Annotated in this window: 54 protein-coding genes and 1 tRNA gene (2 of these 55 cut by a window edge); 28 read left to right on the top strand and 27 right to left on the bottom strand. The window is 67.4% G+C overall.

The window, feature by feature from the left end:
• From K9B35_RS12035 to K9B35_RS12000, 8 genes are all read left to right on the top strand, one after another.
• On the top strand, positions 1-496 hold the 3' portion of the coding sequence (locus K9B35_RS12035) for an energy transducer TonB (RefSeq protein WP_224922079.1). 176 nt of this gene lie to the left of the window's left edge; the window shows 496 of its 672 coding nt (coding positions 177-672); the start codon falls outside the window, past its left edge; it ends in the stop codon at positions 494-496.
• Between the two features lie 151 nt (positions 497-647).
• A complete protein-coding gene (locus K9B35_RS12030) occupies positions 648-1,004 on the top strand; it encodes a hypothetical protein (protein WP_224922078.1) in 357 nt (118 codons plus the stop codon).
• A complete protein-coding gene (gene ribD, locus K9B35_RS12025) occupies positions 1,001-1,963 on the top strand; it encodes a bifunctional diaminohydroxyphosphoribosylaminopyrimidine deaminase/5-amino-6-(5-phosphoribosylamino)uracil reductase RibD (protein ID WP_263622517.1) in 963 nt (320 codons plus the stop codon). The genes K9B35_RS12030 and ribD overlap by 4 nt, the downstream gene beginning before the upstream one ends.
• Positions 1,964-1,966: 3 nt before the next feature.
• The gene (locus K9B35_RS12020; RefSeq protein WP_224922077.1) at positions 1,967-2,575 is read left to right on the top strand and encodes a riboflavin synthase; all 609 of its coding nucleotides are present in this window, start codon (positions 1,967-1,969) and stop codon (positions 2,573-2,575) included.
• A complete protein-coding gene (gene ribB, locus K9B35_RS12015) occupies positions 2,562-3,701 on the top strand; it encodes a 3,4-dihydroxy-2-butanone-4-phosphate synthase (protein WP_224922076.1) in 1,140 nt (379 codons plus the stop codon). The genes K9B35_RS12020 and ribB overlap by 14 nt, the downstream gene beginning before the upstream one ends.
• The gene (ribH, locus tag K9B35_RS12010; protein WP_224922075.1) at positions 3,701-4,117 is read left to right on the top strand and encodes a 6,7-dimethyl-8-ribityllumazine synthase; all 417 of its coding nucleotides are present in this window, start codon (positions 3,701-3,703) and stop codon (positions 4,115-4,117) included. Before ribB ends, ribH begins: the two co-directional genes overlap by 1 nt.
• Positions 4,114-4,656: a GNAT family N-acetyltransferase gene (locus tag K9B35_RS12005; protein WP_224922074.1), complete on the top strand. Its 543-nt coding sequence runs from the start codon at positions 4,114-4,116 to the stop codon at positions 4,654-4,656. The genes ribH and K9B35_RS12005 overlap by 4 nt, the downstream gene beginning before the upstream one ends.
• On the top strand, positions 4,653-5,090 hold the full coding sequence (locus K9B35_RS12000; RefSeq protein WP_224922073.1) for a hypothetical protein: 438 nt from the start codon (positions 4,653-4,655) through the stop codon (positions 5,088-5,090). The genes K9B35_RS12005 and K9B35_RS12000 overlap by 4 nt, the downstream gene beginning before the upstream one ends.
• A 15-nt stretch (positions 5,091-5,105) precedes the next feature.
• Here K9B35_RS12000 and K9B35_RS11995 read toward each other — a convergent pair whose 3' ends face one another.
• On the bottom strand, positions 5,106-6,194 hold the full coding sequence (locus tag K9B35_RS11995; protein ID WP_224922072.1) for an alkene reductase: 1,089 nt from the start codon (positions 6,192-6,194) through the stop codon (positions 5,106-5,108).
• 58 nt (positions 6,195-6,252) lie between these two features.
• On the opposite strand from K9B35_RS11995, the gene K9B35_RS11990 reads away from it, so the two are divergent.
• The 5 genes from K9B35_RS11990 (at position 6,253) to K9B35_RS11970 (ending at position 11,485) form a co-directional block, all read left to right on the top strand.
• Positions 6,253-7,188: a DMT family transporter gene (locus K9B35_RS11990; protein WP_224922071.1), complete on the top strand. Its 936-nt coding sequence runs from the start codon at positions 6,253-6,255 to the stop codon at positions 7,186-7,188.
• 2 nt (positions 7,189-7,190) lie between these two features.
• A complete protein-coding gene (locus K9B35_RS11985) occupies positions 7,191-7,850 on the top strand; it encodes a COQ9 family protein (RefSeq protein WP_224922070.1) in 660 nt (219 codons plus the stop codon).
• Between the two features lie 69 nt (positions 7,851-7,919).
• Positions 7,920-8,186: a hypothetical protein gene (locus K9B35_RS11980; protein ID WP_224922069.1), complete on the top strand. Its 267-nt coding sequence runs from the start codon at positions 7,920-7,922 to the stop codon at positions 8,184-8,186.
• A 42-nt stretch (positions 8,187-8,228) separates the two neighbouring features.
• Complete coding sequence (locus tag K9B35_RS11975) at positions 8,229-10,949, top strand: ATP-dependent DNA helicase (protein ID WP_224922068.1); 2,721 nt, start codon at positions 8,229-8,231, stop codon at positions 10,947-10,949.
• Complete coding sequence (locus K9B35_RS11970; protein WP_224922067.1) at positions 10,946-11,485, top strand: SixA phosphatase family protein; 540 nt, start codon at positions 10,946-10,948, stop codon at positions 11,483-11,485. The genes K9B35_RS11975 and K9B35_RS11970 overlap by 4 nt, the downstream gene beginning before the upstream one ends.
• Here K9B35_RS11970 and K9B35_RS11965 read toward each other — a convergent pair whose 3' ends face one another.
• The 5 genes from K9B35_RS11965 to rpmF form a co-directional block, all read right to left on the bottom strand.
• A complete protein-coding gene (locus K9B35_RS11965; protein WP_224922066.1) occupies positions 11,486-11,815 on the bottom strand; it encodes a MerR family transcriptional regulator in 330 nt (109 codons plus the stop codon).
• Position 11,816: 1 nt separating this feature from the next.
• A complete protein-coding gene (locus K9B35_RS11960) occupies positions 11,817-12,116 on the bottom strand; it encodes an integration host factor subunit alpha (RefSeq protein WP_224922065.1) in 300 nt (99 codons plus the stop codon).
• Between the two features lie 136 nt (positions 12,117-12,252).
• Positions 12,253-13,221 carry a beta-ketoacyl-ACP synthase III gene (locus K9B35_RS11955; protein ID WP_224922243.1) on the bottom strand — a complete coding sequence of 323 codons (969 nt, stop codon included), beginning with the start codon at positions 13,219-13,221 and terminating at the stop codon, positions 12,253-12,255.
• A gap of 23 nt (positions 13,222-13,244) precedes the next feature.
• A complete protein-coding gene (plsX, locus tag K9B35_RS11950; RefSeq protein WP_224922064.1) occupies positions 13,245-14,276 on the bottom strand; it encodes a phosphate acyltransferase PlsX in 1,032 nt (343 codons plus the stop codon).
• Between the two features lie 26 nt (positions 14,277-14,302).
• Entirely contained in the window at positions 14,303-14,482 is a 180-nt protein-coding gene (gene rpmF / locus K9B35_RS11945; protein WP_224922063.1) for a 50S ribosomal protein L32, read from the bottom strand.
• 204 nt (positions 14,483-14,686) lie between these two features.
• Between rpmF and K9B35_RS11940 the strand changes: the two genes are divergently transcribed.
• On the top strand, positions 14,687-15,121 hold the full coding sequence (locus tag K9B35_RS11940) for an MAPEG family protein (protein WP_224922062.1): 435 nt from the start codon (positions 14,687-14,689) through the stop codon (positions 15,119-15,121).
• On the opposite strand, the gene nudC is transcribed toward K9B35_RS11940, so the two are convergent.
• Genes nudC through mutY form a run of 3 tightly spaced genes read right to left on the bottom strand, consistent with a single transcriptional unit; the run spans position 15,118 to position 18,337 of the window.
• Positions 15,118-15,966, bottom strand: coding sequence for an NAD(+) diphosphatase (nudC, locus tag K9B35_RS11935; RefSeq protein WP_412103465.1), 849 nt, complete (start codon positions 15,964-15,966; stop codon positions 15,118-15,120). The two genes, K9B35_RS11940 and nudC, sit on opposite strands and share 4 nt — an antisense overlap.
• Before the next feature lie 29 nt (positions 15,967-15,995).
• Positions 15,996-17,291 carry a serine hydrolase domain-containing protein gene (locus K9B35_RS11930; RefSeq protein WP_224922060.1) on the bottom strand — a complete coding sequence of 432 codons (1,296 nt, stop codon included), beginning with the start codon at positions 17,289-17,291 and terminating at the stop codon, positions 15,996-15,998.
• Positions 17,288-18,337, bottom strand: coding sequence for an A/G-specific adenine glycosylase (mutY, locus tag K9B35_RS11925; RefSeq protein ID WP_224922059.1), 1,050 nt, complete (start codon positions 18,335-18,337; stop codon positions 17,288-17,290). The genes K9B35_RS11930 and mutY overlap by 4 nt, the downstream gene beginning before the upstream one ends.
• 27 nt (positions 18,338-18,364) lie before the next feature.
• On the opposite strand from mutY, the gene K9B35_RS11920 reads away from it, so the two are divergent.
• From K9B35_RS11920 to K9B35_RS11900, 5 genes are read left to right on the top strand one after another with little or no spacing between them, the layout of a single operon-like run.
• On the top strand, positions 18,365-18,877 hold the full coding sequence (locus tag K9B35_RS11920; protein WP_224922058.1) for a DUF721 domain-containing protein: 513 nt from the start codon (positions 18,365-18,367) through the stop codon (positions 18,875-18,877).
• A complete protein-coding gene (locus K9B35_RS11915; RefSeq protein WP_224922057.1) occupies positions 18,877-19,578 on the top strand; it encodes a DsbA family protein in 702 nt (233 codons plus the stop codon). The genes K9B35_RS11920 and K9B35_RS11915 overlap by 1 nt, the downstream gene beginning before the upstream one ends.
• A 29-nt stretch (positions 19,579-19,607) precedes the next feature.
• Positions 19,608-20,348, top strand: coding sequence for a thioredoxin domain-containing protein (locus tag K9B35_RS11910; RefSeq protein WP_224922056.1), 741 nt, complete (start codon positions 19,608-19,610; stop codon positions 20,346-20,348).
• Between the two features lie 27 nt (positions 20,349-20,375).
• Positions 20,376-23,789 carry a chromosome segregation SMC family protein gene (locus tag K9B35_RS11905; RefSeq protein WP_224922055.1) on the top strand — a complete coding sequence of 1,138 codons (3,414 nt, stop codon included), beginning with the start codon at positions 20,376-20,378 and terminating at the stop codon, positions 23,787-23,789.
• Complete coding sequence (locus tag K9B35_RS11900; RefSeq protein WP_224922054.1) at positions 23,786-25,120, top strand: MFS transporter; 1,335 nt, start codon at positions 23,786-23,788, stop codon at positions 25,118-25,120. Before K9B35_RS11905 ends, K9B35_RS11900 begins: the two co-directional genes overlap by 4 nt.
• Positions 25,121-25,205: 85 nt before the next feature.
• Here K9B35_RS11900 and K9B35_RS11895 read toward each other — a convergent pair whose 3' ends face one another.
• On the bottom strand, positions 25,206-27,503 hold the full coding sequence (locus tag K9B35_RS11895) for a glycoside hydrolase family 3 N-terminal domain-containing protein (RefSeq protein ID WP_224922053.1): 2,298 nt from the start codon (positions 27,501-27,503) through the stop codon (positions 25,206-25,208).
• A 178-nt stretch (positions 27,504-27,681) separates the two neighbouring features.
• Here K9B35_RS11895 and K9B35_RS11890 point away from each other — a divergent pair, with 178 nt between their 5' ends.
• Positions 27,682-28,671: a LacI family DNA-binding transcriptional regulator gene (locus K9B35_RS11890; protein WP_224922052.1), complete on the top strand. Its 990-nt coding sequence runs from the start codon at positions 27,682-27,684 to the stop codon at positions 28,669-28,671.
• Here K9B35_RS11890 and K9B35_RS11885 read toward each other — a convergent pair.
• The 5 genes from K9B35_RS11885 to K9B35_RS11865 all read right to left on the bottom strand — a co-directional run bounded on the left by K9B35_RS11885 (position 28,668) and on the right by K9B35_RS11865 (position 37,301).
• A complete protein-coding gene (locus K9B35_RS11885; RefSeq protein ID WP_224922051.1) occupies positions 28,668-30,494 on the bottom strand; it encodes a family 43 glycosylhydrolase in 1,827 nt (608 codons plus the stop codon). The genes K9B35_RS11890 and K9B35_RS11885 overlap by 4 nt on opposite strands.
• 102 nt (positions 30,495-30,596) lie before the next feature.
• Complete coding sequence (locus K9B35_RS11880; RefSeq protein WP_224922050.1) at positions 30,597-33,794, bottom strand: amidohydrolase family protein; 3,198 nt, start codon at positions 33,792-33,794, stop codon at positions 30,597-30,599.
• A gap of 209 nt (positions 33,795-34,003) precedes the next feature.
• On the bottom strand, positions 34,004-34,594 hold the full coding sequence (gene metW, locus K9B35_RS11875; RefSeq protein WP_224922049.1) for a methionine biosynthesis protein MetW: 591 nt from the start codon (positions 34,592-34,594) through the stop codon (positions 34,004-34,006).
• Positions 34,591-35,706: a homoserine O-acetyltransferase MetX gene (metX, locus tag K9B35_RS11870; protein ID WP_224922048.1), complete on the bottom strand. Its 1,116-nt coding sequence runs from the start codon at positions 35,704-35,706 to the stop codon at positions 34,591-34,593. Before metX ends, metW begins: the two co-directional genes overlap by 4 nt.
• Positions 35,707-35,738: 32 nt before the next feature.
• Complete coding sequence (locus tag K9B35_RS11865; RefSeq protein ID WP_224922047.1) at positions 35,739-37,301, bottom strand: flavin monoamine oxidase family protein; 1,563 nt, start codon at positions 37,299-37,301, stop codon at positions 35,739-35,741.
• A 77-nt stretch (positions 37,302-37,378) separates the two neighbouring features.
• On the opposite strand from K9B35_RS11865, the gene hisC reads away from it, so the two are divergent.
• Both hisC and K9B35_RS11855 read left to right on the top strand, forming a co-directional pair.
• Positions 37,379-38,485: a histidinol-phosphate transaminase gene (hisC, locus tag K9B35_RS11860; RefSeq protein ID WP_224922046.1), complete on the top strand. Its 1,107-nt coding sequence runs from the start codon at positions 37,379-37,381 to the stop codon at positions 38,483-38,485.
• Complete coding sequence (locus K9B35_RS11855) at positions 38,482-39,231, top strand: prephenate dehydrogenase/arogenate dehydrogenase family protein (RefSeq protein ID WP_224922045.1); 750 nt, start codon at positions 38,482-38,484, stop codon at positions 39,229-39,231. Before hisC ends, K9B35_RS11855 begins: the two co-directional genes overlap by 4 nt.
• On the opposite strand, the gene K9B35_RS11850 is transcribed toward K9B35_RS11855, so the two are convergent.
• From K9B35_RS11850 to ftsE, 4 genes are read right to left on the bottom strand one after another with little or no spacing between them, the layout of a single operon-like run.
• Positions 39,228-39,926 (bottom strand): lysophospholipid acyltransferase family protein, encoded by a 699-nt coding sequence (locus K9B35_RS11850; protein WP_224922044.1) that lies wholly within the window; start codon positions 39,924-39,926, stop codon positions 39,228-39,230. The two genes, K9B35_RS11855 and K9B35_RS11850, sit on opposite strands and share 4 nt — an antisense overlap.
• Complete coding sequence (locus K9B35_RS11845) at positions 39,919-40,461, bottom strand: YdcF family protein (RefSeq protein ID WP_224922043.1); 543 nt, start codon at positions 40,459-40,461, stop codon at positions 39,919-39,921. The genes K9B35_RS11850 and K9B35_RS11845 overlap by 8 nt, the downstream gene beginning before the upstream one ends.
• Positions 40,458-41,345: a cell division protein FtsX gene (locus tag K9B35_RS11840; protein ID WP_224922042.1), complete on the bottom strand. Its 888-nt coding sequence runs from the start codon at positions 41,343-41,345 to the stop codon at positions 40,458-40,460. The genes K9B35_RS11845 and K9B35_RS11840 overlap by 4 nt, the downstream gene beginning before the upstream one ends.
• A complete protein-coding gene (ftsE, locus tag K9B35_RS11835) occupies positions 41,345-42,052 on the bottom strand; it encodes a cell division ATP-binding protein FtsE (RefSeq protein WP_224922041.1) in 708 nt (235 codons plus the stop codon). Before ftsE ends, K9B35_RS11840 begins: the two co-directional genes overlap by 1 nt.
• A gap of 185 nt (positions 42,053-42,237) precedes the next feature.
• On the opposite strand from ftsE, the gene K9B35_RS11830 reads away from it, so the two are divergent.
• The gene (locus K9B35_RS11830) at positions 42,238-42,918 is read left to right on the top strand and encodes an MJ0042-type zinc finger domain-containing protein (RefSeq protein ID WP_224922040.1); all 681 of its coding nucleotides are present in this window, start codon (positions 42,238-42,240) and stop codon (positions 42,916-42,918) included.
• Here the strand turns inward: K9B35_RS11830 and K9B35_RS11825 are convergent.
• Positions 42,890-44,248 (bottom strand): MATE family efflux transporter, encoded by a 1,359-nt coding sequence (locus K9B35_RS11825; protein WP_224922039.1) that lies wholly within the window; start codon positions 44,246-44,248, stop codon positions 42,890-42,892. The genes K9B35_RS11830 and K9B35_RS11825 overlap by 29 nt on opposite strands.
• A gap of 119 nt (positions 44,249-44,367) precedes the next feature.
• Here K9B35_RS11825 and K9B35_RS11820 point away from each other — a divergent pair.
• Positions 44,368-44,454 (top strand) — tRNA-Leu (locus K9B35_RS11820).
• Between the two features lie 176 nt (positions 44,455-44,630).
• Here the strand turns inward: K9B35_RS11820 and ssb are convergent.
• Entirely contained in the window at positions 44,631-45,212 is a 582-nt protein-coding gene (gene ssb / locus K9B35_RS11815; RefSeq protein WP_224922038.1) for a single-stranded DNA-binding protein, read from the bottom strand.
• A 35-nt stretch (positions 45,213-45,247) separates the two neighbouring features.
• On the opposite strand from ssb, the gene K9B35_RS11810 reads away from it, so the two are divergent.
• Entirely contained in the window at positions 45,248-45,421 is a 174-nt protein-coding gene (locus tag K9B35_RS11810) for a DUF4169 family protein (RefSeq protein WP_224922037.1), read from the top strand.
• Positions 45,422-46,072: 651 nt separating this feature from the next.
• Here K9B35_RS11810 and feoB read toward each other — a convergent pair.
• Together feoB and K9B35_RS11800 are read right to left on the bottom strand one after the other, a co-directional pair.
• Positions 46,073-47,920 (bottom strand): ferrous iron transporter B, encoded by a 1,848-nt coding sequence (gene feoB, locus K9B35_RS11805; RefSeq protein ID WP_224922036.1) that lies wholly within the window; start codon positions 47,918-47,920, stop codon positions 46,073-46,075.
• Positions 47,917-48,165, bottom strand: a complete 249-nt coding sequence (locus K9B35_RS11800) for a FeoA family protein (RefSeq protein WP_224922035.1) — start codon at positions 48,163-48,165, stop codon at positions 47,917-47,919. Before K9B35_RS11800 ends, feoB begins: the two co-directional genes overlap by 4 nt.
• 142 nt (positions 48,166-48,307) lie before the next feature.
• On the opposite strand from K9B35_RS11800, the gene K9B35_RS11795 reads away from it, so the two are divergent.
• Positions 48,308-49,897, top strand: a complete 1,590-nt coding sequence (locus K9B35_RS11795; RefSeq protein WP_224922034.1) for a lysine--tRNA ligase — start codon at positions 48,308-48,310, stop codon at positions 49,895-49,897.
• Here the strand turns inward: K9B35_RS11795 and K9B35_RS11790 are convergent.
• Positions 49,894-51,366 (bottom strand): DUF389 domain-containing protein, encoded by a 1,473-nt coding sequence (locus K9B35_RS11790; protein WP_224922033.1) that lies wholly within the window; start codon positions 51,364-51,366, stop codon positions 49,894-49,896. The two genes, K9B35_RS11795 and K9B35_RS11790, sit on opposite strands and share 4 nt — an antisense overlap.
• Before the next feature lie 77 nt (positions 51,367-51,443).
• Here K9B35_RS11790 and nhaA point away from each other — a divergent pair, with 77 nt between their 5' ends.
• On the top strand, positions 51,444-52,694 hold the full coding sequence (nhaA, locus tag K9B35_RS11785) for a Na+/H+ antiporter NhaA (RefSeq protein WP_224922032.1): 1,251 nt from the start codon (positions 51,444-51,446) through the stop codon (positions 52,692-52,694).
• Positions 52,694-53,698, top strand: coding sequence for a histone deacetylase family protein (locus K9B35_RS11780; protein WP_224922031.1), 1,005 nt, complete (start codon positions 52,694-52,696; stop codon positions 53,696-53,698). Before nhaA ends, K9B35_RS11780 begins: the two co-directional genes overlap by 1 nt.
• Positions 53,699-53,855: 157 nt before the next feature.
• On the opposite strand, the gene K9B35_RS11775 is transcribed toward K9B35_RS11780, so the two are convergent.
• The 3 genes from K9B35_RS11775 to K9B35_RS11765 all read right to left on the bottom strand — a co-directional run.
• On the bottom strand, positions 53,856-54,755 hold the full coding sequence (locus tag K9B35_RS11775) for an HNH endonuclease (RefSeq protein WP_224922030.1): 900 nt from the start codon (positions 54,753-54,755) through the stop codon (positions 53,856-53,858).
• Between the two features lie 104 nt (positions 54,756-54,859).
• Positions 54,860-55,786: an electron transfer flavoprotein subunit alpha/FixB family protein gene (locus tag K9B35_RS11770; protein WP_224922029.1), complete on the bottom strand. Its 927-nt coding sequence runs from the start codon at positions 55,784-55,786 to the stop codon at positions 54,860-54,862.
• On the bottom strand, positions 55,783-56,223 hold the 3' portion of the coding sequence (locus K9B35_RS11765) for an electron transfer flavoprotein subunit beta/FixA family protein (protein ID WP_224922028.1). 309 nt of this gene lie beyond the right edge of the window; only the last 441 of its 750 coding nucleotides appear in the window; the start codon falls outside the window, past its right edge; the stop codon is at positions 55,783-55,785. The genes K9B35_RS11770 and K9B35_RS11765 overlap by 4 nt, the downstream gene beginning before the upstream one ends.

The raw sequence follows: 56,223 nt of genomic DNA, 5'->3' as shown, positions 1-56,223 counted from the left end.
CCCGCCGCCGCCAAAGCCGGAGTCGAACAAGGTGGTCGAGCGTCGCACCACCCCCGCGCCGCATCAGCCGGACCCGCTGGTCGAGACGCGGACTGCGGCGGGCAACTTCACATCAACCACCGAATTCACGCCGATCACCAGCAACCCGCCCGCCGACCCCGGCCCGCTTTCGGGTGGCGCCACCGTCGCCGACCCGCCCAAGCCGCCGGTGATGATCGGCGCGACGGTCGACCCGCGCTACGCCGACTCCCTCCAGCCGCCCTATCCCAGCTCCGAAATCCGCGCTCAGACCGAAGGCAAGCTGACCGCGCGCGTGCTCGTCGGCGTCGATGGCCGGGTGAAGGCGATCGAGATTCTGCGTACCCCCAGCAAGGGCCTGTCCGAAGCCACCCGCCGCCATGCCCTGACCCGCTGGCGCTTCAAGCCCGCGACGCGCGACGGCGTGCCCTATGAGGACTGGATGACCATGACGCTGAGTTTCAAATTGGTGGATTAGCAGCGTTGGCCCCGGCACCGGCCCGCTCCCCCACCCGGCCACCCAGCGACAGTCTATTCTATGGGTGGCCGGGTGGGGGAGCGGGCCGGCGCCGACTGCCAAATCACAAGCGCACTGGTCCGGTGGCTCCAAAATCCCTATCTTGGGCTCCATGAGGTTCTTCAAACCCGATCGCCCCGTCTCGACGGTCGGCGCGCTGGCGGATCTGCGCAGCGTCCTGCGCATCCGCCACCGCTACCAGCTGTGGTTCCTGCTCGCCGCAGCAATCACCACCGGCCTGGTGCTGTTCGGCTTCTACAAGGACTCGTATTTCGAGAAGCCGTACAAGCGCGAGATCGTCTATTTCCAGAACTGGCGCGAAGATCGGACGATCGACGAGATCATCGCCCAGCAGAAGATCGACGAACCGATCCGCCAGAAGCGCATCGCCGAGGAAAAGGCGAAGGCTGAAAAGAAGAAGCGCGAATACAAGAAGATCGACGACAAGCTGAAAGAATACGGGATTTGAACGACGCCGCGTGGATGGGTGCCGCGCTCGCGCTCGCCGAGCGCGCGCGGGGCCGTACCGCGCCCAATCCCAATGTCGGCTGTATCATCGTGCGCGACAATCGCGTCGTCGGGCGCGGCTGGACCCAGCCCGGCGGCCGCCCCCATGCCGAGGCGATGGCACTGGCCCAGGCCGGCGCGGCGGCGCGCGGCGCGACCACTTATGTGACGCTCGAACCCTGCGCGCATGACTCGCCGCGCGGTCCGGCCTGTGCCGACTCACTGGTTGCAGCGGGAATCGCGCGCGCGTTCATTGCCCTGCGCGACCCCGACCCGCGCACCGACGGCCGCGGCATCGCGCGACTCGAGGCAGCGGGAATAGCGGTGACCACCGGAACGCGGGTGGGCGAAGCCGAACGCAGCATGGCGGGCTTCCTCACTAGGCGCGCCTCGGGCCGGCCATTCGTCACGCTCAAGCTCGCCACCTCGCTCGACGGCTGCATCGCGCTCGCCAATGGGACGAGCCGCTGGATCACCGGCCCGCGCGCCCGCCAGCATGCACATCTTGAGCGCGCACGCCATGAGGCGATCTTGGTCGGACGTGGCACGCTGGATGCCGATTCTCCCACGCTCGACGTCCGCATTTCCGGCCTTGAAGACCGCAGCCCCCGCCGCATCCTGCTCTCCTCCAGCGACGTCACCGGCTGGGAGCGACTCGCCGCGCCCGAGGCGATCGGCGACCTCGAAGGCGTCGATCATTTGCTGATCGAGGGCGGCGCACAGACCGCCGCCGCCTTCCTCCGCGCCGATCTGGTCGACCGGCTGCTGCTCTACCGCGCGCCGATCCTGCTCGGCGGCAAGCCGGGCCTTGCCGACCTCGGCCTCGCCACCCTCGACCCGGCGCATGGCCGCTGGACATTGCACGATGCGCGGATGCTTGGCAGCGACCGGATCGAGGTCTACGAGCGCGCCAGAGGATAGGATATGTTCACCGGAATCATCACTGATGTCGGCGCGATCGAAGCGATCGAAACTCGCGGCGACCTGCGTGCGCGCATCACCACCGCCTATGACACCGCGACCGTCGATATGGGCGCGTCGATCGCCTGTTCGGGCGTCTGCCTGACCGTGGTGGACAAGGGGCCAGGCTGGTTCGCGGTCGACGTCTCGCACGAAACCGTCTCGCGCACCGCACCACAATGGGTCGCCGGACAGCGCCTCAATCTCGAACGCGCGCTCAAGGTCGGCGACGAACTCGGCGGGCATATCGTCACCGGCCATGTCGATGGTGTCGGCACGGTGCTCGGCCTGTGCGCCGAGGGCGATTCGCAGCGGATCGGCATATCGGTGCCCGCCAGCCTCGCCCCGTTCATCGCCGCCAAGGGATCGATCACCATCGACGGCGTCTCGCTAACCGTGAACGAAGTGACCGATCAGTCCGACGGCACCGCGCATTTCGCGATCAACCTCATCCCGCACACCCAGGCCGTGACCACGCTCGGCGCGCTGGCCCAGGGTCAGGCGGTCAATCTCGAGATCGACGTGCTCGCACGCTATCTCCAACGCATGGAGGCCGTTCGTGGCCAGTCCTGAAGTCAGCCGCCTTCCGCACGCCTTCCTCGCCTCGCCCGAGGAGATCATCGACGAGGCGCGCAATGGTCGCATGTTCATCCTCGTCGATGACGAAGACCGCGAAAATGAAGGCGACCTGGTCATCCCCGGCCAGATGGCGACTCCCGACGCGGTCAACTTCATGGCCAAGCATGGCCGCGGCCTGATCTGCCTCGCGATCACCCAAGGCCGCGCCGACCAGCTCGGGCTTGAGCCGATGGCGCGGCACAACGGCACCAGCATGGGCACCGCCTTCACCGTCTCGATCGAGGCGAAGGAGGGCGTCACCACCGGCATTTCCGCCGCCGATCGCGCGCGCACCATCGCGGTCGCGACCGACGCGACCAAGGACGCCGCCGACATCGTCTCGCCCGGTCATGTCTTCCCGCTCATCGCGCGCGAGGGCGGGGTGCTGGTCCGCGCCGGTCATACCGAAGCGGCAGTCGACGTCTCCCGCCTCGCCGGGCTCAGCCCGTCGGGCGTGATCTGTGAGATCATGAAGGATGACGGCACGATGGCGCGGCTCGACGACCTCGTCGCCTTTGCCCAGCTGCACAACCTCAAGATCGGCACGATCCGCGACCTGATCGCCTATCGCCGCCGCCATGACCATCTGGTCGAGCGGCGCGCGGAAACGGTGTTCCAGAGCCGCTGGGGCGGCGACTGGCGCAGCATCGCCTTCTGGAACAAGGCGACCGGGACCGAGCAGCTCGCTTTGGTCAAGGGCCGCGTCACCCCCGACAAGCCGACCCTCGTCCGCATGCACGCATTGTCGCCATTCGCCGATGTGTTCGGCGAGGCGGGCGACCGTGGCCGCCTGCTCCAGCGGTCGATGGAGATCATCGGCGAAGAAGGCGCGGGCGTGGTGGTGGTCATCAACAAGCCCCGCGCCGACGCCTTCACTATGGCGATCGAGCGCAAGGCCGGGAAGCGCACCGAAGTCGATATGGAGGAGTTGCGCGATTACGGCGTCGGCGCGATGATCCTCAACGAACTGGGGGTCGAGGAAATGGTGCTGCTCACCAACACCCATCACACGCTCGTCGGCCTCGACGGCTATGGCCTGCGCATCGTCGGTGAGCGCGCGATCGACCTGGGAGCCGAATAATGGCCAACATCCTGATCGTCGAAGCGCGCTTCTACGACCATCTGAACGACATGCTCCTCGCCGGCGCCCGCGCCGCGATCGAGGCGGCGGGCCATGCGCATGAGACGGTCACCGTCCCCGGCGCGCTCGAAGTGCCCGGCGCGATCGTGCTGGCGGAGGAAACGCAGCGCTACGACGCCTATGTCGCGCTCGGCGTGGTGATCCGCGGCGAAACCTATCATTTCGAGATCGTGTCGAACGAAAGCGCGCGCGGCATCATGGCGCTGACCATGGACGGCATCCCGATCGGCAACGGCATCCTCACCACCGAGGACGAAGCGCAGGCGATCCGCCGCGCCGACCCGGCGCAGCTGAATAAGGGCGGCGGCGCAGCAGAAGCGGCCATCGCGATGCTGGCGCTCAAGCAACGGCTATGACCCACCCGATCCTGTTCACCGAACGGCTGATCCTGCGCCGTCCGGCGGCGGAGGATCTGGACGGCTGGGCGGCTTTCTCCGCCGATTCGGTCGCGACCGAACATCTCGGCGGCCCGGTCGAACGCAGCGTCGCCTGGCGCCAGCTGTGCACCATGGCGGGCGCGTGGGAGATCAACGGCTTTTCGATGTTCAGCGTGATCGAGCGCGCGACCGGCAAATGGGTCGGTCGCCTCGGCCCGTGGATGCCCGAAGGGTGGCCCGGCACCGAAGTCGGCTGGGGCGTCGCGGGGGAATTTGCCGGGCGCGGCTATGCCTATGAAGGCGCGGTCGCGGCGATGGCCTATGCCGTCGACATCCTCGGCTGGAGCGAGGTGATCCACACTATCGCGCCCGAAAACACCCGCTCGATCCGCCTCGCCCAGCGGCTGGGATCGACCAATCTGCGCCGTGTCCAGCTTCCCGCCCCCTATGCCGATGTCACCGTCGACGCATGGGGGCAGAGCGCCGAACAATGGCGCGCCGGGCGGGCCACGCGGTGACCGAAATACCACCCAGCCGCTACAAGGTCGTCGAGCGCGACCGGCGGCTGGTGGTGATCGACACGCTGACCGGAAAGCCCGCGAGTGCGCCCGGCCCCATCGCCCCGCCTGATCGTCAGCCGACCCTAGACCGCCCGATCACCGAAACCGAACCGCGCCGCATCGACGACCGCAGCGGCGCGCAGGTCCTGACCACCTCGCCGCTCTACGACCTCAAGGCACCGCGCCGAATCGTGATGGGCGACCGGTTCAACGACAAGATCGGCAAGGCGATTGGCGGCTGGGTGATCGGCCTGTTCTTCGCCTTTTCGATCGCCTTCCTGTTCTTCCCCTGGCTGATCGTCGTGCCGTTCGTGCTGGCCCTGCAACCCAAATTGCGCGCGGCGATCCGCCAATGGATCACCGCGCGCCTGGATGATGTGGAGCGGGGTTAGCCCCCCCTCCGTCGGTTACGCGTCTTGCTTCGCCAGCGCCGGGTAATCGATATACCCCTCCGGCCCCTGGCTATACCACGTCGCCATATTGCCCTCATTGAGCGGCGCGCCGGTGCGCAGCCGTTCGGGCAGGTCGGGATTGGCAAGGAAGGTGCGGCCAAAGCTCACCGCATCTGCCACCCCGCTGTCGAGCGCAGCCTGCGCCTCCTCACGGGTGACATAGTCCGAATTGACCACCAGCGGCCCATCGAACACGGTACGGATCGCCGGGCTCAGCTTGGGCACTTCGGTGCGACCGAACGTCCCCTCGGGCCCCGGCTCGCGCAGTTCGAGGAAGGCGATGCCGAGTTCCGACAGACGCTTTGCGGCGGGCAGGAACAGCGCATGCGGGTCGCTGTCATCGACGCCCTGGCTTTCGCCATTGGGCGACAGGCGCACGCTCGTGCGGTCCGCACCGATCGCCGCGACGACGCGCTCGGCCACGTCGCTCAGCAGGCGGATGCGGTTGTCGACGCTGCCGCCATAGGCGTCGCTGCGCTGGTTCGCGCCGTCGCGCAGGAACTGGTCGATCAGATAGCCATTGGCGGCATGGATCTGCACGCCGTCAAACCCGGCCTTGCGCGCATTCTCCGCGGCGCGGGCATAATCGTCGAGGATGCCGGGAATCTCCGACAGGTCGAGCGCGCGCGCGACCTCCGAAGGCTGGCGCCCCTCATAGGTGTGCATATGCCCCTTGGTCTGGGTGGCCGAGGATGAAACCGGCTGCTCGCCGATGACCGAGCTGTGGACCTGACGCCCCATATGCCACAGCTGCGCGACGATCCGTCCGCCTGCTTCATGGACCGCCGCGATCACCGGCTTCCACGCCTCGACCTGCGCATCGTTCCACAGCCCAGGTGCAAACGGCCAGCCCAGCCCCTGACGGCTGATCCCGGTCGCTTCGGAAATGATCAGCCCGGCCGAGGCGCGCTGGGCATAATAGTCAGCCATGATCGCGGTCGGCACCGCATCGCGGTCGGCGCGGCCGCGCGTCAGCGGCGCCATCAGCACGCGGTTGGGGGCGGTGATCGCGCCCAGCGTCAGGGGATCGAACAGGTCGGGCATCAGTGAATTTCCCTCCAATTGGGTTGCATAATGCAACAGATAGGACGCTAAAGGCGCGATGCACGAGTCTGCCCCTCCAAGAAAAGCTGCGCCCGACCAAAGCGTCGCTGCTTTGCCCTTTGCGGCGCTGCTGATCGGCAATCTGGCGCTCGCCTTCGGCCCGTGGTTCGTCCGCGCCGCCGATGTCGGGCCGGTCGCAGCCGGCTTTTGGCGACTCGCGCTCGGCGTCCCGTTCCTGTTCGCGATCATCCTCGTCAGCCGCGGCGGCGCGATGCGGGGGACGCGCGGCCTGTGGGGGATCCTGCTGCTCGCGGGGATCGCGTTCGCCGCCGATCTCGCCTCGTGGCACATCGGCATCCTGCATACGACGCTCGCCAATTCGACGCTGTTCGGCAATTCGGCGACGCTGATGTACCCGATCTGGGGATTCTTCATCGCGCGGATGTGGCCGACGCGGCAACAGGGACTCGCGCTCGCCCTCGCCGCGATCGGCGCGGGGCTGCTGCTCGGACGCTCCTATGAGCTGTCGCCCCAGAACCTTGTCGGCGACCTGCTCTGCCTGCTCGCGGGCGCGCTCTACACCGTCTATTTCATCCTGATGGCCCGCGCGCGCACGGCGATGGCGCCGCTCCCCGCACTCGCCTGGTCCAGCCTGTTCGGAACGCTCCCGATGCTGATCTTCGCCTGGGTGTTGGGTGAACAGATCTGGCCGCAGAATTGGGGCATCCTCGTCGGCCTTGCGCTCGCCAGTCAGGTCATCGGGCAGGGTCTGTTGATCTACGCGCTCGGCCATCTTTCGCCGCTGGTCGTCGGCATCGCCCTGCTGACTCAGCCGGTCGTCGCCGGCACGGTCGGCTGGATCGTCTATGACGAGCGGCTGGGCGTGCCCGATTTCATCGGCGCGGCGCTGGTCGCGGTGGCGCTGGTGCTGGTCCGTCGCGGGAAAAGCCCTCCGGGACAGGTTGCGTCGAGCGAGGCAGAGGCTAAAACGTGAACATGACCGATGTAGCCGACATGACGCTGGACGAGCTTCGCGACGCGCTTGCGCCGCACCTCGCCCCCAATGCTGCCTTTGACGGGTGGAGCGCGGACGCGGTCACCGCCGCTGCCGACGCGATCGGGGCGGATCACGACATTGCCCGCCTCGCCATTCCCGCCAAGCCGGTCGAGATGATCGACCTGTGGTTCGCCCATGTCGACCGTGAAATGGCCAGCCGACTGACCGCCGAAGCGCTCGCATCGATGAAAATCCGCGCCCGGATCACCGCATTGGTCGAGGCACGACTCGACATCCTCGCCCCGGATCGGGAGGCGCTGCGCCGCGCGGTCGCGATCCTCGCGATGCCCCAGAACGCCGCGCGCGCCGCGCGGCTTGGCTGGCGCTCGGCCGATGCGATGTGGCGGCGCGCCGGCGACACCGCGACCGACTATAACCATTATACCAAGCGCGCGATGCTGGGCGGCATCTACGCCGCGACGATCGCGGTGTTCCTGAACGACGAGAGCGAGGGGCAGGCCGACACGCGCGCCTTCCTCGCCCGCCGAATCGACAACATCATGCAGTTCGAAAAGGCCAAGGCGAAGCTGGCGTCGCGGTCCGACCATCGCTTCAGCATGTCGCGCTTCATCGGCCGGCTGCGCTACACCGCGCGGTGAATCGGCACCGATTGCCCCGCGCGCAGAAGCTGCTTAGGCTGGCTCCCTTGTTAGACGGGGGAACGACCGATGAAGGCCGTGGCAATCATTCTCAACTTTTTCATTCCGGGCGTGGGCAGCCTGGTCATCGGCAAGACCGGCGCGGGCGTCGCGCAGCTGATCATCTATTTCGTCGGCCTGTTCTTCACGCTCACCCTGATCGGCGTCATCATCGGCGGCCCGATGATGCTGGGCGCGTGGATCTGGGGACTGGTGACCGCAGCAACCCATGTCGATCAGCCGGTGCAGGTGCATGTTGTTCATACCCACCAGCCGGGCGGATCGCCCGACGCCTGATCCGGGGCCGACCCCGCCTCACACGGTGAGGCGGGGCGTATTGTGAGCTCACTTCCCTATCCCGCGCTGCACGCCAGCCATGGCGGCATCTGGATTGCGACCGCCGAAGGGACGCGCAGCATCGGGCGGGGTGAGGCGGTGCGGATCGCCGCCGACACGCCGGTGATCCTGCTCAACGCGCCGCTCGCGGCGCAGCGGCTGGGCTATCCCGACCTGTCCGGCCTCGACCTGCTGGAACTCTTCGCCTTCCTGCGCCCGGCGCGGTTCATGGTGCCGACACCGCGCGGCCTCGCCCGCACTTTGGGCATCGCCGAGCCCGCCGACGACGCCAGTGTCGCGCCATTCCTGCGCGACGCGGCCGAGGCGATGCTGGCCATTGCCGAAACCGACTGGCCGGAGCGCGAGGGGGCGTGGCACGGTGCCCAATCGCTCGCGCGGCTGCGCTGGAGCTGGGCACCAGCCGTATCGCAGCGCCTGAGCAAGCCCGAAAAGGCCGAGCGCTGGCTGTTCTCGCGCCTGCCCGAATGGAGCGAGGGCGCGCCGCGCACCCCACCGCGCACCGTGACGCTCGATCCTGAAGCGGTGCGCGATCGGCTCGCGGCGCTGACCGGAGCGGGCGCCGAAACCCGCGCCGGGCAGCGGCTCTATGCCGAAGCGGCGGCAAGCGCCTTCGCCCCGCGCACGATGCGCGATTCGCCCAATCTGGTGCTGGCCGAGGCCGGGACCGGCATCGGCAAGACGCTGGGCTATCTCGCGCCCGCCTCGCTGTGGGCGGAGCAGGCCGATGGCGCGGTGTGGATCTCGACCTTTACCAAGGCGCTGCAACGCCAGCTCGGCCATGAAGGCGAGCGCCTGATCGCCGACCCAGAGGAGCGCAAGCGGCGGATCGTCACGCGCAAGGGCCGCGAGAATTATCTCTGCCTGCTCAACCTTGAGGACGCGCTGCAGGGCGGGTTTGCTGGCCGCGCGGCGGTGCTGGCACAGCTGGTCGCGCGCTGGGCGGCCTATAGCGCCGATGGCGACATGGTCGGCGGCGACCTGCCCGGCTGGCTTCCCGTGCTGTTCCGCCGCAACGGATCGACCGCGCTGACCGACCGGCGCGGCGAGTGCGTCTATGCGGGCTGCCCGCACTACCGCAAATGCTTCATCGAACGCGCCGCGCGCGCGAGCGCCGACGCCGATATCGTCATCGCCAACCACGCGCTGGTGATGGTCAACGCCGCACGCGGGCGCGAAACCGCGACGCGCCCGACCCGCTATGTGTTCGACGAGGGCCATCACCTGTTCGACGCCGCCGACGCGATGTTCAGCGTCGCATTGTCGGGACAGGAGACGATCGAGCTGCGCCGCTGGGTCACCGGTCCCGAAAGCGGATCGCGCGGCCGCCGCCGTGGCCTTGCCGCGCGGCTGTCGGATGTCGCCAGCTATGACGATGCCGGCGCGCGCGCGATCACCGAAGCGGTCGACGCCGCCCGCGCTTTGCCCTCCGATGGCTGGCTCCAGCGGCTTGCCGAGGGCCAGCCGTTCGGTGCGATCGAGCATCTCCTCGCCGCCGTCCGCGGCCTCGTCTATGCCCGCGACGCCGATGGCTCGGGCGAGGCCGGCTATGGCATCGAGACCGAACTGGCCGAGCCCGACGCGCCGCTGATCGACGCCATCCCGCCCGCCGCCGCCGCGCTCGAATCGCTGCTGCGCCCGCTAATGGCGCTCGGACGACGGCTGGAGGCGGTGCTCGACGAAGCGCCCGACTGGATGGACGGGCAAGCGCGCGCGCGGATCGAGGGCGCGATCGCCTCACTCAGCTGGCGCGCCGAAACCGTCGCCGCGTGGCTCTCACTCGTCGCGCGCATCGGCGGCCCCGCGAGCGCCGACTTCGTCGACTGGCTCGCCGTCGAACGCATCGAAGGCCGCGAAATCGACATCGCCCTCCACCGCCGCTGGCTCGACCCCAGCAAGCCGTTCGCCGAAACGGTGCTCAAGCCCGCGCACGGCGCGCTGGTCACCTCCGCGACGCTGCGCGCGGGCGGGGACTGGGAGGTTGCCGAGCAGCGCAGCGGGGCGCAGCATCTGCTCCACCCCGCACAGCGCTTTGAGGCGGCCTCGCCGTTCGACTATCCGCGCCAGGCCGAAGTGCTGATCGTCACCGATATCAAGCGCGGCGACATGGGCACGCTCGCCGCCGCCTATTCCCGCCTGATCGTCGCGGCACAGGGCGGGACGTTGGGGCTGTTCACCGCAATCCGGCGGCTGCGCGCCGTCCACACCCGCATCGCCGACCGCCTCGCGCGCGAAGGGTTGCCGCTCTACGCGCAGCATGTCGACCCGATCGACACCGGCACCTTGGTCGACATCTTCCGCGACGATCCGCGCGCCTCGCTAATCGGCACCGACGCCTTGCGCGACGGCGTCGATGTGCCCGGCCACTCGCTGCGGCTGGTGGTGATGGAGGGGGTGCCCTGGCCCAAGCCGAGCGTGCTCCACGCCGCGCGCCGCCTGGCCAATGGCGGCAGCGCATATGATGACCGGATCGTCCGTGCGCGGCTGGCGCAGGCGTTCGGGCGGCTGATCCGGCGCGCCGATGATTCGGGTGCGTTCGTGCTGCTCTCTGCGGCAACCCCGTCGCGCCTGCTCGACGCCTTCCCTGCGGGCACCCCGATACGCCGGCTCACACTGGATGAAGCGGTCGAGCGCGTGCGGCGTCTTTCCTCCGTCGCATCGCTGGGGCAGAAGGCGCGCGAAACCGCCGATCGGGAGGGCCGATGAAGACGTTGACGGTGCTGCGCCACGCCAAATCGAGCTGGGACGATGCCGTCGCTCGCGATTTCGACCGGCCGTTAAATGCGCGCGGGCAACGCGCCGCGGTAACCGTCGGTCGCCATATGCGCAGCGAAGGGCTGGCATTCGATCATGTCGTTGCCTCGCCCGCCGTCCGGATCGTCGAGACGGTCGAGCAGGTCGAGACCGGCTATGGCAGCGCGCTCGCCCCTGAATGGGACCGCCGCATCTACCTCGCCTCGGCCTCGACCTTGCTCGACGTGGTCCACGAGCTGCCCGCAGGCGCCGACAGCGCGTTGCTGATCGGCCACAATCCGGGGCTTGAGGATCTGGTGCTGATGCTGGTGCCCGACCGCGTCGGCGACCTGCTGCGCGATTCGGTGGAGGAGAAATTCCCGACCGCCGCGCTGGCGATGATCACGTTCGACACGGACGACTGGGGCGCGATCCGCTCCAGCGCCGGGACGCTGGTCCGCTTCGTCCGTCCCCGCGACCTCGACCCGGCGCTCGGCCCGGAGCGTTGATCAGCGATCCTCGTCCAACGCAGTCTGCAGCGCGTCACGCACCGCGCGCAGCGAGTCGGACCGCCCGCGCCGCGCGCCCCGCTCGGCATCGAGCAGCCGCTGGACCCCGCGGATCGAATAGCCCTCACGACTGAGCAGCGAGTCGATGCGGCGCACCAGCGCGACATCCTCGGGCCGGTAATAGCGGCGTCCCCCCGCACGCTGCAGTGGGCGGAGCTGGGGGAACCGCGTTTCCCAATATCTCAATATGTGCTGGGGGCGCCCGATTTCCTGCGCAAGCTCACCGATCGTCCGGAAGGCTTCGGGGCCCTTCTCCGGACCGACTGCCATGTTATCCCCCGCTGACGATCCGGTCGCGCAGCATCTGGCTGGCGCGGAAGGTCAGCACCCGGCGGGGTGCGATCGGCACCTCTACCCCGGTTTTCGGGTTACGCCCGATCCGCTCACCCTTGTCGCGCAGCACGAAGCTGCCGAAGCCCGAAATCTTGACATTCTCGCCCTTGGCGAGCGCCTCGCACATATGGCCGAGGATCTGTTCGACGAGCCGGGAAGCATCGGCGCGCGAGAGCCCAACGTCGCGATGCAGTGCATCGGCGAGATCAGCCCTGGTCAGCGTCGCAGCGGATGTCATTCTAAACCCTCCAGCCCCGTCTTGTTACCGTAACACATTGAGGGACTGGTGCAACCATCGTTGCGCCCACGTTACGATACCGTGATACTACGGTAGAGGCTTCATTTCGGCGGACCGGAATGATACCAATACCCGATCAGAAACGGACCACCGCCGCGCCCCAGGTGAAGCCGCCGCCCATCGCCTCGAGCACCAGCAGGTCGCCCTGCTTGATCCGCCCGTCGCGCACCGCCGTATCGAGCGCGAGCGGCACCGAAGCGGCCGACGTATTCGCATGCTGGTCGACCGTTACCACGACCTTCTCCGGCGCAAGGCCAAGCTTCCTGGCGGTCGCGTCGAGGATGCGGGCATTGGCCTGATGGGGCACCACCCAGTCAACGTCTTCCGGATCCAGCCCCGCCGCGACCAGGCTCTCGGTCATCACGCTAGCAAGGTTGACCACCGCATGGCGGAACACTTCCTTGCCCTTCATCCGCAGCTTGCCGACCGTGCCGGTGGTTGACGGGCCGCCATCGACATAGAGCAGCTGGTTGTGGCGACCATCGGCGTGCAGCTTGGTCGCGAGCACGCCGCGCCCGCCGTCGACCGCTGTCTCCTGCGCCTCCATCACGATCGCGCCGGCGCCGTCGCCGAACAGCACGCAGGTGGTGCGATCTTCCCAGTCGAGAATGCGGCTGAACGTCTCCGCACCGATGACCAGCGCGCAATTGGCGCTGCCCGCGCGGATCATGCTCTCCGCGACCTGCACCGCGTAGAGAAAGCCCGAGCAGACCGCCGCCACGTCGAACGCGACGCAATCGTCGATGCCCAGCGCCGCCTGCACCCGTGTTGCACTGGCCGGAAAGGTCTGGTCGGGGGTCGCGGTCGCGAGCACGATCAGATCGATAGCCTGCGCGTCGACCCCCGCCGCGCTCAGCGCCGCGCGCGCCGCATCGGTCGCGAGGGTTGATGTCGTCTCGTCATCGTCGGCGATGTGGCGGAAGCGGATTCCGGTGCGCTCGACGATCCATTCGTCGGTGGTATCGACCCGCTCGGCCAGCTCGGCATTCGACACGCGGCGACGCGGCAGCGCCGATCCCGTTCCGGTGATCACTGCACGCCGCATGGTTGCGACGGCGCTCGATTCGCTCATGCTGCCTGGGCCTCGAAATTGCCGAGATCCTCGGCGATGCGGCGGGTCAGATCGTCACGCACCATCTTGGCGGCGACGCCGATCGCGGTTTCGACCCCGACTTCGTTGGCACTGCCGTGGCTCTTCACGACGATGCCGTTGAGGCCGAGAAAGACCGCGCCATTATGATTATTGGGGTCGAGGTGATGGCGCAGCAAATCGGTCGCCGGCTTCGAGATCAGAAAGCCGATCTTCGAGCGAATCGAGCTGGAAAAGGCGCGACGCAGCAGGTCGCCGACGAATCGCGCCGTACCCTCGACCGTCTTGAGCGCGATATTGCCCGAAAAGCCGTCGCACACGATCACGTCGACATTGCCGCGCGACATGGCATTGCCCTCGACGAACCCGGTAAAGCGCAGCGGCAGATGCGTCGCGGCGCGCAATTTCTGCGCGGCGTCACGGATGATATCCGTGCCCTTGAGCTCTTCGGTGCCGATGTTGAGCAGCGCGACTCGGGGCGATTCGAGGTCGAGCACGGTGCGCGCATAGGCGGCGCCCATGACTGCGAACTGGATAAGGTTGCGGCTGTCGACCTCGGTATTCGCGCCCAGGTCGAGCATGACCACGTCATTATCGCCCAGCGTCGGCATCCGCGCGGCAAGCGCAGGGCGATCGATACCGGGCATGGTGCGCAGCGACAGCTTTGCCATCGCCATCAGCGCGCCGGTATTGCCCGACGACACGGCAGCGGCGGCATCGCCCCGCTTTACCAGGTCGATCGCGATGCCCATCGACGTCGTCTTGGCGCGGCGAATCGCCTGGCTCGGCTTGTCGGCGGCGGTCACGACCTCGGGTGCGTGGACGATTTCCGACGCAACGGAGAGGTTGGGATGGGACTTCAGCCCCTCGCGAATCGCATCCTCGTCGCCGACGAGCAGAAAGCGCATGCCATCGAACCGGCGTCGCGCGCGCGCGACTCCGGCGAGCATGACCGCCAGCCCCTCATCGCCGCCCATCGCATCGACGGCGATTCGTGCGCTTGAGGTCATGGCCAACGGTCCTTGATTGCTTGGGCTCAGCCCTCGACCGAGACGATCTCGCGGCCGTTATAATGGCCGCATGCGCCGCACAGCACGTGCGGGCGCTTCAGCTCGCCACAGTTCGGGCACTCCTGGAATGCCTGGACCGTCAGCGCGTCGTGCGACCGGCGCATGCCACGGCGGCTGGGCGAAACTTTTCTCTTGGGGACGGCCATTTCGGCAAACCTTCTTGAACTGTCGTCTTAAAACCTGGATCGCGATACGCCCATGACGGCGAACGGGCAAGCGCCGGGGTCCGGCACTCGCCGGACAGCCCTGGGCCAGTCGCGAAGCGAGCGAGCGCCTATACCGATTTCCGTTCAAGTTGCAAGGCGGCGCGCGGCGTGGCACCGAAGACACCTTATTGGGGGAAGCAATCCATGGACGCAATCATCCTGCCGGTGACACTGGCAACGGCCGCCGCCTGCGCATTGATCAATGTCTGGCTGGCGATCCGAATCGGTCAGGTGCGCCGTGCCGAGAAGATTTCGATCGGCGACGGCGGCAGCACCCGGCTGATCGCGCGGATGCGCGCGCAGCTCAATTTCGTCGAATATGCCCCGATCGTGCTGATCCTGATCGCGCTGATCGAACTGGCAGTGGGGACCGAGACCTGGCTGTGGGCCGTCGCGGCGCTGTTCGTCGTTGCGCGCATCCTCCATGCATTCGGCATGGACGGCTGGATGCCGGGCCGTGGCATCGGCATCGCGGTCACCCTGCTCGTGACGATCGGCCTGGCCGGCTACGCCGCCGCCATCCCCTATTTCGCATTCAGCGAATCGGAAACGATCGAGCTGGTCGAGGTATCGGGTTAAGAGGCTTGCTCGACCCACGCGGCTAACAGCGTATGGGCGATCGCGTAGCGCGGCGGGGCGATGAACCGGGCATCGGGTTCACCCGCCAGCGCCGCGCGCGCCTCATCCCGCGTGACCCACATCGCGTCCTCGATCTCGGTAGTGTCGAGCGATAGCGCATCGTCCTCGGCACGCGCGATACAGGCGATCATCAGCGACGAGGCGAATGGCCAAGGCTGGCTGGCGATGTAGCGTACGTCGCTGACGCGCACCCCTGCCTCTTCCAACGTCTCGCGCGCCACCGCTTCCTCAACCGATTCGCCGACCTCGACGAACCCGGCCAATGCCGAATAGCGCCCCGCAGGCCATGCCGCCTGCCGCCCGAGCAGCGCGCGCCCGTCATGTTCGGCAAGCATGATCACCACCGGGTCGGTGCGCGGAAAATGCTCGGCGCTGCAACCGGAGCAACGCCGCGCCCAGCCCGCGCGGAAAATCGCGGTCGCGCTGCCACAGGCCGCGCAAAAGCCGTGGCGCTGGTGCCAGTCGACCAGACTGCGCGCACAGGCATAGAGGCTCGCCTGATCAGGCTGCATCAGCCCGAGCATCGCGAACAAGGCTGGCGACCGCGCCGCGCCATGCCGCTCGCCCATGCGCAGCGGGACGAAATGCGGTTTGCCGTCGATATAGCCGAGGAACAAAGGCTCCGCGTCGTCGGAAAGGTCGGCAAGGCTCGCCCAGACCAGCCGCCCTTCGCTGTCCAGCTCGGGATCGAGCCCGTTGAGCCGGAGCAGCCGCGCGCGCCAGTCGCCCAGCGCGGTGGCGAGTGCCTCCGGGTCGTTGCGCTCGCGGTCGGCGCGGTCGAGCACCCCGCCCGTGAAGCCAACTGGGCCCACGCTCAGCGCGCAGCCTGCGCGTACACCGCTCGCACCGCATCGGCGCGCAGCGGCCATTTGTCCGACGGGAAGTAATTGACCATCACTGTCCCGCGAATCTTCTTCGACGGATCGACCCACGCGACCGTACCCGCCGCGCCGCCCCAGCCATAGGTGCCCTTGCCCGCGCCGCCCGGAACATCCTCAAGCTGCACCGAACCACCCGCGCCATAGCCCATCTTCGGCCCCGCCGCCCCGCCGCTTCCGCTCGGCGCGCCACCAAAGGTGACACCTGCGGGCAGCAAATCGGACATGGCGAGCCGCACCGTCTCCGCCTTCATCACCCGCACGCCATCAACCGCGCCACCATTGGCGAGCATGTGCAGGAAGCGATCATAGTCGCGTGCCGACATAACAAGGCCAGCGCCGCCATAGGGGAAGGACGGCGGCGTCAGCCAGGCCGAGGTCTTGGCCGGATCGAACGGGATGCGATTGTCGCCCGCCCAGGCATAGTTGGTCGCGAATCGCCCGATCTCCGACTGCGGCACCGTCCAATAGGTCGAGGTCATCTTGAGTGGCGTCAGCATCCGCGTCTGCAGGAACTGCTCATAGGGCATCCCCGCCGCCGCCTCGATGATCGCAGGCAGCAGGTCGAGGCTGATCGAATAGCTCCATTTCGTCCCCGGCTCGGCGATCAGCGGCAGCGTCGCGACGCGCTCGGCAAATTCCTTGAGGCTGGTCGGACGCAGCGGCCGCGCCTGCGCTTCCAACGCCGCGTTCACCGCACCCGGCGTGATGCCCAGCCGCTCATATTCCTTGAGCAACGGCCCCTTGGTGATGATCGAATAGCCAAGCCCGGCGGTGTGCGTCACCAGATGCCGCACCGTGATCTGCGTCGTCGCCGGCCGGCTATCCAGGCTGTTGGCCGGATCGGTCAGCACCTTCATGTTGCGAAAGCCGGGGAAGAAGTCGGAAATCGGCTGGTCGAGCTTCAGCTTGCCGTCCTCGACCAGCATCATCGCCGCCATGGCGGTGATCGGCTTGGTCATCGAATAGACGCGCCACAGCGAGTCGGGCGTGGCAGCAGCGGCGTCGGCCTCCACCGCGATGCGGCCTGCGCTGGCAAATACCGGCGCCGAATCGCCGACGCCATAGGCCACGACGATGCCCTGGGTGCGGTTCTGTGCGACATAGTCCTTCGCCAGCGCCTCGACCGGAGCCGCGGTCTGCGTCGCAGTCGCCGCCTGTCCGAACGCCGCCGATTGCGTCGTCGCCAGCGCCAGCGCCACCGCGCCGCCGATCATCCAGGTCCGCTTCATGCTTCGCTCTCCATCGCCTCGACCGCCTTGGCGAACAGCCGCGGAAGTCCTGCCTCATCCAGTCGCTCGATCGGCCACCATTCGCCCTCGACCGCGCCTATGTGACGCGCGAGTGTTGCAGTCGCAAGCACGCCGTTCAGCTCGAAATGCGTAAAGACATGGCGGATCGCCGCGTTGCGCAGCGTCCAGTCGGCCGCGACCGGCGCATCGGCCAGCCCCGGCGGGCTGTCGCTCCACGGCCCGGTCGGCAGTGCACGCATGCCCCCCAGCAACCCCTTGTCCGGGCGCCGGACCAGCAGCACCGCCCCGTCCGCTTCCAGCCAGAAAAACGTGCCGTAGCGCACGGGCCGCGCGCGCTTCTTCGCCTTCACCGGAAACGCCTCCGGCGTCCCGGCGCGCCGCGCGGCACAGGGTTCGGCAAGCGGGCACAACAGGCATTTGGGATTGCGCGGGGTGCAGATCGTCGCGCCCAGATCCATCATCGCCTGCGCAAAATCGCCCGCGCGCACATCCGGCGTGATCGAATCGGTCAGCGCCCGGACCTGCGGCTTCGCGCCCGGCAACGGATCGGCCACCGCAAACAGCCGCGTCACCACCCGCTCGACATTGCCATCGACCACCACCGCGCGCTGCCCGAACGCGATCGCCGCCACCGCCGCCGCCGTATAGGCGCCGAAGCCGGGCAGGGTGCGCAACGCAGCCTCGCGCTCCGGCAGCCGCCCGTGATGCTCGCCCGCCACCGCCCGCGCGGCGGCGAGCAGGTTGCGCGCACGGGCATAATAGCCCAGCCCCGCCCACGCGCTCATCACCTCGGCATCCGGCGCAGCCGCGAGGCTGGCGAAATCGGGCCAGCGCGTCGTGAATTTCTCGAAATAGGGGATCACCGCCGCGACTTGAGTCTGTTGCAGCATCACTTCGGACAGCCAAACGCGATACGGATCGGGCGGCGGCGTCCCCGGCGGCGCGCGCCACGGCAGCACCCGGGCGCTGGCATCATACCAGCCGAGCAGCAGATCGGCGATGTCGCGAGAAACATTGTCGGGCACGCCCCGCCTATGGCATGGACGACGCCGATGAGTAAGCCGCGCGCCACCCCCGACGCACCCCGCCGCAGCAACCGTGTTCGCGCCGTCGCGGATCTGGTGCCCGATGTCGGTCGCGTCGCGTTCCGCAAGTTCGGCTTCATCCAGAGCGCCGTGCTCAGCCGCTGGAGCGAGATCGTCGGCGAGCGTTATGCTGGCGTCTCCTCGCCCGAATCGATCCGCTTCCCGCGCGGTGAGCGGTCGAACGGCGTGCTGAGCCTCGTCGTTCAGGGCGCCCACGCCCCGATGATGCAGCATATCGCGCCCGAGATCGTCGACCGGGTGAACCGTTTCTTCGGCTATCCCGCCGTCGCCCGCGTCGCGATCCGCCAGGGCGAGGTCACCCGCTCGGCAAAACCCGCCGCGCCGCTACCCGCCGCCCCCATTCCTGCTGAACTCGGCGACAGCCTGCGCGCGATCGTCGATCCCGAATTGCGTGCGGTTCTCGAAGGGCTCGCGGCGGGCGTCGCTGCGCCTGTGCTCAAACTTGGAAAGATCGACTGATGCGTCTGTTCGCCCTCCTCGCCCCGCTTGCCGTTGCCGCGCTCGTTGCCGGCGGCGCAACCGCGCAACAGCCCAAAAAGGCGCCCGCAGCGCGCGATTGGTCGACGCATGTCGTGCAGGCCCCGTCCGGCGCCTATCTGATCGGCAATCCGGCGGCGAAGGTGAAGCTGGTCGAATATATCAGCTACAGCTGCGGCCATTGCGCCGAGTTCATCGCCGAATCGAAACTGCCGCTCAAGGACGGCTATGTCCGCCGCGGATCGGTGCGGATTGAGGTGCGGCACGCGGTGCGCGATCCGATCGACATGGCGGCCGCGCTGCTCGCCCGCTGCGCCGGGCCGCAGGGCTTTTCCGGGGCGACCGACGCGATCTTTGCCGATCAGCGGTCGTGGTTCCGGATCGGATCGCAATGGTGGAAGACCAATGAGCCGGCACTCCAGTCGCAGCCGCCACTGGCCCGGTTGAAGGCGGTGGCCGAAGCGTCGGGCCTCAGCCCGCTGATGCGCGGTCGCGGCATGACCCAGGCGCGGATCGACCAGTGCTTTGCCAACCCGGCCGACCTCGATCGCCTGAGCGCGATGGCCGAAGCCTCGTGGAAGGTGATCAAGGGCACGCCGACCTTCGTGGTCAACGGCAAGACCGGTGGCGGTGGCCATTGGGATACACTCGAACCCGAACTGCGCGCCGCCGGCGCGCGCTGATCTATCCCCCCAAAGCGTGGAGACGTGACTTGAAGCGAATTGCAATCGGCCTGGTATCGGCGATAGCGCTGGCCAGCTGCAGCGGCGGCGAAGACGCAGGCAACAACACCGCAGCCGCGCCGGCCGCCCCGGTCGCGGGCGCATCCGCCCCCTCGGGCACCCAGTGGGTCGACACCGTCGTCAAGACGCCCGAGGGCGGCTTCCGCATGGGCAACCCCGATGCGGCGATCAAGCTGATCGAATATGGCTCGCGCACCTGCGGCCATTGCGCCAATTTCGCGATCACCGGCATGGAGCCGCTCAAGGCCTATATCGCGACCGGCAAGGTCAGCTTCGAATTCCGCGACTTCCTGCTCAACCAGATCGACGTCGGCGCGGCGCTGGCCGGCCAGTGCGCCGGTCCAGCCACCTTCTTCCCGATCCTCGACCAGATGTTCGCCGAACAGCAGACGTTGATGAGCAACGGGCCGAAGCAGGGCGACCCCTTCATCCAGCAGGTCGAAGCGATGCCGCCGCAGCAGCGCGTCGCCGCAGTGGCGGAAAAGTTCGGCTACCTCGCCTTCGTCCAGCAGCGCGGCGTGCCCGAGGCGCAGGCGCGCGCGTGCCTCGCCGATCAGGCCGCGACCGAAGCGCTGGTGAAGGCGGCCGAGACTGGCCAGAAGGAGTATAACATCTCCGGCACCCCGACCTTCATCCTCAACGGCAAGGTGCTGGAAAACACCGGCACCTGGCCGCAGGTCGAAACCGCGCTGAAGGCAGCAGGCGCCTGACCATGACCCGTGGGCGGGGCCGCTGATATGCAGATCAAGCGGCTCCGCCTGACGGGGTTCAAAAGCTTCGTCGACCCCGCCGACCTGCGCATCGAACCGGGGCTGACCGGCATCGTCGGCCCCAATGGCTGCGGCAAGTCCAATCTGCTCGAAGCGTTGCGCTGGGCGATGGGCGAGAACAGCGCCAAATCGATGCGCGGCGCGGGGATGGAGGACGTGATCTTCGCGGGCACCGCGACCCGTCCGCAGCGCGACTTTGCCGAAGTCTCGATCCTCGCCGAACAGGCTGGCGGCCCCGATGAAGGCGAGCTGGAAGTCGTCCGCCGGATCGAACGCGGCGCAGGTTCGGCCTATCGCATCAACGGTCGCGACGTCCGCGCCAAGGATGTCGGCCTGTTGTTCGCCGACTCCGCTACCGGCGCGCATTCCCCTGCCTTGGTCAGCCAAGGCCGGATCGGCGCGATCATTCAGGCCAAGCCCGGCGAGCGCCGCCAGATGCTCGAAGAGGCCGCCGGCATCTCCGGCCTGCATGTCCGGCGCAAGGACGCCGAGCAAAAGCTGCGCGCGACTGAGTCCAATCTTACCCGGCTAGACGAGATGATCTCCGACCAGGAGGCGCGCGCCGCCGCGCTCAAACGGCAGGCGCGACAGGCGGAGCGCTATCGCGAGCTGTCCGACCGCATCCGCGTGGCCGAGGCGCGGATGATCTTCGCCCGCTGGCGCGACGCCGCCGCCGCCGCCGATGCGGCGAAGAAGGAAGCCGCCGCCGCCGAGGCGCTGGTCGCCGAACGCACCGCCGCGCAGGAAAGCGCGCTCGCCGCGCAACAGGCGGTCGCAACAACGCTAGCTACGGCGCGTGCCGCTGCCCTTGCCCAGCGCGACCGCGCGAGCGAGGCGATGCACCGGCTGGCGACGCTACGCAGCGAACGCGCCGCGATCGACCGGCGCATTGCCGAACTGCACGATTCGGCCACGCGGCTGGAAACCGACAAGGAGCGCGAAGGCGCACTCGCCCGCGACGCCGCCGACGCGCTCGCCCGGCTCGACAGCGAGACGCAGGCGCTCGAGTCGCGCATCGCCGAAGCAGCGGCGCGGATGCCCGATCTCGATGCAGCGCTCGCCGACGCCGAACGCGCCGCGCGCGATGCCGAAGTGGCGCTGGCACAGGCACTCGCCGCCCAAGCCGCCGAGGCCGCCGAGACCCGCGTCGCCGAGGCCGCGCTCGCCGCCGCCCGCACCCGTGCCGAACGCGCGACTCGCGAGGCAGCGCGGGTCGATGCCGAAATCCGCGCGCTGGGCGATCCCGCCCCGCTCGCCGCCGACCGCCAGCGCGCCGCCGATGCGCGCGCGCAGGCAGCACATCAGGCCGAATCCGCGCGCACCGGCCTCGCGCGCGCCGATGCCGCCGAACGCGCCGCGATCGATTCGCGCAGCCGCGCTCAGTCCGCGCGTGCCGAGGCGCATGCCGAACTCGCTCAGCTCGACAGCGAAGCGGCGGCCCTGTCCAAAGCGACCCGGCCCAGCGGCAAGGAACGGCTGCTTGACCGGCTGACCGTGGCGCCCGGCTATGAACGCGCGCTCGCCGCCGCGCTGGGTGACGATCTGGAGGCCGGTCTGGATCCTACGGGCGAACGCCATTGGGCGGGGGCCGAGGCACTGCCCGGCGACCCGCCACCGCCGCGCGGGACCACCCCCTTGGCCGTCCACGTCACCGCCCCGCCCGCGCTCGCTCGACGGCTGGCACAGGTGCTGGTTGCCGAGACCGATGAAGGCCAGCCACTCGCGGTCGGGCAGCGGCTGGTGACGCTGATGGGCGTGCTGCGGCGCTGGGACGGTTATGTCGCGCGGTCGGGCGGCGCGGCAGCGGCGGAACGGCTGGAACGGGTCAACCGGCTCCATGCGATCGAGAAAGCCCGCCCCGCCGCAGTCCGCGCGGTCGATGCCGCCGACACCGAACTGACGCGGATCGAGGCCGAGATCGCCGAAGCGAAGCGCGCCGCGTCCGACTGCCGCCGCCTGCTGGACAGCGCGGAGACGACCGGGCGTGAGGCAGCCCGTGCTGAGGACCGCGCCGCCGCCGCGATCGAACGCCTCGATGCCCAGCGCGCCGACCTCGAAGGCCGCCGCGCCCGCACCGCCGCCGAGCAGGAGGAAGCCGCTGGCGAGGTCGCGCGGGCCGAAGCCGCCCGCGCCGCGCTGCCCGATGGCAGCGAAACCCGCGCCAAGGTCAGCGCGCTGTCGTCCGAGGCCGAACGGCGCCGCACCGCCGCCGCGACCGCGCGGGCCGAGCGTGGCGCGCTGGAACGCGACATCGCCGCCGCACGCGAACGCCTCGCCGCAGCGCAGGCCGAACGGCGCAGCTGGACCTCCCGCGCAGGCGAAGCAGCGCGCCGCATCGCCGAAATGGACGCCCGCGCAATCGAACTCGCCGAAGCCTCCGAGGCGCTTGCCGGTCGTCCTGCAGAACTCGACGCTGCGGTCACCGGGGCCGAACGCGCAAGCGAGGAAGCGCGCATCGAGAGCGCCGCCGCCCAGCTCGCCGAGCGCGAGGCCGAAGCAGAACTACGCGCCACCGAAGCAGCCGTCCGCGCCGCCGGCGATGCGTTGGGGGAGGCCCGGGAGCAGCGCGCCGGTGCCGTCGCGCGTGCCGAGAATCACGATTTGCGGCGGGTCGAAATGAACCGCCTGTCGGGCGAGCGTTTCGAATGTCCGCCACCCGTCCTGTCGCAGCGCGTCGGCTTCGATCCCGACAGCGTACGCGGCCCGCAGGACGAATCCGCGGCGCATGACCGGTTGATTGCCGAGCGCGAGCGGATCGGTCCGGTCAACCTCGTCGCCGAAACCGAACTGGCCGAACTCACCACCGCTGCGCAAACCGCCGCCGCCGAGCGCGACGAGCTGATTCAGGCGGTTCACCGGTTGCGCGGCAGCATCGGCACGTTGAATCGCGAGGGGCGCCAGCGGCTGCTGACCGCGTTCGAGGCGGTCGACCAGCATTTCCGCCGCCTGTTTTCCACATTGTTCAACGGCGGTCAGGCGCACCTCGCGCTGATCGATTCCGACGACCCGCTCGAAGCCGGGCTTGAGATCATGGCCCAGCCGCCGGGCAAGAAGCTCCAGTCGCTGACCCTGCTGTCGGGCGGCGAGCAGGCGCTGACCGCAGTCGCGCTGATCTTCGCCTTGTTCCTCACCAACCCCGCCCCGATCTGCGTCCTCGACGAGGTCGATGCGCCGCTGGACGACGCCAATATCGAACGATTCTGCGACCTGCTTGAAGCGATGACGCGCGAAACCGCGACCCGCTACCTCATCGTCACCCACAATGCCGCAACGATGAGCCGCATGCATCGCCTGTTCGGCGTCACCATGGTCGAACGCGGTGTCAGCCGGCTCGTCTCGGTCGATCTGGGCGGCGCCGAATCGCTGCTGGCGGCGGAGTGAGCTCCCCCGCCCGCCCCACCCGCTTCCGCCTCGCGCTGTTCGGGTTCGGGGACTTTGCGTTCAACCTTTACTGGCAGAGCGCAATGCTCTTCCTGCTCTTCTACTACACCGACGCCCTGGGGCTGCCGGTGGGGGTGGCGGCGACGATCTTCCTTGCCGCGTCGGTATGGGATGGCATCGCCAATTTCGCCGCCGGGTTGCTCGCCGACCGGCATGAGCCGCGCGGGGGACTGGGGCGGCTGATCGCATTGGGCGGTGTGCCGCTGGGGCTCGGTTTCATGCTTGCCTATCTGCCGCCGCTCGCGCCGGGCATCTGGGGGATGGTCGGCGTCTTTGCCGGCCATATCCTGTTCCGCACCGCCTATGCCTTTTTGAACGTGCCCTATCTCGCGATGAGCGCGCGGGTCAGCGCCGACAGCAACGATCGCGCGTTCGTTGCCGGCGTGCGCATGCTGTCGGGCACGCTCGCCGCGATCGTCGTCGCGCTCGGCACCGTTCCACTCGGCACGGGGCTGCTTGGCGCACAGGCTGCAGCGGACGCGTTTTTCGGCGCGGCGATCCTGTTCGCGCTCGCCGGGGCCGCGATCCTCGCCTTTGTCGGCCTGAGCTATCGCGAAGCCGACGTGCCGGAGCGCGCGGAGCCGGTCCCCGTGTTGACCGCATTGCGCGTGATCGCCGCCAATCGCGCCTTCGTCACGCTGAACCTCGCCATGATGGCGGTCATCGTCGCCGTGACGATCCTCAACAAGTCTGTCCTCTATTACTTCAAATATTTCCTGCACGACGAGGCGAGCGGACAGCTGGCGCTCGCATCAATGAGCGTGGTCAGCGCGGTGTCGGTGCCGCTATGGATGCTGCTCCGCCGGCGCATCGGCGCGCGCGGGCTGTGGTTCCTTGCCGCCGGTCTCGCCAGCGCCGGGCTCGCCGCATTCGCGCTGTTCGACATTCATCGCGCCGGGGTGATGCAGGCCTATCTGATGGCGATGCAGGCGATGATCGTCGGGCTGAACTTTGTGTTCTGGGCGATGCTGCCCAACACGATCGAGTATGGCGAACAGCGCACGGGCCTCCGCGTTGAGGGCGCAGTGTTCGGCATGGCGGCGCTGCTTCAGCGCGTCGCGATCGGCATCGCCACCGCGATCATCGGCTTTGGCTTCGATGCGGCCGGCTATGTCGCCAATGTCGAACAAAGCGCGGCGACGCTGACCGCAATGCGGCTGACCATCGGCGCGGTCCCGCTCGCCTTCCTCGCCTTTTCCTGCGTGATGATGGCGCTCAACCCGCTGGCGCGCGGGGCGCATGCGCAGATCGTCAAGGATCTGCGCCGCTAACTCCCCCTAATTCGGCACCGCCCCGGGGGAGGAGGGGGAGCTGGAGCGGTGCCGAATCCCGGACCAGGTCCGGGGCGCGCGGCCGTCAGGCCGCTACGAGGGTGAAGGTCGAATGCACGCCCTGCGCTTCCGCCGACGGCGCGATCCACACGTCGAACAGGCCCGGTTCGACCGTGGGCTTGAGGTCCATGCCGATGAACTGCAGGTCGCGGCGGCGCAGCACGAACCGCACCGTCTCGCTCGCGCCGGGGGCCAGCGCCAGCTTGCGGAACGCCTTGAGCTCGCGCACCGGGCGGGTGATGCTCGCAGCACGATCGCGGATGTAGAGCTGCACCACTTCCTCGATCGCGCGCGTGCCACGGTTGGTGATCGTCGCGGTGAACGCGATCTCGCCATCCCAGCCGAGCGTGCCCTGCTGCGGATTGAGGGCCGCATACTCGACCTTGCCGTAGGTCAGGCCGTGACCGAACGGATAGAGCGATGAGTTGGGCGCGCTCCGCCAGCGCGTCTTGTATGGCTCAAGCTTGTCGTCGCTCGGGTTCGGGCGGCCCGTCGGCTTGTGCGCATAATGATAGGGCTGCTGCCCCGACTCACGCGGGAAGCTGATCGGCAGGCGCGCCGACGGGCTGTAGTCGCCGAACAGCACGTCGGCGATGGCATTGCCGCTCTCCGACCCCAGGAACCAGGTTACGAGGATCGCGGGCGCGCTCTTGACCGCCCCCTCCAGCGCCAGCGCGCGGCCATTCTTGAGCAGCACGACGATCGGCTTGCCGGTCGCCGCCACCGCTTCGGCCAGCGCCATCTGCGGGGCAGGAACGGTGATGTCGGTGCGCGACTGCGCCTCGCCAGACATGTTCTCGGACTCGCCGATCGCGAGCAGCACGACATCCGCCGCATTCGCCGCAGCCACCGCCGCAGCGATGCCGCCGTCGAGCGGCTCTTCGACCTTCGAGCCGAGCGTCACCGTGACCGGTGCCGTCTTGCCCAGCGCATTGCGCACGCCGGTCGCCAGATCGATCGCCTGCTTGTTGTCGCCATAGACGCACCACGGGCCGTTAAGGTCGTGCTGCCCCTCGGCGAACGGGCCGATGATCGCGATCTTCTTGCCGCTCTTGGGCAGCGGCAGCAGGTCGCCGTCATTCTTGAGCATCACGATCGAACGCTTGCCCGCATCGCGCGCCAGCGCGAGACTTTCCTTGGTCCGCGTCCGCGCCGCTTCACGCTTTTCATCGATGCGGCGGAACGGGTCTTCGAACAGGCCGAGCTTGGCCTTGAGCGCCAGCACCTTGCGCACCGATTCATCGACACGCGCCATCGGCACCTCACCCTTTTCGACCAGATCGGGCAGGTGATCGCGGTAGAAGCCGCTGGTCATGCTCATGTCCACGCCAGCCATGAAGGCGAGCTTGGTCGCCTCGCGCGCGTCGGCGGCATAGCCATGCGCGATCATCTCCATGTCGCCGGTGTAATCGGACACGACAAAGCCGTCGAAACCCCATTCGTCGCGCAGAATCTTGCGCATCAGCCATTCATTGCCGGTCGCCGGGACACCGGACAGCTCGTTGAACGCCGCCATGGTCGTCGGCGCACCGGCAGCGAACGCAGCCTGGAACGGCGGGAAATAGACTTCGCGCAGCGTGCGTTCGGACACGTCGACGGTGTTGTAGTCGAGGCCCGCTTCCGCCGCGCCATAGGCAGCGAAATGCTTGGCGCACGCCATCATCGTGTCGATCGCCTTGAGGCTCTTGCCCTGGAATCCGCGCACGCGCGCTTCGGCGAACAGATTACCGAGCAGCACGTCTTCGCCCGAACCCTCGACGCCGCGGCCCCAGCGCTGGTCGCGCGCGATGTCGACCATCGGCGCAAAGGTCCAGTCGATGCCGGCAGCCGCCGCTTCGAACGACGCAGCCGCCGCCGCCTTTTGCGCCAGCAACGGCTCGAAGCTCGCGGCCTCACCCAGCGGGACCGGGAAGATCGTGCGATGGCCGTGGATGATGTCGGCGGCGAAGATCAGCGGGATTTTGAGGCGCGACTCCCGCATCGCCGCAGTCTGCATGACCCGGCACATGCGCGCGTTGTTGCCGTTGAACACGCCGGTGATGCGACCCTGGCGCACTTCATCGACCTGCTGGCCGAAATTGGCGTTGGAGCCGCTCGGCGGGTTCATCGCGATCGCCGCGCCGCCGCCCCATGCCGCCGCCATCAGGCTGAGCTGCCCCGCCTTTTCGGCGATCGTCATCTTGGCGATCAGCGCGTCGACGAACCCGGGGACCTCGATCTTGCCCGCTTCACCCATCAGCGCGCGCGCGGGGCTGTGCAGCCATGCGGCGACCGCACCTGCACCCATCAGGGCGGCGCGGCGGGAAATCCGGGTGTCGAGCATGTTGGTCCTCTCCTGAACGGGTCGCACCGGCAAGGGTACGGGAAATACGGATGGATGGCGCGCCTCGATTGAGGTTGTCGCGGCAAACCGTAACCGGTTACATGCCGTCTAACGATCGGATTTGCAATCGCGAATGACCCGGTGGAGAAGAACGTTCTCAAAATGGGGGTAGGCGGGAATGGGTGAGGCGACGATTCGGGATGTGGCACGGCACGCGCAGGTGTCGATCGCCTCGGTCTCGCGCGCGCTCAACGGCCTGGGCAATGTCCGCGCCGAGACCCGCGAGCGGGTGATCGCCGCTGCCGCCGAGCTTGGCTATGTCCCGCATGCCGGCGCGCGCAGCCTCAGCCTGGCCCGCGCGCACGCGATCGGGGTCGTGCTACCCGACCTGCATGGCGAGTTCTTCAGCGAGTTCGTGCGCGGGCTGGACCGCGAAGCGAGCCGGCGCGGCTATGTTATGCTGTTGTCGGTGATGCATGACGATAGCGAACAGGCGGCGATGGCGTTGCGGGCGATGCGCGGGCGCGTCGACGGGCTGGTGGTGATGGCACCGCATCTGTCCGAAGCGATGCTGCGCCGCGCGCTGCCGACCGGGCTCCCGGCACTGGTCATCCACGGCCCGCGTGCGATAACCGATCTCGCAACCGTACACCTCGACAATGGCACCGCGACCGACGCAATGGTCGCGCATCTGGTGGCGACCGGGCGCCGGCGGATCGTCCATATCGCAGGGCCAGAGGGCAATATCGATGCGAGCGAGCGCGCCAGCGCCTTTCGCGCCAGCATCGCCCGGCACCTGCCTGGGGTGGAGCCGATCATCCTGCCCGGCGATTTCGCCGAGGAAGGCGGCCAGGCCGTCGCGCGCGCGATCGTGACGGGTCAGATCGACAGCGATGCGGTGTTCGCGGCGAACGACATGATGGCGATCGGCTGCCTCAACGGACTGCGCGCTGCCGGGATCGACGTCCCTGGTCGCGTCGCGGTCACTGGCTTCGACGACATCCCGCTTGCCCGTTATCTTGGCGTCACCACGATGCGCGTGCGGATCGCCGAACTGGGCGAGGAGGCGATCGGCCGGGTGATCGACGTGCTCGAGGGCGAAGGGCCGGACACGCGCGCCGAGTTACATCAGGCGGAGCTGGTGGTACGGGCGACGAGCGCCGCCTAGCGAATCGGCACCGGCTTGCTGCGCTTCGACACGCCAGTCTCGTTGAACGCCTCCACCGCCGCATAATAGCCAACGCCCTTGTTCAGCGCGCGCAGGTCGAGTTTCGCCTGCGGGCCATCACCCAACTCATCTGCGAACACCTGATAGGTCAGCGTCAGCCGGTCCGGGCGGATGCCCCACATCACGTTGTAGCCGACCGCGCCCGGCACCTTGCGCCAGCTGATCCTGGCGTTGCGTTCGTCGGTGTCGCGGATCGCTGCGACCGCCCCTGGCATGGCAGGCGCGCGGCCATCGGCGATACCGAACACGCGCAGGTCGTTGATCGCCAGATGCGCGCCGCCGATATGGCCGTGGACATAACGGACAAAGCGGACCTTCGCCGGCGCCTCGAGCTGGAAATAGGCGTTCGGCCGGTCGCGGCGCGGAGCGTCTGTCTCTGCCAGCTTGGACCAGCTCTTGCCGTCGACCGATCCCTCCAGCCGGAACTCGGTATAGATGTCCGGCGCGTCGCCGTAGCGGCCGGACTTATAGTCGGCGAAATTGACCTGGATCGCGCGCACCGTCTTCGCCGCGCCAAGGTCCATCGTCAGCGTCTCACCCGCCTTCTTGCTCGCGGCGACCCAAAAAGTCCGCGGATTCTCGTCCGCCGCGCGGCTGGCGTCATACTCACCCAACGTCGAGGATGCGGTCAGCGCCTTGCGGTACGACAGCAGCATCCAGCCGGTGAACAGCCCCTCGATATCCTCGACCTTGCCCTCGGGCATCCAGTGCGGGAAGTCGCCGAAGCGCGACGATGCCCACATCTGCCCATCGGCCTCGAACCGCGTCGGGAACAGGTTGATCCGCCGCTCGAACGTCCAGTTGTGGCCGAGCCAGGGCGTGCCGCTGTTCCACCAATTGCCGTGGTGGTCCTGCACCGTCGAGCCATGCCCCGCGCCCTCGACGAACCCGCCGGGCTTGTAGGCGACGGGATTCCACGGCGCATATTCGAACGGGCCAAGCGGCGATTTCGAGACGTACGCGCCATTCGCATAGGCGTTATACTCTGTCCCCGGCGCGCCGTACTGAAGGTAATAGGTGCCGGCGACCTTGGTCATCCACGCGCCTTCCATGAACGGCTTAATCGCCGTCCCGTCGGGCAACGTCCCCGAATGATCCTGTCCGAACCGCTCCCAGCCATGATTGTCCGGGTCGAGCTTGAACGCCTCGGTCGCGCGGCCCTTGTAGATCATCCGGCCGTCCTTGAACTCGATCTCAAGGCCGTAGAGCGGGAAGACGTTGGACGATCCCCAATAGAAATACCATTTGCCGTCATCGTCCAGGAACAGCGCCGGATCCCACGGCCCCGGCGGGACGTCGCCCGGCTTCATGTTCGCTTCGCCACCCGGCCACACCTGTCCCGGCAGGCGCGGCATGCGGCGCACGAAATAGTCGAGCTTGCCCGTCTCCGGCGCGTCGGAGACATAGACCGACCCCGGCTCCATCATCGACGGCATCAGGTACAGCCGCTCGCCGTCTGACCAGGCGGCGGGGGCGACGAAGCCGCCCTTTTCCCAGCGGCTCGGCGTGATGAAGGTCCAGTCGATCAGATTGGGCGAGCGCCAATAGCCCTCGGCGAGCGTCTGGAAGAGATAATAGGCGTCCTTGTGCCGGATGATCACCGGATCGGCGCCCGTGCGGTACGAGATATCCTCGTTCACCTGCTCGTAATTGTAGCGGTAATCGAGGTCGATCGGGTTGACGTAGGTGCGCTTGCCCGGCTGCGCGGTCGCGGTGCCCGCCGCACACAGGCTTACCAACACCAAAGCAAGGGTCGCACGCACCGATCATCTCCCAACACAAACGCTGCCGGGGCTGTAACCGGTTACACCAGCAAGCGGAACCCCGAAGGAGGCCGGGGCGTCGCCACCCCGGCCATCCATCGGTTATTCCCACCAATAGGCGCGGCGCTTCACAGTGCCGGTGTCGACCTCGTTCATCGTGCGCGGGTCGTACATCCGCCCGCCCAGCATGACGCGGTGGATCTTGTCGCTGTTGCGGATGTCCGCAGTCGGATCGGCGTCGAGGACGAGCAGGTCGGCAAGCTTGCCCGGCTCGAGCGACCCGACATCCTTGGCGTAGCCCAGCGATTTCGCCGAATCGATCGTGCCGGTGCGCAGCGCCTCGACCGGCGTCATGCCGCCGCGCACGAACGACCACAGTTCCCAATGCGCGCCGATCCCGGCCTGTTGCCCATGCGCACCGATCGCGACCAGCTTGCCTGCCTGCATCACCTTCTTCGCCTCGCGCGCAGCCTCGTCATCGACGAAGTTGCTTTCGGGCGCCTTAGTCACCCGCATCGTTTCGGCGCGCAGCTGGGCCGGGGGCGTGTGCACCATCAGCGGGTTTTCCCAGACATTGGTCGCCTGTCGCCAATAGGGGTCACCCGCCAGGCCGCCATAGGTGACGACCAGCGTGGGGGTGTAGTTGGTGTCGCTCTGCCCAAAGAACTGCAGGACGTCCTTGTAGAACACCTCGCCGGGCACATTATGCTCCAGCGTCGAGTTGCCATCGGCGATCAGGTTCATGTCCATACCGAACAACGACCCGCCCTCGGCCACCACCTGCATTCCCTCCGCCCGCGCGGCGGCGACGACCATCTGGCGCTGCTCACGGCGCGGCTGGTTGTAATTCTTCACCGAGTAAGCGCCCTGCGCCTTCAGGCGGCGGACATGGTTGAGCGCGTCCTCATAGCTGTCGATCTGCGCGTACACGCCCGCGGCACGCGCGCCATAGACGATCTCACCGGTCGAAAAGAGGCGGGGAGCGAGGATCTTGCCCGCCTGCTGCATCTCCGCCGCGGCAAAGACATGCGCCGCCTGGCTCGACGGATCGTGCAGCGTGGTGGTGCCGAGCGCCAAGTTCTGGAGCAACGACCAGTTCTGCTGCGGGATCAACTCGTCGGTGCCATAGGGGCCATGCGCATGCGCATCGACGAGACCCGGGATGATCGTCTTGCCAGTCACATCGACGGTCTTGGTCCCGGCGGGCAGCTGGATCGCGGCGGTCGGTGCGACCGCGACGATACGATCGCCCTCGATCACGATTGTGCCATTCTCGATCACGCCGCCATCGGCCCCGGCCATGGTGACGATCCGCGCGCCGGTGAGCGCGACGGTGCCGCTCGCCTTGGCTGCCTTGACCTCCATCGCCATCGAGCTGGTGCGCGGGGTCACGGTGACCTTCGCGCCACCGGGTGCCGAGGCGAAGAATGCGCTGCGGTCGGCGGTGTACAGCGTCGGGCCAAGGCTCCAGTGCAGCCGCGCACCGTCGCCCGACCAGGTGATGTAATCGCCGCCATCGCTGCTCACCCGCACCACCGGCAGCGCATCGCCCTTCGGCGCGACCGCGACCTGCTGACCACCGGGCATCAGCGGCATCGCGAACACCTGATAATTCTGGCGGAAGGCGACGCTCTTGCCATCCGGTGCGACGATGAATTCGGTGGCGAGTTCACCCGCGGCATGGACGCGCTTGCCCTCACCATTCAGGTCGGTCGAGACGAGCTGGAGCTTCTCACCGCCCTCGACCATGAAGATGCGGTCGTTCGATGCGCCATATTGCGGGCGCGACAGGCTGCGCGTGACCATCACAGGCATGCCGCCAGCGGTCGGGACGCGATAGACGCCGGGATTCTCACCCCATTTGGGCGCAGTCAGCCCGCCGCCATCGCCCTTTTCGAACACGATCGTCTTGCCGTCGGGGGAGAATTGCGGCCGCGCATAATGGCCCGGCTGCTGCGTCACGCTACGCGCCGCGCCGCCGGACGCCGCGACCACGCGGATTGAGGCGAGGCTTTCGTCATTCCACTGGACGAAGACGATCGAGCGCCCGTCGCGCGACCATGAAGGGAACAGCTCCATCCCCGCGCCATCGGCGAGGTTGGTGAGCCGCTTGGCCGTTCCGCCCGCGACCGGCTTCACCCACAATTTGCCGAGGCTCTCGAACACCAGCTGGCTGCCATCGGGCGAGACAGTGGCGAAACGCGGCATCTTCGTCGTGAAGCTCGCCGGAGCGACCGCGATCTGCGGGTGCGGGGCGTCGGCGACTGCGCGGGTGTCGGCGACGCGGAACGGGATCACCGCAGCGTTGGCACCATCGGCATCGACGCGGCGGATCTTGCCGCCCGCCCAGAACACGATCGACTTGCTGTCGGGCGTCCAGTCGATGTTGGGATAGACGCCGGTGACCGCCCAGGTTTCCTGTACGTCCTGATCGAGCGCGCCATACACGATGCGCTCGGCACCGCTCGCCAGATCCTTGACCCACAGCTTGGACTTGCCCGCCTCACGCCGGACAAAGGCGATGGACTTGCCATCGGGCGAGGGCGCCGGGCGCACCGATCCGCCGAGGCCCGACACCGCCGTCGTCGCCTCGCCGGTCTCGAGGTCGTAGCGCTCGATATTGAACAGGTTGGTGTTCGAATCCTGCGCATATTCGAAGATCGGGCCGGACGTGATGTTGCGGGTGAAATACACCCCCTTGCCGTCCGCCGAATAAATCGGCTCGCCCAGTTCCTTCTGGTGCCGCTCGTTCGGGCGCTTGACCAACTGCACACCCGCCCCGCCCGAGACGTGGTAGAGCCACACCTCCCCCGTGCCGAGCGAGCGGCCGGTGGTGAAGTGCTTCTTGGCGACGATATATTGCCCGTCCGGCGACCAGCTCGGCTGGTTGAGCAGGCGGAAATCCTCCTTGGTCAGCTGACGCTTGTCGCTGCCATCGGCATTCATGATCCAGATATTGTCCCCGCCGCCGCGGTCGGAGGTGAAGGCGATGCGGCGGCCGTCGGGCGAGAAGCGCGGATGCACCTCCCACGCCATGCCTTCGGCGACCCGCGTCGGCGTGCCGCCTGCGATCGGCATGGTGTAGATGTCGCCGAGCAGCGCAAAGGCGACGCTCTTGCCATCGGGGCTTACATCAACGTCGATCCAGGTGCCTTCGTCGGTCTCGATCTTCGCCTGCTTCAGCGTCGCGCCCTGCGGCGCGTTGACGTCCCATTTGGGCTTTTCGGCGGGCTTGTCCTGCGCGTTTGCCTGACCAATGACGAAAAGCGCGGCGAGGACGCCGGCGACCGACTGACGCATATAGGACTCCCTGAATATGTTCTGGGAGCAGTTGGTAACGGGCGAAACCGGACCCGTCACCCGCGCTTCGTCGAAAAGTGGAGTTGTTTTCGGCATTGCGGCACCGGCCCGCCCCCCCACCCGGCCACCCAACGACAGTGTATTCTATGGGTGGCCGGGTGGGGAGCGGGCCGGTGCCGCCTCGGCGTCAGCCGAGCAAAACAGGCAAACTACCGCTTCAGCAGGAACACCGCGTGTTCGGCGCGGAAATTGGCGGCGGCGGAGCTGGTCAGCTGGTCGCCCGACAGGAACCAGGCCTGCTCGACCGTGATCCCGCGCTCCCGCACATAGGCGCGGAAATCGTCGATCGTGACATGGTGGATATTCGGCGTCTCGTACCACGCCACCGGCAACAGCCGCGTGACCGGCATCCGCCCGCCCCACAACAGCGACAGCCGCACCCGCCAATGCGCGAAATTGGGGAAGGACACGACCGCACGCTCGCCGATGCGCAGCAGATGGTCGAGCACGACGTGCGGCCGCATCGTCGTCTGCAGCGTCTGGCTGAGGATCGCATAGTCGAAGCTGGCGTCGGGATAATCGGCAAGATCGGTGTCGGCATCGCCCTGAATCACCGAAAGCCCGCGCCCCACGGCCGACGCGACATTATGCGCGTCGATCTCCAGACCGCGCGCATCGCATCCCCGCCGGTCACGCAGCGCCGCCATCAGCGCCCCGTCGCCACAGCCGACATCGAGCACCCGGCTGCCCGGCGCGACATTGGACGCGATGATCGCGAGGTCGGGGCGGAGCGCGGTCATTCGCCCGCCCTCAAAAACCCATCGACCACCCGGTTCAACTCGGGCGCTTCGAGCAGGAAGGCGTCATGGCCAAAGGGGGAGGACAGCTCGACGAAGCTGACCGGCGCGCCAGCCGCGTTGAGCGCATGGACGATGCTGCGCGAGTCGCGGGTCGGGTAGAGCCAGTCGGTATCGAAGCTGACGAGGCAGAAGCGCGCCTTGGTCTCGCGGAAGGCGTTGGCGAGCACGCCGCCATGCTCTTCGGCGAGGTCGAAATAGTCCATCGCGCGGGTGATGTAGAGATAGGCGTTGGCGTCGAACCGGTCGACAAAGCTCAACCCCTGATGGCGCAGATAGGATTCGACCTGAAAATCCGCATCAAAGCCGAAGGTCTTGGCTTCACGCGCCTGCAGCTTGCGCCCGAACTTTTCGGTCAGTCCCTCTTCGGAGAGATAGGTGATGTGCGCCGCCATCCGCGCCACCGCGAGACCCGACGCAGGCGGCTCGCCCTCATAATAGGCGCCGCCATTCCAGCGCGGATCGGCCATCACCGCCTGTCGCCCGACTTCGTGGAAGGCGATGTTCTGTGCCGAATGGCGTGCAGTCGATGCGATCACCACCGCCGCCTCGACCCGGTCGGGGAAGGTTGCGGGCCAGCTCAGCGCCTGCATGCCGCCCATCGACCCGCCGACCACGGCCTTGAGCCGCTGGACGCCGAGATGGTCGAGCAGCATCGCCTGCGCGCGCACCATGTCGCGAATAGTGATGACGGGAAAACTCATGCCCCAAGGGGCGCCCGTTGCCGGGTTGACCGTCGCCGGTCCCGACGATCCCATGCAGCTGCCCAGCACATTGGCGCAGACGATAAAGTGCCGCGCCGGGTCGATCGGCTTGCCCGGCCCGATCATGCGCGTCCACCAGCCGGGCTTGCCGGTGATCGGGTGGGTCGACGCGACATGCTGGTCGCCGGTCAGCGCATGGCAGATCAGGATCGCATTGCCGCCATCCGCCGCCAGCTGCCCATAGGTTTCATAGGCGATTTCGACCGGCGACAGCAGCACGCCCCCGTCAAGGCGCAGCGGCCCCGGAAGCGTCACGCGGCGGTCGAGGCCAAAGCGCACATCGTCGGACATCGCCGCGTGCCTAGAAGCCGCGCGGCCCGCGTTCAAGCGGTTCGCGCGGGGATGGTCCGTCCGAGGATCGCCTGCGCCGCCAGCCGCCCGGTCTGCGCGCCACCATTCATGTAGCCGGGAAAGGCGTCCGACAGATGCTCGCCGGCAAAGATCACGCGGCCGAGCGCCGGGGCGGCCTGCACCGCAGCGCCATCGTCGCCCTCCATCCACAACAGCGACCCGAAGCGGGTGAGGTGTCCGGGGGGATAGCTGCCATAGGAGCCGCCGATCAGGGGATCGCGGTGCCAAGCGGTGCGCCGCACCGGCGCATCGGCACAGGCGGCGGCAAGATCGCCGAGCGCCGTGCGCGCATCGGTCGCATAGCGCGCCGCGAGCGTCTGTGCGGAGATGCTATCATCGGTGGCGTCGCCGCCCAGATACCAGGTCCACACCGGTGGCCCTTCGACGCCGCGCACGCTGCCGTCCCAACCGCTCGCCCAGCTGCCGCGAGCCCCGGCATGCCAAACATCGCCGCCCCCGCCGATCGCATCGCGCCAGCGTGCCGAATCGGCGACCGCCAGAATCTTCTCGTTCCGCCCAAGCGTCATCGCCTGGATGAACCGACGCCACTGGGCTGGCAGCGGCACCGCAAAGTCGATCTGCCGCGTCCTCGGGGCCGGGACCGCGATAATCACCGCATCCGCGCGCACGGTCGCGCCATCGGCGAAGCTCAGCGTGACGCCCCCGGTCGCGTGAGCGACCCGGCGCAGCACGCGGCCGGTTTCGATCTGCGGGGCATGCCGGGCGGCTAGCGCGTCGATCAGCGTCGTGCTGCCCCCGGCAATGGCATAGCGCTCGTCCGACCCGCCCAGAATGTCGGCGCGTTCGCCCTCTACCGTCGGCAGGTTGAACAGCAGCGAGAGCGCCGAAGTCGCGTCGGGCTCGGCACCATATTCGGTCCGCCCCGTCGCTTCGAGCAGACCGCGTACCCAGGCGGCGGGCAGCAACCCCGCATGACGATCGAGATAGTCCGCGACCGAGATCGCATCGAATGCACGCAGGGCCGCAGGGTCGGCGTCGATCCGGTCGGCATCGCGGCCGATCTGTGTGGCAATCGGCCCGAGCGCGTCGGCCAGTTCGGCCTCTGCCACGGTGCGGCCGCCGGTGACCACGATACTACGATGCGGTTCAGCCTTGCGGTCGATCAGTTCCGCGCCGAACCGCTCGGCGAGCGCGCGGATATCGTCATGGTCGCTGTTGACCAGCTGAGCACCCAGTTCAAACGCGGGCGCGGTTCCGGTCTTTTGCGTAAAGATGCGACCGCCGAGCCGCTCGCCCGCTTCGTACAGCCGGGCGTCGACGCCTGCTTCGCGCAGATGATGGAGCGCGGCCAGGCCCGCAATGCCGCCGCCGATAATCGCGACTCGACCAATGCCCGTGCGCGCCGGTGCCGCAGTAGGGATCGCAGCGGCGACACCCCCGGCGGCAAAACCCTTGAGCAGCGCGCGCCGGGTGGCGCCGGGCTGAGTCGAAACCGGCGCAGCCTCACCCGCTGCGGCCAGATTCCGCCGCCGCGCCGCCGCCAGTGCACTCCAGAACAAACCCCCGCTTCGCATCCCACCCCCGGTTTCGTTGCGCCGGGCGTAGCGCCATGACCTTGCTATTGCGTAACCATTGGGCAAAGGGGTCGGCCATGACTGGACCGACCCCCAAGCCGTGGATCATGGACATTGCCCCCTATGTACCGGGCAAGTCGAAGACCGATGATGGCCGCAAGGCGATCAAATTATCGTCGAACGAAAATCCGCTCGGCACCTCGCCCGCCGCACGCGCAGCCTTTGCAACTGCAGCGGACAGCCTGGAGCGCTATCCCGACGCGAGCGGCACCGAATTGCGTGAGGCGCTGGCGGCGAAGCATGGGCTCGATCCCGACCGGATCATCTATGGCAATGGATCGGACGAAGTGCTGCACCTTGCCGCCGGCGCATTCGCCGGGCCGGGCGACGAGATCATCTATGTGAACTACGGCTTCACCGTCTACCCGATCGCGACCAAGCGCGTCGGCGCTGTGCCGGTGGTCGCGCCGGACAAGGATTACGCGACCGATGTCGACGCGATCCTCGCCAGCGTCACCGACAAGACGCGAATCGTGTTCGTCGCCAACCCCAACAACCCGACCGGCACCCATGCCAGCCGCGAAGAGATCGCGCGCCTCCACGCCGGGCTGCGCGACGACATCCTGCTCGTCCTCGACCATGCCTATGCCGAATATATCGATGGCGACATCGACGATGGCGGGATGGAGCTGGCGATGACCGCATCCAACGTGCTGGTCACGCGGACCTTCTCCAAGATGTACGGCCTTGCCGCCGAGCGCATCGGCTGGGGCTATGGCGCGCCTGCGATCATTGAGGCGATGCACCGCATCCGCCTGCCGTTCAGCATCACCATCGCCGGGACCGCAGCCGCCATCGCGGCGCTCAATGACGACGCGTTCGTCGCACGCTGCAAGTCGGGGAATGCCCAATGGCGCCGCTGGTTCAGCGACGAGATCGCCAAGCTCGGCAATGCTGGCCTTCGCGCGGTGCCGAGTCAGGCGAACTTCGTGCTGGTGCTGTTCGAGGGCACGCTGACCGGCGAAGCCGCGTACAAGGGGCTGATGGACGCGGGCTATATCGTCCGCTGGCTGCCCGGTCAGGGCCTGCCCCATGGGCTGCGCATCACCATCGGCAATGAGGAAGATACGCGCGCGGTCGCGGCGATCCTGCAGCAGCTGGTGGCCGCCGCCGACGCCGAATGAAGCGCTTCGGCATCATCGGCTTCGGCCGGTTCGGTCAGCTCGCCGCCACGCATTTGCGCGATCATTTCACGGTGGTCGTGCATGATTCGCGCGATAGTGCCGAGGATGCGACGCGAATCGGTGTCGCAACCGCGCCACTGGAAGACGTGGCCGCGAGTGACGTCGTCATGCTCGCTGTGCCGGTGCAGGCGATCGAGAGCACACTCGCGGCGGTTGCCCCGCATGTGCGGCCCGGCGCACTGGTCGTGGACGTGGCCTCCGTCAAGATGCTCCCCGCCCGTTGGATGGCCGAGGCGCTTCCGACAAGCGTCGATATCGTCGCCACCCACCCACTGTTCGGCCCGCAGAGCGCGCGGCGCGGGCTGGCGGGTCAGCCGTTGGTCGTCTGCCCGGTACGCGGCGAGGCGCATCATCGCGTTGCCGAATTCGGGCGTAAGCTCGGCCTCAAGGTCTCGATCACCAGCGCCGAAGAGCATGACCGCGAAATGGCCTATGTTCAGGCGCTGACGCATTTGATCGGCCGGACGTTGGTCAATGTCCGCATCCCCGACGAAGAGCTGAAGACCGACAGCTACCAGCATCTGCTGGAGCTATGCGCGCTGATCGGCGATGATAGCGAAGAGCTGTTCTTCGCGATCCAGAACCTCAATCCGTTCGCGGGCGAGATCACGCAGCAGTTTATCGGCGAGGCGAATGGCCTGCTCGCCCGCGCGCTCAAGGCCGGGAACCGCAGCGCGGCGGATTAGTCCGAGAAACCCGGCTCGAACGCGTTGATCCGGCGATGCACCGCTGCTTCGATTTCCTCGCGGGGCAGGCCGGGTGGAAGCGGATCGCCATAAAGGAACGTGACGGTGCCGGGACGCTTTGGCCCCTGGCGCGGCCAGACCTTCCCCGTCTCGCAGGCCACCGGGATCACCGGCAGCTTGATCGCGCGGTAAAGGCCGGCAAAGCCCGAGCGCAGCGGCGGCGTTTCGCCCGGCGGCGTGCGGGTTCCTTCGGGAAAGATCACCACCGACCTGCCCTCCGCGACTGCAGCGCGGGCTTCCTTCATCATCGCGCGCAGGGCCTTGGCCGATCCGGCGCGGTCGATCACGATCACACCATATTGCCGCGCGACCCAGCCCCAGACCGGGATGCGCGCGAGCTCCTGCTTCATCACGATCGCGGGCGCATCGAGCATAGCGGCCATCGCCAGCGTCTCGTACATCGCCTGATGCTTGACCGCATAGAGCGCGGGGCCTTCGGCGCGCTGCCCCGCGACCGCGACTCGAATGCCGAGGATCTGGTGCGCGAGCAGCAGCCCCAGCCCCGCCCAGGCCATCGAATAGCGGCGGATTCGCTGCGTGCCGAACAGGGCGATGATCGGTGCGGCGAGCACGATCGGCACCGACAGGCCGTAGAAGATGATCGAGAAGATCAGCGTGCGGATGCGGTCAGCCATTGCCGATCCCGAACAGCAAAGCGAAGCGGCGCACCAGATATTTGTGATATTCGCGCAGCAGCATCGACCAGCTGGCGGTGGTGCGGACGCCATCGCCGCGGATCTCGACATCGGGACCGAGCGCATTGGCCAGTTCGAGCTTGGCGCGCGGGACGTGCCAGTCGGCGGTGACCAGTCGCACGGACTTGTAACCATGCTTCGCAACCCATGCGGCGGTCTCGTCGGCGTTGGAGCGGGTATCGACCGCCTCATGCCCCAGGTCGATGCAGCAGCGGAACAGGCGCGGCGAGGTCTTGTACTCGACCGCCAGCTCGATCGGACGCACGGTCGGATCGGTGCCGGTGATCAGCATCCGCTTGGCGCTCTTCGCCTGAAGCAGCGTGATTCCGCGATCGATCCGCCCCGGCCCGCCGGTCGGGACGACGATGGCATCGGTCCTCACTTCGGAATCGAGCGGCTTGCCCAGCGACAGCATGAACAGGCCGAAGCCGATCGCCCAGGCGAGGATGAGCAGGAGCGGGATGCGCCAGATCACAGCGTGCGCCCCAATGTCCGCAACACCGCGACCCGCGCAGCCGCCATCGCCAGCAACGCAAAGGCGAGCGGCACCAGCGCGAGCAGCACCCAATCGGCATCGGCGAGCGCGATGCTGCCGAGCAATTCGGAGCCGAGCGCCGACGTCTGCCGCCCGAGCAGCCACACTGCGCCCAATGCCGCCATCGTCCCGATCACCCCGCCAAGCAGCGTGTCGAGCGCGATGCGGCGCTGGAACAGGCGCGCGACCTGAGTGTCGGTCGAGCCCAGCATGTGCAGCACCGCGATCGTGTCGCGATGCGTATCGAGCCCGGCGCGCGCGGCAAGCAGCACCACTGCTGCGGTCGCGGTCGCCATCAGCAGCACCAGCCCCGCCGCCGCCCAGGTCAATGTCGCGATGAAGCCGGCAACCGGGGAGAGCCATTGCGCATGCTGGTCCACCTGCGCCGCGGGCGACACCGCCCGCGCGGTCTGGCGTACCCGTGCGATCAGCGCCGGATCGCCCGCGCGCAGATCGACGTCGATCATCGCAGGCATTGGCAGCTCCGCATCGAGCCCGGTGTCGCCAAGCCACGGGCGCAGCAGCTCTGCCAGCCGCGCGCGATCGACCTCGGTCACCTGAGTCACGCCGGGGATCGCGCGGATGCGCTCGACCAGCGCGCGGGCATTGGCGTCCCGCCGCGCGGCGTCCGCCTCGACCAGCTGGACCGTCAGCCGCCCGGCGAGCTGGCGGTCGAGCGAGCGCCCCGCCCCGGCCATGCCAAAGCCAAGCGCTCCGGCCAGCACGGTCAGGAACAGCATGATCGCCATGATCCACACCATCGCGCGGGTCCGCTGCCCGTCATCGAGCCAGCGATGATGCGGGCGCGCCCGACCGATCGCCATCATGCCTCCCCCCGATCAGGCGGGAAGCGCAGCGCGCCGGTGGGGTCGAGCAGCCGCCCCTTTTCGATCCGCATCATCCGCGCATCGGGAATGCGATTGAGCAAGTGGAAGTCGTGCGTCGCAACCACGACGGTGGTGCCGAGCCGGTTGAGCGAATCGAACAGGTGCAGCAGGCGTTCGGCCATGTCGGGATCGACGTTGCCGGTCGGCTCGTCCGCCACCAGCATCTCGGGCCGGGTAATCACCGCGCGGGCGATGGCGATACGCTGTTGCTCGCCGCCCGACAGCGTCGGTGGTTTGGCCTTGCCGCGATCGGTGAGGCCGACCCAGGCGAGCATTTCGCGCACCGGCGCCTCGATCTCCGCCTCCGGCATCCCGGCGACGCGCAGCGGGAGGGCGATATTGTCATAGGCCGAGAGGTGCGGGAGCAGGCGGAAGTCCTGGAACACCACCCCGATGCGGCGGCGAAAGCCGGGTAGGCGGCGGCGTGGCAGCGCGCCCGCATCCTCGCCGAACAACCGCACCACGCCGCGCGTCGGCCGCTGGGCAAGGTAGAGCAGCTTGAGCAGCGACGTCTTGCCCGCGCCCGATGCGCCGGTCAGGAAATAGAACGCGCCTGCGCTGAGCGTGAAACTGACGTCGCTCAGCGTTTCGGTCCCGGTGCCATAGCGCAGGCCGACATTCTCAAACTGAACGATATTGGCCATGTGCCGGCGTCGGCCGCTCCTGATCCTTCTGCCCCGCCGTCAGCCATCGCACAGCCAACCGGCCCGCTCAAGCACAGCCGCAGCCGCGCGACTCGGGCCTTGCCATTCCCGCGCGGCGGGTGTTTAGATTCGGGACTGGCGGCTGCCCGTTTTGGGTTGATGGCTGCCTAGCAACGCGTGCCGCCATGATCCTCGAATGCCCCGAATGCCGAACGCGCTATTTGGTCCCCGATACCGCCATCGGCGGTGACGGTCGGACGGTGCGTTGTGCCAGCTGCAAGCATAGCTGGTTCCAGGCCCCGGCCGGAGGCGCGGCGAGCGTCGCAAAGCCCGCCCCCGATGTGGTGCGCGCGGACGCCTATTCGCAGCCAGCCCCGGTCGAGGACAAGCCGCGCGAATACGACCCGTTCGCGCATGAGCCGCCGTTCAAGCCGCGCCGCAATCCCGAGAAGCGCTGGACCGCCGCCGCCGCCATCGCCGGCCTGTCGATGGCATTGGGTGCGGGCGCGATCATCTGGACCGGCGCACCCGGCCTAGCATCGCAACTGGGCCTGCCGATCGGCGCGGCGCAGACACCATTGATCTTCACCGCCCAGTCGGTCGAGCGCAAGCCGCGCCTCAATGGCGGGGAGCTGTTCGTGGTCAGCGGACAGGTGATGAATCCGACCAAGGAGACGCAGCGCGTCCCCAACATCCTGGCCGAGCTGCGCGACGCGAACAACACGATCGTCTATAGCTGGACGATTACCCCGGACCCGCGCACGCTGCCGGCCGGTGGAAGCCTCGACTTCAACAGCGGCAAGCTCGACGTGCCGCAGACCGGCAAGACGATCCAGTTCAGCTTTTCCGGCGAAGGCGGCGAATAGTCCACCATAGCCGGCCGCCGTTGAGCAACGCGGCGGCGACCATCCCGCTGCCCGACGCCCAGACCAGCCCCATCGGACCCCAGCCATGCTGGACCGTCCACAGCCCGATCGCGCCGGTCAGCACGAAGAAGGCAAGGATGCCGTTGATCCCGGCCGCAACCTGATCCCCCAGCGAGCGCAGCGCATAGACGAACACCACCTGAAGCCCGTCGAACAGGATGAACGGTGCCCATAGCGCCAGCATCAGCGCGGCGAGCGTGGCGACCTCTGCCGACGCCGGGAAGCCCGACACGATCAGCAGCGGCGCGAAGGTCAGCGGAAGCGCGAGCAGGCCGAGGATCAATGCCGCCAGCACTGCGCCAATGGCGGTGCGGGGTCCCGCCTGGGCCGGCACGCCCTCCCCCACCGCATTGCCCACGCGCACGCCGACGGCCGAGCCGATGCCAAGCGCGAAGGCGAAGGTGACGTTGTGGACCGAGAAGACGATCTGGAACGCGTGGGTGACCGATTCGCCGAGCTGGGTCGACAGCGCGATCAGGATCGAGAAGCCGGCAAGTTCCAGCCCCGACGCGACCGCCGGCACCGCGCCGAACGCCAGCAGCCGGCCGACGCCGCGCCACATCTCCGGCGTGCCAAGGTCGCTCCAGTCGCGTACGCCGCGCTCCTTCGCGCGGGGCAGAGTGAGCGCGGCGATGGTCATGGCGACAGCGCCGACGATCGTGGCGATGACGGTCGCGCTCGCCGCGCCGACCGCGCCGAACTGCGGCAGGCCGAACTGGCCGGTGGCGAGAATCCAGGCGAGCACCGCGTTCAAGGGCAGGATCGAAAGGTTGACCGCCATCACGCGGCGCGGGCGGCTGACGCCTTCGAGGAAGAAGCTCGCGGCGACGATGATCAGCTGGAAGGGGTAGGCGAGCGCCATGGTCTGGACGACGCGCGCCGCTTCGGGAGCGATGCCGGGATCGACGCCGACGCCGCGCAGCATCGGCAAGGCGAAGACGAACAGCAGCGCGCCGCTGATCAGGCCGAGGATGCCGCCGAGCACGAGGCCCTGCCGCAGCACCGCGCCGGTGGCGGGAAGGTCCTTGGCCCCATCGGCGCGGGAGGAGAAGACGAGGACGCCGGTGAGCCAGCCCAATGCCACGACGATACCGATAAAGGTCAGCGTGCGGCTGGCGCCGAGTGCTGCGACCTCATGCGTTCCGACCAGCCCGACGACGATCACGTCGGTGACGTGGAGGATCGTCCAGTTGAGGCCGGTCAGCACCACCGGCCAGGCCAGCGCGAGGATGCGGCGGATTTCCGCGCGGGTTTCGGGGGTCAGCGTCATGGGGCCGCTGCCTTAGCCGCAGAGTGCCGCGGAAAAAAGGGAGGTTGCATGCCCCCCGGCCCTTTGCTAGGGGCCGCTGCCTTACCCGCCTCCGGTCTGATCCGGTGTGCGAAATCCGTGCGGCCATGGCGGAATTGGTAGACGCGCAACGTTGAGGTCGTTGTGGGCGAAAGCCCGTGGAAGTTCGAGTCTTCTTGGCCGCACCATTTCAGAAAAAATTCAAATAAATTAACCCCTTAAGGGGTGATCGGCGCGCCGCATGTGCCGCGCGCCGATTTGTGTTTGATAGGTTCGGCACCAGCCCGCTCCCCCACCCGGCCACCCATAGAATACACTTGCGTTGGGTGGCCGGGTGGGGGAGCGGGCTGGTGCCGCCCCAAGATCAGAACGGCACGTCGTCGTCGAGATCGTCGGGGAAGCCGCCGCCCGCAGCGCCGCCGCTGGCCGCGCCACCGCGCGCCGCGCCGCCGCCGAAGCCACCACTGGCGTTGCCGCCGCCATAGCCACCGCCACGGCTGCTCGACTGGCCCGCGAACGAATCATCGCCGCCGCCCCAGTCATCGCCGCCGCGGCTGCCGCCGCCACCGCCAGCGCCGCCGCCCTGTGCGCCGCCGGGTCCGTCGAGCATCACCAGCTTGGCATCGAAGCCCTGGAGCACGATTTCGGTCGAATAGCGGTCCTGGCCCTGCTGATCCTGCCATTTGCGGGTCTGGAGCTGGCCCTCAAGATAGACTTTCGAGCCCTTGCGCAGATAGCGTTCGGCGACGTTGGCCAGTCCCTCGGAGAACAGCTTGACCGTGTGCCATTCGGTGCGCTCCTTCTTCTCGCCGCTGTTGCGGTCCTTCCACGATTCCGACGTGGCGACGCGCAGTTCGACCACCTTGCCGCCGTTGGAAAAGGACCGGCTTTCGGGATCGCGCCCGAGATTGCCGACCAGGATGACCTTATTGACGCTGCCCGCCATATTCACTCCGCTTGTAAATCGATATCGAGGGACGAATGGCCGATATCCTTAACCTGAACAAGGCGCGCAAGGCACGCGCGAAGGCACAGACCGCCGCAAAGGCTGTGGAGAACCGCGCCAAATTCGGGCGCACCAAGGCGCAGAAAGCGGCGGACGAAGCGGAGCGCGCCCGGATTTCCGAAAATCTGGACGGCGCGCGGCGCGAGTGAGGTTCAACTTTGCCCTGGCCATGTTCAGGGTATAGCAGAATGAGAACATGTAGGAAACATGTTCAATATTACCGTGCGGTATCAGTAATTTAATAGGCGAGCGCGAAAGAGTGGGTCGGCCGAATCCGACAGATTCGAGCGGCGCGGCGAATTTGGCAAAGCGAACATGTCGCGGGTTTACGCGCCGTCGGCCCGATTCGGATGTCGCCTTTTCTGAGGCGCAAGGCGCGGATCGACAAAGCCGCGTGCGCAAATTTCAGCCTTTACTGAACGTCCGGTTTCAGGCCGTCTGATTGGGCGGCGCGACGTCGGAATTTGGGTGGAAAGCGGACGTCCGCGCTATCGGAGCATAAAATACAGTGCTGCCCCGACCGTCCCCGCACTCCATAAGCTGGAGCAAACGATAGAAGTCCAAAAGCCGATAGGGTCATCGGCGCGCGTGCTGACACCGTAATAATTGATCCGGCCCTTTTCCAGCCATAGAGGGTGTAGGCCCCGGTCGCGCATCCCAATACGGCGCACAGGAGCATGGCAACGTCCTCGATCATCCGATGCAACGTACTTTCGGCAGTTACGTCCGCAAGGGGGTCGTTGGCCGACCGGCAGCTTTCAGGAAATCAATGAGGGTTAGCTGCCCCATTTGACCCCAGCCTAAAGCCCCAGCGCCTTCGCCCCCCAATAGGTCAGCCCCGCCGCCGCATAGGCCGCCGCGAATAGATAGACGATCATCACGATCGGCCATTTCCAGCCATTGGTCTCGCGCCGCGCGACGGCGATGGTCGAGAGGCATTGCGGGGCGAAGACGAACCAGGCGAGGAAGGCGAGGGCGGTGGGGAGGGGCCAGCTTTCGGCCAGTCGGTCGCCCAAAGCCGCTGCGCCGGTTTCCTCGTCCGGGGCGTCGATCGCATAGACCGTCTGGAGCGCCGATACCGCGACTTCGCGTGCGGCCATGGCGGGGATCACCGCGAGGCTCATTTCATGGTTGAAGCCGATCGGGGCGAGGACGACCTCAAGGCCCGATGCGATGCGGCCGGCGATCGAATATTCGCTCTGCTTCACGCCCTCGGGTGCCACCGGGTAGGAGGCGAGCAGCCAGAGCGCGACGGTCACGCCCATGATGATCGTGCCAGCGCGGCGCAGGAAGACATAGGCGCGCTGCCACAAGCCGATCAGCAGATCGCGGAGCGAGGGAAGCTGGTAACGCGGCATTTCCATCATGAAGCCGCCGCTCTTGCCGCGCGTCGCGGTCATGCGCAGCACGAAGGCGGCGAGGATCGCGCCGACGATGCCGAAGACATAGAGGCCGAACAGCACCAGCCCCTGAAGCCCGACGCCCGGGGCCACGTCGCGCGCGGGGATGAACGCGCCGATGATCAGCATATAGACCGGGAGCCGCGCCGAGCAGGTCATCAGCGGGGCGATGAGGATCGTGGTCAGCCGCTCCTTGGGGTCGTCGATCGAGCGCGCGGCCATGATGCCGGGGATCGCGCAGGCAAAGGACGACAGCAGCGGGATGAAGGCGCGGCCCGACAGGCCGACCAGCGACATCAGCCGATCCATCAGGAAGGCGGCGCGGACCATGTAGCCGGTCGCTTCGAGCAGCAGGATGAAGAAGAACAGGATGAGGATCTGGGGCAGGAACACCACCACCGATCCGACGCCGGCGATAATCCCCTGAACCACCAGATCGCCGATGAAGCCGCTGGGCAGATTGGCCTGGGCTTGTACGCCGAGCCATTCCTGAGCGCCCTCGATCCAGCCGATCGGTGCTTCCGACCAGCTGTACACCGCCTGGAACATGACGAAGAACAGGGCGATCAGGATCATCCAGCCCGCGACGGGGTGAAGGACGACGTTATCGACGGCGCGGGTGAAGGCGCGGCCACGCGGCTGATCGGTGATCGCGAGCGCGGCGATGCGGCGGGCGTCGCGCTGGAAATGGGTGATGTCGGATTCGGGCACCGCGGGCGCGGCGGCATGGCTGGCGAGCAGCACGCCGCCGAGCGCCGCGCGCAGTTCATCGAGGCCGCGCTTGCGCACCGCGACGGTGGTGACGACCGGCACGCCGAGCTCCGCCGACAGCGCATCGGCGTCGATCGTGATCCCGTCGCGCGTCGCCATGTCGATCATGTTGAGCGCGACCACCATCGGCCGGCCAAGCTGGCGCAGCTGAAGCACGAAGCGCAGATGGTTTTCGAGGTTGGAGGCGTCGGCGACGACGATCAGCGCGTCGGGGAGGCGCTCGCCTTCCTGTTTGCCGAGCACGACGTCGCGGGTGACGGCTTCGTCGGGGCTGGACGGATCGAGACTGTAGGTGCCGGGCAGGTCGACCAGCTCGACCGGGCGGCCATCGTTGAGCGCGAGACGGCCCGAATGGCGCTCGACCGTGACGCCGGGATAATTGCCAACCTTTTGCCGCGCGCCGGTGAGCGCGTTGAACAGGGCGGTCTTGCCGGCATTGGGGTTGCCGACCAGGGCGACGAGCGGCTGGGGGTTCATGCTGCGGGTGCCTTGAGGTGAATGGCCTGAACGATGTGGCGGCGCAGCGCGACGGTCATGCGGCCGATGCGCACCGCGGCGGGGCCGCCGAACCAGCCGACCGGGCGGATCAATTCGACCACGACGCCTTCGTCCAGACCGAATTCGCGCAGGCGGCGCACTTCGTGTGGGGCAAGCGCGCTCCAGTCGATCGAAGCGACGGTGGCGGGGAGATTGCGCGCAGCACGCGCCAGGGAGTCGGTCATGTTGCGAGCGATTATCAAGAGCGGTGGGGAAATGCCAGCGGATTGCGAATCATTCCTCCCTGCAAGGGGAGGATTTTGCTAGGTTGCAAATCTTTCCGCCATCGCGCACCCGCTGGCTTTCCCTCCAGACAGACTGACAGCCATGACCGACAGCATTCTCCGCCCAGAATTGCGCGACGCCGCGCTCACTTCCAAGGCCTGGCCTTATGAAGAGGCGCGCAAGCTGCTCAAGCGCTATCCGGAGGGAAAGCCCGGCGGTGCGCCGGTGCTGTTCGAGACCGGCTATGGCCCCTCGGGCCTGCCGCATATCGGGACGTTCAACGAAGTGCTGCGCACCACGATGGTGCGGCGCGCGTTCGAGACGCTGTCGGATCAGCCGACGCGGCTGATCGCGTTCAGCGACGATATGGACGGACTGCGCAAGGTGCCGGACAATGTGCCGAATGGCGAGATGCTGGCGCAGTATATCGGCCACCCGCTGACCAAGGTGCCCGACCCGTTCGGCAAGTTCGACAGCTTTGCGGCGCATAACAATGCGATGCTGCGCGAGTTTCTCGACCGGTTCGGGTTCGAGTATGAGTTCGCCTCGTCCACCGACTATTATGGGTCGGGGAAGTTCGACGACGCATTGCGGCAGGTGCTGCGCAACTATCAGGGCATCATGGACGTGATGCTGCCGACGCTGCGTGCCGAGCGGCAGGCGACCTATTCGCCGGTGCTGCCGATCAGCCCGAAGACGGGCATCGTGCTGCAGGTGCCAATCGAGGTGCTCGACCCCGAGACGGGCATGATCGCGTTTACCGACAGCGATGGCGAGCGGATCGAGCAGAGCATCTTTGGCGGCAAGTCCAAGCTGCAGTGGAAGGCCGATTGGGCGATGCGCTGGGTCGCGCTGGGCGTCGATTACGAGATGGCGGGCAAGGACCTGATCGATTCGGTGACGCAATCGGGCAAGATCGCGCGTGTGCTGGGTGCTCGCCCGCCCGAGGGATTCAACTACGAGCTGTTCCTCGATGCCAAGGGCGAGAAGATCAGCAAGACCAAGGGCAATGGCCTGTCGATCGAGCAGTGGCTGACGTACGGGCCGGACGAGTCGCTCGCTTTCTACATCTATCGCGAGCCGAAAAAGGCCAAGGCGCTGCATCTGGGCCTGATCCCGCGCGCGGTGGACGATTATTGGCAGTTCCGCGCGGCCTATGCCGAGCAGCCGGTCGAGCAACGGCTCGGCAATCCGGTGCATCATATCCATAACGGCCCGCCGCCCGAGGGGACGTTGCCGGTGACGTTTGGGTTGTTGCTGAACCTGGTCGGCGTGATGCGGGAGGCGACCAAGGAGCAGGTCTGGGGCTATCTCGCCAATTATTTGCCCGGTGCGTCGGCGGCGGAATGGCCCGAGCTGGATGCGCTGATCGGCTATGCCATCGCCTATGTCCGCGACGTGGCGGACAAGCCAGTGCGGCGCGCGCCCGAGGGGGTCGAGGTCGAGGCGTTGCAGGATCTGGACCGCGAACTGGCCGCTGCCGGGGCGGATGCTTCGGCCGAGGATCTGCAGAACATCGTCTATGAAATCGGCAAGGCGCGGTTCGGCAAGGAGGCGCTGCGCGACTGGTTCAAAGCGTTGTACGAGACGCTGCTGGGCAGCTCGCAGGGGCCGCGCATGGGCAGCTTTATCGCGCTGTATGGCGTGCAGAATAGCCGGACGTTGATCGCCGAGGCGTTGGCGAAGGCTTAATCCGCCTCTTCCGGGGCGAGCCAGCGGAGGCGGGCGGCGGCGTTGCCGTTGCCGGTGACGCGGGCGTCGATACCGGCTTGCGTGAGAGCATCGACCACAGTTTGCGCGCCGCTGCCCGACACGCCGATCGGGAGCTTGATCCGCTGTGCCGCCCAGATTGCGGTGGCGAGGGCGTCGGCGTTGGGCTTGTCCTCCGCGACCGCGATGTCTGGGAGCGCAGCGACGGGCGGGATCAGGGTGACGGTCCAGCCCTGTACCCCGGCGGCGACGCGGGTTTCGAGCGCGCGATAGGCGGCGAGGTTGGCGCCGGGCAGCGGGGCGGCGTTGACCACCGCGCGGCGATTGTCACGATCGAGCAGCACCGCGTCCCCCTTGACCCCGGCGATCAGCGCGAGCTGTTCCTGCGCGCGCGCGGCGAGGCGGTTGGCGGCGGTGGCGCTGGAGGCCTGCGCGGCGGCGACCTGCGCCGCTTCGGCCTGGGCGCCGGTGCCGACGCGGATCTGTTCGAGTTCGACCGCGACCGGGCGGCCGACGAGTTGGGCGAGCACGCCGGCGGCGCGGCGCTCGACATCCTCACGCACGCTGGGCGTCAGGACGGTCGCGGTGACGCGGAGCGGCTGGGCCTCGTAATCGATCTCGACCTGGCTGAGCCGTGCCGCGCCCTCGAACTCGCCGCTGATCACTTCGCGGATCTGGCGCGAGGTGTTCGCCTCCCAGCCGAGCTGGACCAGCACCAGTCCCAGCGGGATTGCGAAGGCGGCGAGCGCGATGGTGACGACGATCGTCTGGAGCATCGTATGCTGAGGCGAGAGGTGCGAGCCGAAGCCGTAAAGCCGCGCGACCACGGCGGCGGCGACCGCGATGGTGATGAGGTTGGTCAGGAACAGCAGCAGCGATCCGGCGAATACCGTCCAGTTCCAGGTGGCAAGCCCGAAGCCGACTACGGCGAGCGGCGGCATCAAGGCGGTGGCGATGGCGACGCCCACCACCGTACCCGCCCTGCCCCGGATCATCGCATAGGCTCCGGCGAGCGCGGAGAAGAGCGCGATCATCAGATCGAACAGGTTCGGGCGGGTGCGCGCGGCGATCTCGGTCGTCACATTCTGGATCGGCGAGACCAGCACGAGCAGGGCGGTGAACAGCACCGCGATGACGATACCGAGCGCGAGCGCGACGGCGGCGGTGCGGATTTCGTTCCAGTCGAACGTGGCGAGGCCGAAGCCGAGGCCGATGATCGGGCCCATCAGCGGCGAGATCAGCATCGCGCCGATCACCACCGCAGGCGACGAGAGCAGCAGCCCGAGCACCGCAATGCCCGCCGACATGATGGTCATGAAGGCATAGCGGCCGGTGAATCCGGCGTCGTCGCGCACCTTTTCGACGACATCGACATGGTCAACCGTGGCGATCACCCGCGTCCGCCACCAGGCAACGACCGGATTATCGGGCTTCAACAATGCGATGCTCATGGGGTGGGCTGTAAGGGGTTTGCCCCGGCGGTTCCAGCCGTTAGGCAGGGGGTGAACAGCAATCACAGGGGAAGTTCATGGCCGCGCGGAACGACCAGGCAGGACAATCGATGCTGCGCACCTTTCTGAAGAGCGAGGCAGCCGGCGGTATCATCCTGATGGCCGCCGCGGCGCTGGCGATGCTCGTCGCCAATCTGCCGGGACTTTCCGAAGCCTATTTCCACCTGCTCCATCTGGACACCGGGCCGGTGATCAGCCCGAAATACGGGTCGATGACGGTGCATCTGTGGATCAACGATGCGCTGATGGCGCTGTTCTTCCTGTTCGTCGGCCTTGAGATCAAGCGCGAGTTTATCGACGGGCAGCTCGCGACGTGGGAGCATCGCCGCCTGCCGATCGTCGCCGCCGCCGCCGGCATGGTTGGCCCGGCGTTGGTCTATCTGTTTGTGATCGGATGGAGCGGGCCGCTGGTCAATGGCTGGGCAATTCCCGCCGCGACCGACATCGCCTTTGCGATCGGCGTGCTGGCGCTGCTCGGCAGCCGTGCGCCTGCGTCGCTGAAGCTGTTCCTGACCACCGTGGCGATCGTCGATGACATGGGTGCGGTGGCGATCATCGCGATCGCGTACACGGCCGAGCTGGCGACGCTCTACATCGCGCTCGGCGCGCTGGTGATGGTGGTCATGTATGTGCTCAACCGCAGCGGGGTGAAGAAGCTGACGCCCTATCTGCTGCTTGGCGCTGCACTCTGGTACTTCGTGTTCATGTCGGGCGTCCATGCGACGATTGCGGGCGTGCTGACCGCGATGATGATACCGATCACGACGAGCCCGGGCGCGTGCGACGATGCCGAATCGCCGCTGCACAAGCTCGAGCATGCGCTTGCGCCGTGGGTCGCCTATCTGATCGTGCCGGTGTTCGGCTTTGCCAATGCGGGAGTTAGCCTGGCGGGCATGAGCCCTGCGATCCTGCTCGAACCGCTGCCGCTCGGCATTGCGGCGGGCCTGTTCCTCGGCAAGCAGTTCGGCATTTTCGGGAGCGTGTGGCTCGCCGCGAAGCTGCGCTTTGCCTCGCCGCCGGCGGGTGCGACCTGGCTGCAGCTCTACGCCGTGGCGATGCTGTGCGGCATCGGCTTTACGATGAGCCTGTTCATCGGCGGGCTTGCCTTCCCCGGCAATGAATTGCTGGTGGATGAAGTGAAGATCGGCGTGCTGACCGGATCGATCCTGGCGGCGGTGATCGGCTATACGATCCTGCGCTTTGCGCCACCCTGGCGTGAGGGGCGTGCAGGCGATGCGGACGCTGGACGAGAGAAGATCGCGAACTGATGCGCATCTTTTTCGATCCGGGCCAACTGGCCCACGCCCCGGCGCGCGAACTGCATAATGGGGAGTTCGTCCCCTATGCCGAAAAGCCCGCGCGCGCGGCGGCGATTGCCGCGACGCTGGGTGCGAGCGAAGTGCCATTGGATCGCGGCGAGGCACCGATCCGGGCGGTGCATGATGCGGGCTATATCGAGTTCCTGAAGACTGCGCCTGCGCGCTGGGCGGAGGCGGGGCGGCCGGGCGATGTCATGGGCTATATCTGGCCGACGGTGCGCAAGCGCGCGCTGAAGCTCGACCGGATCGACGCGTTGGCGGGGCAGTATAGCATCGATGCGTCGACGCCGTTGACCGCCGATACCTGGGACGCGAGCTATCGCAGCGTGCAATGCGCGCTGGCGGCGACGCATGCGGTGCTGGACGGAGAGCGGGCGGCCTTCGCGCTGTCGCGGCCGCCGGGGCATCACGCGGGGGCGGATTATCTGGGCGGATATTGCTACCTCAATCATGTCGCGGTCGCGGCGCAGGCGGCGCGTGATGCGGGCATCGGGCGGGTCGCGATCCTCGATATCGACTATCACCACGGTAACGGGACGCAGGATATTTTCTGGGAGCGGGGCGACGTGTTCTTTGCGTCGATCCATGCCGATCCGGCGACCGATTTCCCGTTTTATTGGGGCCATGCCGATGAGGTTGGCGAGGGCGACGGCGCGGGGGCGACGCTGAACCTGCCTTTACCGCGCGGGACGAAGATCGATGCGTTTCGCCGCGCGCAGGAGCGGGCGCTGGCGGCGATTGCGGCGTCGGGGGCGGAGTTCCTGCTGGTCAGTTTCGGCGCGGACACGTTCGTCGATGATCCGATTTCGCAGTTCGCGCTGGAGACAGCCGACTATGCGGTGCTGGGGCGTGACATCGCCGCCGCCGCTCTGCCGACCGCGATCGTCATGGAGGGCGGCTACGCGATCGATGCGCTGGGGGCAAATGTTGCGAGCTTTTTGAGCGGGTTCTGAGGCGCGCGAATTTTTTCGCGGGGCGTGGAACCAATCGCGATGCGGGGGCGTTGTTGTCCTGCTTGATCGAAAGAAAGAGCATTTAGACGAATCGAACCTTCGCAGGAACGGATCGTCCAGGGAGGCCCGCCGCGAAAGCGACGGGCCTTACTTGCTTCTAGAGCTTGAAGCAGTGGTCGCGGTGCCACTTGAGAAATTGAGGATGGGGACGGTCGGACGGTCCATCAGGCGTCAATGCCCGTCCCGTTCGGTTCAGAAGTGTTTCCACACTCTGGCGGTCATTCACGTGCCGTGACACTAGGATCGATAGATCGTCGGCGAGCGAAACCAGTCCCCTGTCGAACATCCAATGTACTGTCCCCGATAGGGCGAGGCCATTGGTCAGAATATCTGGTCCGTTCTGTTCAACAGGCTGGATATGCGCGGCCTGCACCTCAGCACGCCCGCCGCCGTTGATCAGTTTGAGACCAGTTAGTGCGCATCGCTCGCCATAGGCCGTCAGGACCTTCTTGCGGAAAGCTCTGTCGCGCGAGATGCGGGAAGTCAGCACCGCCACACGGTCACGCTCACCAAAATCGAACGGCATGGGCTCCTCCCGGACGCGCTGGTCACCGATCAAAACGTCATCGCGCGGGAGCAGGTTATCGTTCGGAGTGTCTAGCCCCGCGTTGGCAATACGGACAAAGTCTTGCTGGCTCAGCGGTCTAACGGCCGCTTGCGCACGCCCAGATATCGCGCCTGCGTCGTTCAAGAGCCCGCGTTCAATCGGCACGCCCTCTGAGGTGAACGGAAGGTTCGTTCCGAACTCAATAAAGGATGTGGTATCGATTATCGCATAGTACATGCCCGGATTGTCCGCGTCGGGCTCGATGCGCTCGACACGGGCCATCGCCCAATAGCCTTTGCTATTCCGAACTTTGACCGGCTCGTAGTAAACGATCCAGTCGCCGACGCACTGTTGTGCGCGGCCGAGATACTGTTTCGGGAAATGGTACCGATGTGCAGGCGTGTCGTTGTAGCGCGAGTCGTCGCGGTGAATAAAAACGCCGTTCGCCATGACTGCCTCCACCCCCAGACTGGCGGCTAAATCCAGAAGATTCAAACGAAAGGCGCCGCCGACCCTGTGGCCAGCGGCGCCTTCCTTCTACCCATCCGATCCGCTTACAGCTTCTCGGTCAATTCCGGGACGAGCTTGAACAGGTCGCCGACCAGGCCGATGTCCGCGACCTGGAAGATCGGGGCGTCTTCGTCTTTGTTGATCGCGATGATCGTCTTGCTGTCCTTCATGCCGGCGAGATGCTGGATCGCGCCCGAGATGCCGACCGCGACATAGACTTCCGGCGCGACGATCTTGCCGGTCTGGCCGACCTGATAGTCGTTGGGGGCGTAACCCGCATCGACCGCAGCGCGCGAGGCGCCGACTGCTGCACCGAGCTTGTCGGCGAGCGGATCGATCAGCGCGTGGAACTGTTCGCCCGAGCCGAGCGCGCGGCCGCCCGAGACGATGATCTTGGCGCTGGTCAGTTCAGGCCGCTCGCTCTTGGCGATTTCCGATCCGACGAAGCTCGACAGACCCTTGTCGCCTGCGCCCGAGACAGCTTCGACGCTGGCGCTGCCGCCTTCGCTTGCCGCCTTGTCGAACGCAGTGCCGCGCACGGTCAGCACCTTCTTCGCATCGGACGAGGTGACGGTGGCGATCGCGTTGCCGGCGTAGATCGGGCGGGTGAACTGGTCGCCCTCAATCCCGATCACTTCGCTGATCTGCATCACGTCGAGCAGGGCAGCGACACGCGGCGCGATGTTCTTGCCGGTGGTGGTGGCGGGCGCGACGAAGGCGTCATAGCCGGCCATCAGATCGGCGATCAGCGGCGCGACGTTTTCGGCGAGCGCATTGGCATAGGCCGCGTCGTCGGCGAGCAGCACCTTGCTGACGCCCGCGATCTTCGCGGCGGCGTCGGCGGCACCCTGTGCACCCGAGCCCGCGACCAAAGCGACGACGTCGCCCAGCTTGCCCGCGGCGGTGACGGCGGCGAGCGTTGCGTCCTTCACCGACGCATTGTCATGTTCGACCCAGACCAGAACGCTCATGCCACAACTCCCAGTGCCTTGAGCTTGCCGACAAGCTCATCCACATCCGCAACCTTGACGCCCGCAGTGCGCTTGGCCGGTTCGACGACCTTCACGACCGTCAGGCGCGCCGTCACGTCGACGCCGTAATCGGCCGGGGTCTTGGCCGCGAGCGGCTTGCTCTTTGCCTTCATGATGTTGGGCAGCGAGGCGTAGCGCGGCTCGTTCAGGCGAAGATCGGTGGTGACGATCGCCGGGGTCTTGAGCTTGACGGTTTCGAGGCCGCCATCGACTTCGCGGGTCACATCGACGCTGTCGCCCGACACTTCGACCTTATTGGCGAAGGTACCCTGGCCCCAGCCGAGCAGCGCGCCGAGCATCTGGCCGGTCTGGTTATTGTCGTCGTCGATCGCCTGCTTGCCAAGGATGATCAGGCCGGGCTGTTCCTCTTCCGCCAC

Origin of the sequence: Sphingomonas sp. R647 (assembly GCF_020177055.1) — a bacterium.
Lineage (GTDB): Bacteria > Pseudomonadota > Alphaproteobacteria > Sphingomonadales > Sphingomonadaceae > Sphingomonas.
Note: the sequence above shows the minus strand (reverse complement) of the source record. Positions and strands in the feature narration are given on the sequence as shown.

Excerpts from the sequence above, each read along its gene's own strand:
- K9B35_RS11940 (WP_224922062.1), top strand. The coding sequence starts at position 14,687 with ATGGACGCAATCATCCTGCCGGTGACACTGGCAACGGCCGCCGCCTGC.
- metX (WP_224922048.1), bottom strand. The coding sequence starts at position 35,706 with ATGTCCGACGATGTGCGCTTTGGCCTCGACCGCCGCGTGACGCTTCCG.
- K9B35_RS12005 (WP_224922074.1), top strand. The coding sequence starts at position 4,114 with ATGACCCACCCGATCCTGTTCACCGAACGGCTGATCCTGCGCCGTCCG.
- K9B35_RS11965 (WP_224922066.1), bottom strand. The coding sequence starts at position 11,815 with ATGGCAGTCGGTCCGGAGAAGGGCCCCGAAGCCTTCCGGACGATCGGT.
- K9B35_RS11980 (WP_224922069.1), top strand. The coding sequence starts at position 7,920 with ATGAAGGCCGTGGCAATCATTCTCAACTTTTTCATTCCGGGCGTGGGC.
- K9B35_RS11915 (WP_224922057.1), top strand. The coding sequence starts at position 18,877 with ATGCGTCTGTTCGCCCTCCTCGCCCCGCTTGCCGTTGCCGCGCTCGTT.
- K9B35_RS11850 (WP_224922044.1), bottom strand. The coding sequence starts at position 39,926 with ATGGCTGACCGCATCCGCACGCTGATCTTCTCGATCATCTTCTACGGC.
- K9B35_RS11830 (WP_224922040.1), top strand. The coding sequence starts at position 42,238 with ATGATCCTCGAATGCCCCGAATGCCGAACGCGCTATTTGGTCCCCGAT.
- hisC (WP_224922046.1), top strand. The coding sequence starts at position 37,379 with ATGACTGGACCGACCCCCAAGCCGTGGATCATGGACATTGCCCCCTAT.
- K9B35_RS11990 (WP_224922071.1), top strand. The coding sequence starts at position 6,253 with ATGCACGAGTCTGCCCCTCCAAGAAAAGCTGCGCCCGACCAAAGCGTC.
- K9B35_RS11795 (WP_224922034.1), top strand. The coding sequence starts at position 48,308 with ATGACCGACAGCATTCTCCGCCCAGAATTGCGCGACGCCGCGCTCACT.
- feoB (WP_224922036.1), bottom strand. The coding sequence starts at position 47,920 with ATGAACCCCCAGCCGCTCGTCGCCCTGGTCGGCAACCCCAATGCCGGC.
- K9B35_RS11895 (WP_224922053.1), bottom strand. The coding sequence starts at position 27,503 with ATGCTCGACACCCGGATTTCCCGCCGCGCCGCCCTGATGGGTGCAGGT.
- K9B35_RS11960 (WP_224922065.1), bottom strand. The coding sequence starts at position 12,116 with ATGACATCCGCTGCGACGCTGACCAGGGCTGATCTCGCCGATGCACTG.
- K9B35_RS11890 (WP_224922052.1), top strand. The coding sequence starts at position 27,682 with ATGGGTGAGGCGACGATTCGGGATGTGGCACGGCACGCGCAGGTGTCG.
- K9B35_RS12030 (WP_224922078.1), top strand. The coding sequence starts at position 648 with ATGAGGTTCTTCAAACCCGATCGCCCCGTCTCGACGGTCGGCGCGCTG.
- K9B35_RS11825 (WP_224922039.1), bottom strand. The coding sequence starts at position 44,248 with ATGACGCTGACCCCCGAAACCCGCGCGGAAATCCGCCGCATCCTCGCG.
- K9B35_RS11995 (WP_224922072.1), bottom strand. The coding sequence starts at position 6,194 with ATGCCCGACCTGTTCGATCCCCTGACGCTGGGCGCGATCACCGCCCCC.
- K9B35_RS11770 (WP_224922029.1), bottom strand. The coding sequence starts at position 55,786 with ATGAGCGTTCTGGTCTGGGTCGAACATGACAATGCGTCGGTGAAGGAC.
- K9B35_RS11790 (WP_224922033.1), bottom strand. The coding sequence starts at position 51,366 with ATGAGCATCGCATTGTTGAAGCCCGATAATCCGGTCGTTGCCTGGTGG.
- K9B35_RS11865 (WP_224922047.1), bottom strand. The coding sequence starts at position 37,301 with ATGCGAAGCGGGGGTTTGTTCTGGAGTGCACTGGCGGCGGCGCGGCGG.
- K9B35_RS11955 (WP_224922243.1), bottom strand. The coding sequence starts at position 13,221 with ATGCGGCGTGCAGTGATCACCGGAACGGGATCGGCGCTGCCGCGTCGC.
- K9B35_RS11930 (WP_224922060.1), bottom strand. The coding sequence starts at position 17,291 with ATGAAGCGGACCTGGATGATCGGCGGCGCGGTGGCGCTGGCGCTGGCG.
- ribH (WP_224922075.1), top strand. The coding sequence starts at position 3,701 with ATGGCCAACATCCTGATCGTCGAAGCGCGCTTCTACGACCATCTGAAC.
- plsX (WP_224922064.1), bottom strand. The coding sequence starts at position 14,276 with ATGACCTCAAGCGCACGAATCGCCGTCGATGCGATGGGCGGCGATGAG.
- K9B35_RS11780 (WP_224922031.1), top strand. The coding sequence starts at position 52,694 with ATGCGCATCTTTTTCGATCCGGGCCAACTGGCCCACGCCCCGGCGCGC.
- K9B35_RS12020 (WP_224922077.1), top strand. The coding sequence starts at position 1,967 with ATGTTCACCGGAATCATCACTGATGTCGGCGCGATCGAAGCGATCGAA.
- K9B35_RS11810 (WP_224922037.1), top strand. The coding sequence starts at position 45,248 with ATGGCCGATATCCTTAACCTGAACAAGGCGCGCAAGGCACGCGCGAAG.
- ftsE (WP_224922041.1), bottom strand. The coding sequence starts at position 42,052 with ATGGCCAATATCGTTCAGTTTGAGAATGTCGGCCTGCGCTATGGCACC.
- metW (WP_224922049.1), bottom strand. The coding sequence starts at position 34,594 with ATGACCGCGCTCCGCCCCGACCTCGCGATCATCGCGTCCAATGTCGCG.
- K9B35_RS11905 (WP_224922055.1), top strand. The coding sequence starts at position 20,376 with ATGCAGATCAAGCGGCTCCGCCTGACGGGGTTCAAAAGCTTCGTCGAC.
- K9B35_RS11800 (WP_224922035.1), bottom strand. The coding sequence starts at position 48,165 with ATGACCGACTCCCTGGCGCGTGCTGCGCGCAATCTCCCCGCCACCGTC.
- K9B35_RS11880 (WP_224922050.1), bottom strand. The coding sequence starts at position 33,794 with ATGCGTCAGTCGGTCGCCGGCGTCCTCGCCGCGCTTTTCGTCATTGGT.
- ssb (WP_224922038.1), bottom strand. The coding sequence starts at position 45,212 with ATGGCGGGCAGCGTCAATAAGGTCATCCTGGTCGGCAATCTCGGGCGC.
- K9B35_RS11855 (WP_224922045.1), top strand. The coding sequence starts at position 38,482 with ATGAAGCGCTTCGGCATCATCGGCTTCGGCCGGTTCGGTCAGCTCGCC.
- K9B35_RS11970 (WP_224922067.1), top strand. The coding sequence starts at position 10,946 with ATGAAGACGTTGACGGTGCTGCGCCACGCCAAATCGAGCTGGGACGAT.
- K9B35_RS11985 (WP_224922070.1), top strand. The coding sequence starts at position 7,191 with ATGACCGATGTAGCCGACATGACGCTGGACGAGCTTCGCGACGCGCTT.
- K9B35_RS11775 (WP_224922030.1), bottom strand. The coding sequence starts at position 54,755 with ATGGCGAACGGCGTTTTTATTCACCGCGACGACTCGCGCTACAACGAC.
- nhaA (WP_224922032.1), top strand. The coding sequence starts at position 51,444 with ATGGCCGCGCGGAACGACCAGGCAGGACAATCGATGCTGCGCACCTTT.
- K9B35_RS11840 (WP_224922042.1), bottom strand. The coding sequence starts at position 41,345 with ATGGCGATCGGTCGGGCGCGCCCGCATCATCGCTGGCTCGATGACGGG.
- K9B35_RS11920 (WP_224922058.1), top strand. The coding sequence starts at position 18,365 with ATGAGTAAGCCGCGCGCCACCCCCGACGCACCCCGCCGCAGCAACCGT.
- rpmF (WP_224922063.1), bottom strand. The coding sequence starts at position 14,482 with ATGGCCGTCCCCAAGAGAAAAGTTTCGCCCAGCCGCCGTGGCATGCGC.